The 48,155-nt window shown below is 52.9% G+C and carries 45 protein-coding genes (1 of these 45 only partly in view); 35 read left to right on the forward strand and 10 right to left on the reverse strand.

Translation table 11 applies throughout. The features are described from left to right. The 7 genes from recG to panC all read left to right on the forward strand — a co-directional run. A protein-coding gene (gene recG, locus BLO43_RS13535) for an ATP-dependent DNA helicase RecG (RefSeq protein ID WP_090907511.1) crosses the window boundary here: on the forward strand, nucleotides 1–774 show its end. It extends 1,335 nt beyond the left edge of the window; 774 of the gene's 2,109 nt are visible here — the last part of the coding sequence; the start codon falls outside the window, past its left edge; the stop codon is at nucleotides 772–774. 106 nt (nucleotides 775–880) lie between these two features. Further along, entirely contained in the window at nucleotides 881–1,666 is a 786-nt protein-coding gene (locus tag BLO43_RS13540; RefSeq protein ID WP_090907512.1) for an ABC transporter ATP-binding protein, read from the forward strand. Nucleotides 1,667–1,695: 29 nt separating this feature from the next. Beyond that, nucleotides 1,696–3,102 carry a polynucleotide adenylyltransferase PcnB gene (gene pcnB, locus BLO43_RS13545; RefSeq protein ID WP_090907513.1) on the forward strand — a complete coding sequence of 469 codons (1,407 nt, stop codon included), beginning with the start codon at nucleotides 1,696–1,698 and terminating at the stop codon, nucleotides 3,100–3,102. A 4-nt stretch (nucleotides 3,103–3,106) separates the two neighbouring features. Next, nucleotides 3,107–3,616, forward strand: coding sequence for a 2-amino-4-hydroxy-6-hydroxymethyldihydropteridine diphosphokinase (gene folK / locus BLO43_RS13550; RefSeq protein ID WP_090907514.1), 510 nt, complete (start codon nucleotides 3,107–3,109; stop codon nucleotides 3,614–3,616). Continuing rightward, entirely contained in the window at nucleotides 3,613–4,254 is a 642-nt protein-coding gene (locus BLO43_RS13555; RefSeq protein WP_090907515.1) for a deoxynucleoside kinase, read from the forward strand. Before folK ends, BLO43_RS13555 begins: the two co-directional genes overlap by 4 nt. A gap of 203 nt (nucleotides 4,255–4,457) precedes the next feature. After that, the gene (gene panB, locus BLO43_RS13560) at nucleotides 4,458–5,249 is read left to right on the forward strand and encodes a 3-methyl-2-oxobutanoate hydroxymethyltransferase (protein ID WP_090907516.1); all 792 of its coding nucleotides are present in this window, start codon (nucleotides 4,458–4,460) and stop codon (nucleotides 5,247–5,249) included. Nucleotides 5,250–5,263: 14 nt separating this feature from the next. After that, nucleotides 5,264–6,094, forward strand: coding sequence for a pantoate--beta-alanine ligase (gene panC / locus BLO43_RS13565; RefSeq protein WP_090907517.1), 831 nt, complete (start codon nucleotides 5,264–5,266; stop codon nucleotides 6,092–6,094). Nucleotides 6,095–6,220: 126 nt separating this feature from the next. Here the strand turns inward: panC and BLO43_RS13570 are convergent, their stop codons facing one another. Continuing rightward, entirely contained in the window at nucleotides 6,221–6,817 is a 597-nt protein-coding gene (locus tag BLO43_RS13570) for a hypothetical protein (RefSeq protein ID WP_090907518.1), read from the reverse strand. Between the two features lie 642 nt (nucleotides 6,818–7,459). Here BLO43_RS13570 and BLO43_RS13575 point away from each other — a divergent pair. Further along, entirely contained in the window at nucleotides 7,460–8,236 is a 777-nt protein-coding gene (locus tag BLO43_RS13575) for a Crp/Fnr family transcriptional regulator (RefSeq protein WP_090907519.1), read from the forward strand. A gap of 104 nt (nucleotides 8,237–8,340) precedes the next feature. Here the strand turns inward: BLO43_RS13575 and BLO43_RS13580 are convergent, their stop codons facing one another. Further along, nucleotides 8,341–11,172 carry an aconitate hydratase gene (locus BLO43_RS13580; RefSeq protein WP_302847702.1) on the reverse strand — a complete coding sequence of 944 codons (2,832 nt, stop codon included), beginning with the start codon at nucleotides 11,170–11,172 and terminating at the stop codon, nucleotides 8,341–8,343. A 197-nt stretch (nucleotides 11,173–11,369) separates the two neighbouring features. Further along, entirely contained in the window at nucleotides 11,370–12,128 is a 759-nt protein-coding gene (locus BLO43_RS13585; RefSeq protein ID WP_090907521.1) for an SDR family oxidoreductase, read from the reverse strand. A gap of 596 nt (nucleotides 12,129–12,724) precedes the next feature. Between BLO43_RS13585 and BLO43_RS13590 the strand changes: the two genes are divergently transcribed. Further along, nucleotides 12,725–13,453 carry an esterase/lipase family protein gene (locus BLO43_RS13590; RefSeq protein ID WP_254773477.1) on the forward strand — a complete coding sequence of 243 codons (729 nt, stop codon included), beginning with the start codon at nucleotides 12,725–12,727 and terminating at the stop codon, nucleotides 13,451–13,453. Between the two features lie 6 nt (nucleotides 13,454–13,459). Beyond that, nucleotides 13,460–14,866, forward strand: coding sequence for a hypothetical protein (locus BLO43_RS13595; protein WP_254773478.1), 1,407 nt, complete (start codon nucleotides 13,460–13,462; stop codon nucleotides 14,864–14,866). A 47-nt stretch (nucleotides 14,867–14,913) separates the two neighbouring features. On the opposite strand, the gene BLO43_RS13600 is transcribed toward BLO43_RS13595, so the two are convergent. From BLO43_RS13600 to BLO43_RS13625, 6 genes are all read right to left on the reverse strand, one after another. Beyond that, a complete protein-coding gene (locus BLO43_RS13600; RefSeq protein WP_090907523.1) occupies nucleotides 14,914–16,365 on the reverse strand; it encodes a bifunctional 2-methylcitrate dehydratase/aconitate hydratase in 1,452 nt (483 codons plus the stop codon). Nucleotides 16,366–16,520: 155 nt separating this feature from the next. Further along, on the reverse strand, nucleotides 16,521–16,883 hold the full coding sequence (locus BLO43_RS13605) for an MliC family protein (RefSeq protein ID WP_139149282.1): 363 nt from the start codon (nucleotides 16,881–16,883) through the stop codon (nucleotides 16,521–16,523). Between the two features lie 315 nt (nucleotides 16,884–17,198). Then, entirely contained in the window at nucleotides 17,199–17,789 is a 591-nt protein-coding gene (locus BLO43_RS13610; protein WP_090907525.1) for a DedA family protein, read from the reverse strand. 287 nt (nucleotides 17,790–18,076) lie between these two features. After that, a complete protein-coding gene (gene prpC / locus BLO43_RS13615; protein ID WP_090907526.1) occupies nucleotides 18,077–19,234 on the reverse strand; it encodes a bifunctional 2-methylcitrate synthase/citrate synthase in 1,158 nt (385 codons plus the stop codon). Beyond that, nucleotides 19,227–20,126 (reverse strand): methylisocitrate lyase, encoded by a 900-nt coding sequence (prpB, locus tag BLO43_RS13620; RefSeq protein WP_090907527.1) that lies wholly within the window; start codon nucleotides 20,124–20,126, stop codon nucleotides 19,227–19,229. The genes prpC and prpB overlap by 8 nt, the downstream gene beginning before the upstream one ends. A gap of 32 nt (nucleotides 20,127–20,158) precedes the next feature. Beyond that, a complete protein-coding gene (locus BLO43_RS13625; protein ID WP_090907528.1) occupies nucleotides 20,159–21,142 on the reverse strand; it encodes a malate dehydrogenase in 984 nt (327 codons plus the stop codon). Between the two features lie 393 nt (nucleotides 21,143–21,535). Between BLO43_RS13625 and sdhC the strand changes: the two genes are divergently transcribed. The 24 genes from sdhC (at nucleotide 21,536) to tatC (ending at nucleotide 45,738) form a co-directional block, all read left to right on the forward strand. After that, nucleotides 21,536–21,913, forward strand: a complete 378-nt coding sequence (sdhC, locus tag BLO43_RS13630; RefSeq protein ID WP_090907529.1) for a succinate dehydrogenase, cytochrome b556 subunit — start codon at nucleotides 21,536–21,538, stop codon at nucleotides 21,911–21,913. Continuing rightward, nucleotides 21,907–22,269, forward strand: a complete 363-nt coding sequence (gene sdhD, locus BLO43_RS13635) for a succinate dehydrogenase, hydrophobic membrane anchor protein (protein ID WP_090907530.1) — start codon at nucleotides 21,907–21,909, stop codon at nucleotides 22,267–22,269. The genes sdhC and sdhD overlap by 7 nt, the downstream gene beginning before the upstream one ends. Further along, the gene (sdhA, locus tag BLO43_RS13640) at nucleotides 22,260–24,023 is read left to right on the forward strand and encodes a succinate dehydrogenase flavoprotein subunit (RefSeq protein WP_090907531.1); all 1,764 of its coding nucleotides are present in this window, start codon (nucleotides 22,260–22,262) and stop codon (nucleotides 24,021–24,023) included. The genes sdhD and sdhA overlap by 10 nt, the downstream gene beginning before the upstream one ends. Nucleotides 24,024–24,114: 91 nt before the next feature. After that, nucleotides 24,115–25,620 carry a glucose-6-phosphate dehydrogenase gene (gene zwf, locus BLO43_RS13645; RefSeq protein WP_090907532.1) on the forward strand — a complete coding sequence of 502 codons (1,506 nt, stop codon included), beginning with the start codon at nucleotides 24,115–24,117 and terminating at the stop codon, nucleotides 25,618–25,620. Nucleotides 25,621–25,651: 31 nt separating this feature from the next. After that, nucleotides 25,652–28,156: a glycogen/starch/alpha-glucan phosphorylase gene (locus tag BLO43_RS13650; protein WP_090907533.1), complete on the forward strand. Its 2,505-nt coding sequence runs from the start codon at nucleotides 25,652–25,654 to the stop codon at nucleotides 28,154–28,156. Between the two features lie 57 nt (nucleotides 28,157–28,213). After that, nucleotides 28,214–28,909: a succinate dehydrogenase iron-sulfur subunit gene (locus BLO43_RS13655; RefSeq protein ID WP_090907534.1), complete on the forward strand. Its 696-nt coding sequence runs from the start codon at nucleotides 28,214–28,216 to the stop codon at nucleotides 28,907–28,909. A gap of 129 nt (nucleotides 28,910–29,038) precedes the next feature. Next, complete coding sequence (locus BLO43_RS13660; RefSeq protein ID WP_090907535.1) at nucleotides 29,039–29,272, forward strand: FAD assembly factor SdhE; 234 nt, start codon at nucleotides 29,039–29,041, stop codon at nucleotides 29,270–29,272. A gap of 46 nt (nucleotides 29,273–29,318) precedes the next feature. Then, nucleotides 29,319–30,620 (forward strand): citrate synthase, encoded by a 1,302-nt coding sequence (gene gltA, locus BLO43_RS13665; protein ID WP_090907536.1) that lies wholly within the window; start codon nucleotides 29,319–29,321, stop codon nucleotides 30,618–30,620. 52 nt (nucleotides 30,621–30,672) lie between these two features. After that, the gene (locus tag BLO43_RS13670) at nucleotides 30,673–33,534 is read left to right on the forward strand and encodes a 2-oxoglutarate dehydrogenase E1 component (protein ID WP_090907537.1); all 2,862 of its coding nucleotides are present in this window, start codon (nucleotides 30,673–30,675) and stop codon (nucleotides 33,532–33,534) included. Nucleotides 33,535–33,549: 15 nt separating this feature from the next. Continuing rightward, on the forward strand, nucleotides 33,550–34,785 hold the full coding sequence (gene odhB / locus BLO43_RS13675) for a 2-oxoglutarate dehydrogenase complex dihydrolipoyllysine-residue succinyltransferase (protein ID WP_090907538.1): 1,236 nt from the start codon (nucleotides 33,550–33,552) through the stop codon (nucleotides 34,783–34,785). 80 nt (nucleotides 34,786–34,865) lie between these two features. After that, nucleotides 34,866–36,311 carry a dihydrolipoyl dehydrogenase gene (lpdA, locus tag BLO43_RS13680; RefSeq protein WP_090907539.1) on the forward strand — a complete coding sequence of 482 codons (1,446 nt, stop codon included), beginning with the start codon at nucleotides 34,866–34,868 and terminating at the stop codon, nucleotides 36,309–36,311. 240 nt (nucleotides 36,312–36,551) lie between these two features. Continuing rightward, nucleotides 36,552–37,220, forward strand: coding sequence for an ATP phosphoribosyltransferase (gene hisG / locus BLO43_RS13685; protein ID WP_090907540.1), 669 nt, complete (start codon nucleotides 36,552–36,554; stop codon nucleotides 37,218–37,220). 9 nt (nucleotides 37,221–37,229) lie between these two features. Beyond that, entirely contained in the window at nucleotides 37,230–38,549 is a 1,320-nt protein-coding gene (hisD, locus tag BLO43_RS13690) for a histidinol dehydrogenase (protein WP_175443965.1), read from the forward strand. A gap of 3 nt (nucleotides 38,550–38,552) precedes the next feature. Then, on the forward strand, nucleotides 38,553–39,644 hold the full coding sequence (gene hisC / locus BLO43_RS13695; RefSeq protein WP_090907541.1) for a histidinol-phosphate transaminase: 1,092 nt from the start codon (nucleotides 38,553–38,555) through the stop codon (nucleotides 39,642–39,644). A gap of 41 nt (nucleotides 39,645–39,685) precedes the next feature. After that, on the forward strand, nucleotides 39,686–40,273 hold the full coding sequence (gene hisB, locus BLO43_RS13700; protein WP_090907542.1) for an imidazoleglycerol-phosphate dehydratase HisB: 588 nt from the start codon (nucleotides 39,686–39,688) through the stop codon (nucleotides 40,271–40,273). Nucleotides 40,274–40,312: 39 nt separating this feature from the next. Next, nucleotides 40,313–40,981: an imidazole glycerol phosphate synthase subunit HisH gene (gene hisH / locus BLO43_RS13705; RefSeq protein WP_090907543.1), complete on the forward strand. Its 669-nt coding sequence runs from the start codon at nucleotides 40,313–40,315 to the stop codon at nucleotides 40,979–40,981. A gap of 54 nt (nucleotides 40,982–41,035) precedes the next feature. Then, on the forward strand, nucleotides 41,036–41,806 hold the full coding sequence (gene hisA / locus BLO43_RS13710; RefSeq protein WP_074633683.1) for a 1-(5-phosphoribosyl)-5-[(5-phosphoribosylamino)methylideneamino]imidazole-4-carboxamide isomerase: 771 nt from the start codon (nucleotides 41,036–41,038) through the stop codon (nucleotides 41,804–41,806). A gap of 96 nt (nucleotides 41,807–41,902) precedes the next feature. Beyond that, the gene (gene hisF / locus BLO43_RS13715) at nucleotides 41,903–42,679 is read left to right on the forward strand and encodes an imidazole glycerol phosphate synthase subunit HisF (protein WP_090907544.1); all 777 of its coding nucleotides are present in this window, start codon (nucleotides 41,903–41,905) and stop codon (nucleotides 42,677–42,679) included. Nucleotides 42,680–42,717: 38 nt separating this feature from the next. After that, entirely contained in the window at nucleotides 42,718–43,107 is a 390-nt protein-coding gene (gene hisI, locus BLO43_RS13720; RefSeq protein WP_090907545.1) for a phosphoribosyl-AMP cyclohydrolase, read from the forward strand. Further along, complete coding sequence (locus BLO43_RS13725; protein WP_090907546.1) at nucleotides 43,104–43,430, forward strand: phosphoribosyl-ATP diphosphatase; 327 nt, start codon at nucleotides 43,104–43,106, stop codon at nucleotides 43,428–43,430. Before hisI ends, BLO43_RS13725 begins: the two co-directional genes overlap by 4 nt. 2 nt (nucleotides 43,431–43,432) lie before the next feature. Continuing rightward, nucleotides 43,433–43,786: a histidine triad nucleotide-binding protein gene (locus BLO43_RS13730; protein WP_090907547.1), complete on the forward strand. Its 354-nt coding sequence runs from the start codon at nucleotides 43,433–43,435 to the stop codon at nucleotides 43,784–43,786. 11 nt (nucleotides 43,787–43,797) lie between these two features. Further along, a complete protein-coding gene (gene tatA, locus BLO43_RS13735) occupies nucleotides 43,798–44,025 on the forward strand; it encodes a Sec-independent protein translocase subunit TatA (RefSeq protein WP_074633698.1) in 228 nt (75 codons plus the stop codon). A gap of 90 nt (nucleotides 44,026–44,115) precedes the next feature. Further along, nucleotides 44,116–44,547: a Sec-independent protein translocase protein TatB gene (gene tatB / locus BLO43_RS13740; protein WP_090907548.1), complete on the forward strand. Its 432-nt coding sequence runs from the start codon at nucleotides 44,116–44,118 to the stop codon at nucleotides 44,545–44,547. Nucleotides 44,548–44,937: 390 nt separating this feature from the next. Next, the gene (gene tatC, locus BLO43_RS13745; RefSeq protein ID WP_090907549.1) at nucleotides 44,938–45,738 is read left to right on the forward strand and encodes a twin-arginine translocase subunit TatC; all 801 of its coding nucleotides are present in this window, start codon (nucleotides 44,938–44,940) and stop codon (nucleotides 45,736–45,738) included. Between the two features lie 58 nt (nucleotides 45,739–45,796). Here the strand turns inward: tatC and BLO43_RS13750 are convergent, their stop codons facing one another. After that, entirely contained in the window at nucleotides 45,797–46,984 is a 1,188-nt protein-coding gene (locus BLO43_RS13750) for a S1C family serine protease (RefSeq protein ID WP_090907550.1), read from the reverse strand. Nucleotides 46,985–47,042: 58 nt separating this feature from the next. Here BLO43_RS13750 and BLO43_RS13755 point away from each other — a divergent pair, with 58 nt between their 5' ends. Further along, nucleotides 47,043–47,792 carry a Nif3-like dinuclear metal center hexameric protein gene (locus BLO43_RS13755; protein ID WP_090907551.1) on the forward strand — a complete coding sequence of 250 codons (750 nt, stop codon included), beginning with the start codon at nucleotides 47,043–47,045 and terminating at the stop codon, nucleotides 47,790–47,792. Nucleotides 47,793–48,155 lie beyond the last annotated feature (363 nt).

A 48,155-nucleotide genomic window follows, 5' to 3' on the forward strand; every position in this document is an offset into this window, starting at 1 on the left:
TCAATGAGCTACTATGCCGATCTGGATGTATCGGTGATTGATGGGCTGCCTCCTGGCAGAACCGAAGTGATGACTAAACTGGTCGCGGATACCCGCCGCGATGAAGTGACCGCACGTATCCGGGAAGCTTGCCATGCCGGAAAACAGGCCTACTGGGTTTGTCCGCTGATCGAGGAATCCGAAGCTCTGCAACTTAAGACAGCGCTGGAAACTCATGAAACATTGAGCCTGACTTTTCAGGATTTGAAAATTGGCCTGGTGCACGGCCGGCTCTCGGCCCAGGAAAAATCGGCAGTGATGGAATCATTCAAGCAAGGTGAAATCCAACTACTGGTTGCGACGACGGTGATCGAGGTAGGGGTAGACGTACCCAATGCTTCATTGATGGTGATTGAGCACGCGGAACGCATGGGGTTATCGCAATTGCACCAGTTAAGAGGCCGGGTGGGCCGGGGCGCTGAAGCCAGCATATGCATACTGCTGTACCAGAAGCCTTTGTCCGCAACCGCTCAGGAGCGACTCAAAATTATCTTCGAACATAACGATGGTTTTGAGATCGCGCGCCAGGATTTGCGGCTCCGCGGTCCGGGTGAATTTCTGGGTGCGCGTCAGAGCGGCGTACCTATGCTACGCTTTGCCGATCCGGAATATGACGGGGATTTGCTCGATAACGCCCGCATCGTCGCCGAGGAATTGCTCCGCGACCACCCGGAAGCCGCGAAACGCCACCTTCATCGCTGGCTGGGACGTAAAAGCGAGTACCTGCGAGTCTAGCAGATCGCTTAAATTCACTTTAGTATTTTGATTCATAAAAACTTTCTTTGTCATTTGATCTCCACATTTTTGGTGGACCCGCTACAGTGCAGCTGCCGGATTTAGAATGATTCTACAAACCCGGAATCTAACCCTGCAATATCCCGGCAAGCTACTATGCTGCAATTTAAGCCTGACTATTAAACCGGGCGAATGCTGGGCTATACTCGGCCAGAATGGTTGCGGCAAGACCACGTTGATACACGCGTTAGGCGGCTTGCGTCGCGTCGACAGCGGAAATGAGTCTTCCGTTATGATAGCGGGGAAGTCGCCACAAACGTGGTCCCGGCGCGAACTCGCCCGTAATCTCGGCATCATGTTGCAGGAAGAGCCCGGTGAGTTCTGGGGCAACGTGTACGAATACGTATTACTGGGGCGCTATCCCCATATCAAAAATATGTTTGGCTGGGACGCCATTGACCAGGACATGACGCTCAAAGCCATTGAGCGCATGGAATTGATCAGCCTTGCCCACCGGCCGCTCGTCACGCTTTCCGGTGGCGAGCGCCAGCGGGCACGTATCGCTTTATTGCTCGCACAGACACCGGTATATTATTTGCTGGATGAACCGCTGCAACATCTGGATCTGCGCCACCAGCTTCTCGCCATGACGCTGTTTAACGAACTCGCCAGGCGGGGTAGCGCGCTGGTGATGGTGCTGCACGATATTAGCTGGGCGAGCCGTTTTTGTGATCATGTTTTGATGCTTTTTGATAATGGCCAAGTTATTAGCGGAAAAACGGAAGAAACCCTCAACCAGTCCAATCTTGAGGCGCTTTACCAATGCAATATTAAGGAAGTCGTCGTGAACCATGGGCGCCATTTCGTACCTGAAACGATGCCGGGTGTATAATCCGCTCTTGATGCTTCTCAAATTTCGTAATGATCCGTAAATTTCTCCACCGCGTTTTCGGCCACAAGCCATCCACCTCCGTTTCCGTTTCCGTTTCCCGCCCTCCCGCTGGTGTACACGTCATCTCGCGTAAGCAGCATGGCATTACACGCGACCACATCAATCCCTGTGCGCTAAAAGTTACCTCGGGCTTACAAGAAGCTGGGTACTCCGCTTTCGTCGTCGGTGGTGCGGCACGTGACTTGCTGCTGGGACTGGACCCGAAAGATTTTGATATTGCCACGAATGCCACGCCTGAGGAAGTGCGTGCTATTTTCCGCCGCTCCCGCATTATCGGCCGCCGTTTCCGCCTGGTGCACGTAATGTGCGGTGCCGAGACGGTGGAAGTTTCGACTTTCCGCGGCGACACGCTTGCCGGCGAGAACGATGGGGCCACCGCCAACGCGCATGCTGACGAGCATGGACGCCTTTTGCGGGACAATGTATTCGGTAGCCAAGAAGAGGACGCGAAACGGCGCGATTTTACTGTCAACGCATTGTTCTTTGATCCCGTCCATGAAGAGATCTGGGATTACCTGAACGGCTATGAAGACATCAAGGCGAAGCGCTTGCGTATCATCGGTGATCCTTTGCGGCGGTATCGGGAGGACCCGGTACGAATGCTGCGGGCCGTCCGGCTCGCAGCCAAGCTGGATATGCAGATAGACGCGGACACCGCCGCGCCTATCGGCGACCTTGCACCGCTACTGCAGAACGTGCCGCCATCGCGGCTATTCGACGAAATGCTAAAGCTGCTGCTGTCCGGTCACGCCTTGGCCTGTGTGATCGATCTACGCACACGCGGCTTGCACCACGGTTTGCTGCCGATGCTGGACGTCATACTGGAACAACCCCTGGGTGAGCGTTTCATCACGCTCGCGCTCAAGAACACCGACGAACGCGTGCGGCATGAAAAACCAGTATCTCCCGGTTTCCTGTTTGCGGCTCTGTTGTGGCACGAAGTGCTTGCGGCATGGAATAACCGTCAAACCGCGGGAGAAAAAATGATTCCTGCTCTGCATCAAGCCATGGATGATGTGCTGGCAGTGCAAAATAAAAAACTCGCGATTCCGCACCGCTACGATGCCATCATGAAGGAAATCTGGGCTATGCAGCCACGTTTTACCGGCAGATCGGGCCGCAGGCCATTTCGTTTACTGGAGCACCCTCGCTTCCGGGCCGCATATGATTTCATGCTGCTCCGTTGCGAAAGCGGCGAGATAGAGATGGAGCTGGGCGAGTGGTGGGAGGCGTTTCAACGCGCCGGCTCCGGCGAACGCGAAGCCATGCTACTCAAGGACGAAACGCAAAAGAAACGGAAAAGAAGTCGCGGCCGCCGCAAATCCGCATCCAGCGATGCGGAAAACGGCGGTACGGTTGCAGATACGGTGCAATAAATTAATGTCATTTTCCATATCGCAGCGGGTCCACCAAGCTTTTATTGCACTGGGCAGCAATCTGGATGACCCAGCGTCCCATGTACGACAAGCCTTTGATGAATTGGCACGGCTTCCTTCATGCCGCCTGCTGACGTACTCCACACTTTATCGCACCGCACCGGTGGGGCGGCTTGATCAGCCCGATTTCATCAATGCAGTGGCGAAAATTGAAACCGCTCTCACCCCGCACAGCCTGCTTAAAGCACTACTTGAAGTCGAGTATTCTCACGGGCGCGTGCGCGAATATCCCAATGCTCCGCGAACGCTTGATCTGGATATGCTGATGTATGATGATCTGCAATGCGACGAGCGCGGTCTGATCCTGCCGCATCCGCGCATGCATCAACGGGCATTCGTGTTGCAGCCGCTTCTGGAAGTTGCGCCGGATTGCCGTATTCCGGGGCGTGGAGCAGTTACCGAGCTGCTGGCCGCATGCACAGGACAAAGAGTGGAGCGGGAACAAAATAAATGAAGCTGGAAAAATACCGCTACATCGTGGTCGAAGGTCCAATAGGTGTAGGCAAAACGAGTCTGGCGCAGCGCATGGCAAATTATCTGAACGGTGCCCTGCTATTGGAAAAACCCGGTGAGAATCCATTCCTTGAAAAATTTTATGGCGACATTTCCCGCTATGCCCTGCCGACGCAATTATTTTTCCTGTTCCAGCGGGCGAGTCAATTGCAGAGTTTTGCGCAAATGGATATGTTTACCCAGGTAACGGTAAGCGACTTCCTGCTCGACAAAGACCAACTGTTTGCCAGGCTCACGCTAAGCGATGCCGAGTATGAGCTGTACCAGCAAATTTATCGTCACTTGCAGCCACAGGCATCGCCGCCCGACCTGGTGATTTATTTACAGGCTTCTCCCGCCACGCTGATTGAACGAGTGAAGCGGCGCGGCAATGTGTTCGAGAAGAACATCTCTCAGGAATATCTTTGGCGGCTGGCTGAAAGTTATACTCGCTTCTTTCATCAATATGAGGATGCGCCAGTCATGATGATCAACAGCGAGAATCTCAATTTTGTCGATAGCCAGGAAGATTTCGATCTATTGTTGCAGCAACTGGAACAAATGCGCAGCCCTCGGGAATATTTCAATCGTGGAATCTAGTATAGTACGTCAGAAATATTGTTACTTAAAAATGGCTAGATTGTCGCCATGCTGCGTTGCTCGTCGTTGCATATGAATAACTATGCGCCTCCTCACGCCTTCCCTGACATCAATCTAGCCATTTTTAACATCCCGTTCCTGGTTTATTAATTTGAATCTATCAGGTAACAATACTTCTGACGCACTACACTAGGAGTTCAGTTATGCGTACTACACAAGGTGCTTTACAAAAAATGCGTGACGATGGAGAGAAAATTGCCATCCTCACCTGTTACGACGCAAGCTTTGCGGTACTGCTGGAAAATGCCGGTGTCGATATTCTGCTGGTGGGCGACTCGCTAGGCAATGTTCTCCAGGGTGAAGAAACTACTCTCCCCGTCACTCTAGATGACATGATCTATCACACACGTTGTGTGGCACGCGGATCAAGCAAAGCGTTCATCATGGCCGACATGCCGTTCGGTACATCTCAAGTGGCTCCGGAAGATACTTTCGAGAATGCCGCCGAGCTCATGGCTGCAGGCGCCAATATGGTCAAGATCGAGGGCGGCAGCGTCATGGCGGAAACGGTGGAATTCCTGACTCAGCGTGGTATCCCGGTTTGCGCTCATATCGGTTTGACACCCCAATCGGTCAATCAACTGGGCGGCTACACGGTACAAGGTAAAACCGACCACCAGGCAAAGCAATTGCTGGAAGACGCGGTTGCCCTGGAAAAGGCAGGAGCGGGTATGTTGCTGATGGAGGTTGTTCCCGCCGCGCTCGCCAAAAAGGTTACCAAGAAACTGTCCATCCCCACTATCGGCATTGGCGCCGGCATAGATTGCTCGGCGCAGGTACTGGTACTTTATGACATGCTGGGTATCTATTCCGGCAAGAAAGCCCGGTTCATGAGGAATTTCATGATCGGCGCAACCAGCATTGAGGAGGCGGTGGCAAATTACGTCAGGTCAGTCAAAACTGGAGAGTTTCCAGCGCCTGAGCATGCATTCTGAGTTGTGGATAGAGAGTGGAAATTATCACCGAGATCTCATCCTTGCGCAGCCGCCTCAAGCATGAACCTCCGATTGCCTTTGTTCCCACCATGGGCGGCTTGCACGAAGGCCATTTATCGCTGATTCGGATCGCGCAACAAAAAGCAGACTGTGTGGTGGCGAGTATTTTTGTTAATCGCCTGCAATTTGCGCCGGCAGAGGACTTTGATCAGTATCCACGTGCTTTGGCAGATGACTGTGAGTTATTGAAGAATCAAGGCGTTGATGTATTATTTGCGCCTGATGAGAAGAGCCTTTACCCTGTGCGGCAGGAATTCATGCTGGAACCTCCGCCAGTAGCGAATACGCTGGAAGGCGAGTTTCGTCCCGGATTCTTCCGGGGGGTAGCGACGGTCGTACTGAAGCTTTTCAATATCGTGCAACCCCACGTGGCGATTTTCGGAAAAAAAGACTACCAGCAACTGCATATCATGCGTGAACTCGTACGGCAATTCAACTTACCTCTGGAAATTATTGGGGGCGAAACCGTGCGTGCATCGGACAACCTGGCGTTGAGCTCGCGTAATCGCTATCTGTCAAACGAGGAACGAGCCGAGGCGGTGCGGCTTTATCGAGTTTTATCGCAAATCAAACGGGAAATAGAGCACGGCAACAGAAATTTTCATGCATTGCAGCAAAGCGCAAAAGATGACCTCGACGCTCATGGCTGGAAGACGGACTATATTGTGGTGCGGCAGCACGATACACTGATTCCGGCACGAGAGGATGATGGCGATATGGTGGTGCTTGGCGCTGCGCGGCTGGGTCAGACCCGATTGATTGATAACCTGGAAGTGTCTGTATGAATCCGAACCGAGTAATGGAAACTGGTAAAACGACGCTACACGTCACCGCTATATTCCCAAGTTTACTTTATGGGGCTTGAAATGGAACCTGAATCCGTATCCACAAAAAAATAGACGGGATCATTTCTATTTCGGACAGTTTGCGATACACCGCTCCTCCACGATTTTCCTCCCGCCGCAACTCAAGAAACAAGCATCCTGAACTGATTGACATCCGCATTCAAGCTCGCATTGTTCGTAGCGCAGACGATCAAACTCTCTGTTACGATCCGGCATGATGGGCGGTGCGGGCTGATAATAGAAAGGATAGGAATATCCCAGGCCATAATAGGGGCCTCCCCATCCCCACGGTGATCCGCCCCATCCCCAGGGTGATCCGCCCCAGCCGCCCCCCCACCCTAATCCGGCGCGACCCCACCCCAGAAAGCGTGAATTCATCCGCTGCCGGTAGCTACTGAGCTCATTTTCATAGCGCTGTACCGCTTTGTTGTATCGCTCGTCCGCAAGCGGTTCGATACGCTTCAGACACGATTGATAAACGGACGTACAGCGTTGCTGGCATGCTTCCAGTTTCTGCGTACATTTTTCCAGGCATATTCCACTTGCGGGGTCGGTGGGCGGCTCATAGCGATGCATGATCTGATAGCGGGGAGCGAACATGACGCAACCGGAAAGGCCGCTTATCAAAATGGTAAGAATAATGGCACGCGGAATTGAAATCATGCTTATTTTTTTTACTAGACGTGTAGCTTCCTTTTCTTGATAACGCGGGGGGTTATGTAAAAGTTTACGAAAATAGCGCATTAGCGTAGTTGGTGGTCCGAATGCAGATTTGTCATTTAAGCGTGTCGAAAAGTAGCGTTCAATGAGTTCTTGGACTGCCCTACTGTATTACAGCGCTTGGCCAGCTGCTTCTCAAGTTAAGGCTTGGTGCCTGGAATATCATACAACCCATTGATATCACTTTTAATTTTATCCGTCTCCATTTGGAGACACAAACTATTGATTTATTATCAATAGCTTATGCCACTTCATCGATTTCGCGTTGCCGGGCAGCAACAGTATCAGCCGGTTCTCTTCCATCTTATATAGTAATCCACTGTTTTATATAAATAATTAAACCTGGCATGATAAATGCTTTATTTGTTAAATAGCGAGTTACTGAATATGTGGCTCATAACATTCAATCCATGGAGGCGGTCAACGGGATAAATAGAAACATCGAACCAAAGACCGATTGTAATAGCACCGATCCGGCGCAGTTGATTGACTGTCCGGATTGATCTTGAAATCTGTCTTAAATAGCGTCATGGTCGAAGGATTGACTTTGGCAAAACAGCAATAACATATGGAGGTACTTTCATTATGTTTCCACTGCAAAGTCCGAAGCAAAACCAAATTCTTGCGGCCTTGCCTGCGGAAGATTACGCAAGACTTCTGCCATATCTTGAGTCCATATTCATGTCGTTGGGGCAAGTGATCTATGAACCCGGCGCTTCGATTAATCATTTGTATTTCCCGACCACCAGCATTTTTGCGCCGGTATACGGCGTGGAAAATGGGACTTCGGTGCGGCTTGCGATCATTGGCAACGAGGGACTTGCCGGTATTTCGGCTCTCTTGGGTGGTGGTGGCATGCCCGGCGGGGTTGTGGTACAGAGCGCAGGCAACGCCTATCGAGTCAAGACGAACATACTAAAAAAGGAATTCGATTCACGCGGCAAATTTCAACGGCTGGTGCTGCATTACACCCAAGCACTGATTACTCAAACCGCGCAGAATGCGGTGTGCAACCGGCACCATAACATAGAACAACAGCTAGGCCGTTTCCTGTTGATGAGCCTGGATCGATTATCAGGCAACGAGTTGCAAATGACGCATGAACAGATAGCGATCATGTTGGGTGTGCGCAGGGAAAGTGTGACTCAGGCCGCGCTTAAACTGCAGACGATCGGAGCGATTCGATATAGCCGCGGTCATATCAACGTCCTGGATCGTGAGGAACTGGAAGATTCCGTATGCGAATGTTATGCGGTGGTAAACAATGAATACGAGCGCCTGTTACCCCATCGCTCGCTTTCCGATCCCGCGCCTGCAACGGCTAAACGCTGCGTCAGCAGAGAACTCTGGACTGTAAACTGAGGAGAGCCCCGGACTATTCAGCAAAAACCAATTCGCCCTCCCCCTGATCTTGGTTTGAGCTGTGTAGTCCGGCTTGTTGCATAAAGATGAAACCATTCTCCATTTCAGGCCCTCATGAGTTCCCTGAGAACATAAGGTAATATGCCGCCGTGCATATAATAGTCTACCTCAATGGCGGTATCAATTCTGCTCAACAAATCGATCTCGCGGCGCGAACCATCATTGCCGTGAATCACCAATGTCACGCTCTGCTGCGGGCGAATATCATCCAGGCCTAGAAGATCAAATTGTTCATCGCCTTTGATGCCCAATGATTGAGCACTGGCATTTTCCTTGAATTGCAATGGCAATACACCCATGCCAACGAGATTGCTGCGGTGTATTCGCTCAAAGCTGCGGGCAATTACTGCCTTGACGCCGAGTAACTGGGTTCCTTTCGCGGCCCAATCACGGCTCGAACCAGCGCCGTACTCTTCTCCTCCAAATACCACCGTCGGTACGCCATCCGAAATATATTCCATGGCAGCATCATAAATACTCATTTGACGGCCATCCGGCTGATGCAGGGTAATGCCCCCCTCGCTACCGGGTATCATCAGATTTTTAATACGTATGTTGGCAAAAGTGCCGCGCATCATCACATCATGATTGCCGCGGCGCGCCCCGTAGCTGTTGAAATCGGACTTAGAAACGCCGCTCGCAAGCAAGTATTGGCCTGCAGGGGAGGTATCCTTGATGGAACCGGCGGGACTGATATGATCGGTGGTTACGGAATCACCGAATATGCCCAGCACGCGCGCGTTGCGTATTCCGCCGGGTCGTTCCGGCTGCATGGAAAAATTCTGGAAGAACGGCGGTTCGGCAATATAGGTAGATTTTGGCCAGTCATACACTTGCCCCGAAACCGATGATATATTGTTCCACAACGGATGATTTTTGGTGAGATTGCTGTAGAGCCGGCGAAACGTTTCCGCGTTGGCGGCGAATTTCATCAACCCATGAATTTCGCCCTCGCTCGGCCAGACATCACCGAGCCAGACAGGTTTATTATCCTCGCCGAAACCCAGCGGTTCGGTCATCAAATCCTTGAGCATGGTACCCGCGATCGCGTATGCCACCACCAGCGGTGGAGAAGCGAGAAAGTTGGCGCGGATGTTGGGGTGAATTCTTGCCTCAAAGTTGCGATTACCCGAGAGTACCGCGGCACACACCAGATTATTGGTCACCACAGCTTCTTCGATAGGCTCCGACAATGGCCCCGAATTGCCAATACAGGTTGTGCAGCCATAGCCCGCCAGACTAAAGCCGAGTTTCTCGAGATAAGGCAGCAGACCGGCGGCGGTGAGATATTCCGTCACCACGCGTGATCCTGGGGCAAGCGATGTCTTGATATGCGGCTTCACTGTCAGCCCCTTCTCTACCGCCTTCTTTGCCAGCAGGCCGGCAGCGATCAGCACGCTGGGGTTCGAAGTGTTCGTGCACGATGTGATGGCCGCGATCAGAATATCGCCGTGACCAAGATTAAACGGGGCTTCCGGTATACATAATGGCGCTTCTTCTATTGCCAGTATCGGACGGTTGTCGACCATCTCCGTAATATTCATTTCGGTGCCCGGTCGCACCGCATGCCGGCTTGAGCCGCCAGTGATGGCCTCCATATCGTTATGGCTGTCATCGCAGCCGCGCACTGGATAACTTTGACTCAGATCCGTTGCCTTTCTGCCATAACCGCCTTCCATAACGGGTTTGGCGAAGAGCTCGGTGAACCTGGATTTGATGTTGCCGATCTCGATACGATCCTGGGGGCGTCTCGGCCCGGCCAGTGAGGGCGCGACTGTTCCCAGATCGAGCTCCAGTTCACGCGTGTAATCGATGTCGCCCTTGCGGGGGATACCATACATCCCCTGAGCTTTGAAGTAGGATTGAAGCATGGTGACTTCCTCTTCGCTACGCCCTGTACCCCTGAAATACTCGATGGTGGCATCATCCACCGGAAAGAAACCCATGGTGGCGCCATATTCAGGCGCCATATTGGCGATCGTGGCGCGATCGGGTACCCGCAGCGATGCGGTACCTTCACCAAAAAATTCCACAAACTTTCCCACCACATTGGCTTTGCGCAACATCTCGGTAACCGTGAGCACCAGATCGGTGGCGGTCACGCCGCCACGCAACTGGCCGGTCAGATTCACACCCACCACGTCCGGCGTAAGAAAGTAAACCGGTTGCCCAAGCATTCCGGCCTCCGCTTCGATGCCGCCGACACCCCAGCCGACCACACCGATACCATTGATCATGGTGGTATGCGAATCGGTACCAACCAGTGTATCGGGATACACCACGCCGTCTTTCTGGTGCACTCCGCGGGCGAGATATTCCAGATTCACCTGGTGCACAATACCGATTCCGGGAGGCACTACCTTGAATGTATCAAATGCCTGCATACCCCATTTTATAAACTGGTAGCGCTCGTTATTGCGATGGAATTCAATTTCCATATTGAGATTGAGCGCCTGTTTATTGCCGTAGTAATCGACCTGGACCGAGTGGTCGACCACCAGATCTACCGGCACCAGCGGTTCAACGAGCTTGGGATCCCTGCCCATCTTTTTTGCTACGCCGCGCATCGCCGCCAGATCTACAAGGAGTGGCACACCGGTGAAATCCTGCAATACGATCCGGGATACAACGAAAGGAATCTCATCCGTCCGTGCGGCATCGGGCTGCCAGCTTGCCAATTGCTTTACATGGGCTTCGGTGATTTTCCTGCCGTCGCAATTGCGCAAGACTGACTCCAGCACGATGCGAATGGAAACCGGCAACCGCGAAATCTTGCCCACACCCGACGCTTCCAGGGCGGGGAGAGAATAGAATTTTGCTTTCTTGCCCGCAGCGAGAGGAAACGCTTTTCGCGTATTGAACAAATTATGCATTATGGTGATACTCCTTCAAAATAGTGTTCCGGATCGCGAAAAACTAGAAAACATAAAGACATGGGACGATTATTGCTTGGAATCGGACCAAGGTCTCTTGAAAAAATTCCTGGCGCTCCTTCAGACTGCTTCTCAATGAACCCGAGTCTGGCAAAGCGGCATCCGTATTATTTTTACATTTTGTTTTCCAATTTTAAATTTTAATCGGGCCGATATTCTGAAATATCAGCTTCGATTATGCTTTCTGAAAAATGCCGGTAGGCGCCCCCGACCCGCTTGGCCATTGAGTCGGGGAAAAGATGGAAATCCCCTGCCTTCAATGCGGTGACGATCCCCTCGCCAACGAGCGAGGCCGGCTCGGCAATCCCGCCCAGGCCAGCGGCATCACTCATATCGGTCGCGATAAGACCAGGATGTACGCTCAGAACCGCAGTACCCTGCTGATCCAGCAATTCACGCAGCGCCTGCGTAATGGAGTAGGCAGCCGCTTTGGAAGCGGAATGCGTCGCGAAGTTGGCAGAGCACTTCAACGACGCAATCGAGTTGAGTTGCACCAACGCCCCGCCTCCATTTATCCTGAGAACAGGGGCGAAGGCCTGCGCCATCCGGATAAGGCCCAATACATTGATCTCCATTCCCCGTTCAAATGAATCGATCGCATCACTATCCATCGGAGTTGAAGTGATAAAAACACCTGCATTATTGACCACCACCTGGACGTCTTGTGCCGTCTCCGCGGCGGCTATGATAGTCTCCGGCTTGGTTAGATCCAGTTGAATGGGGACCACCCTGCCGCCATAGCACTCAACGATTGGGATAGCGGAGTTCAAATTGCGAACCGCAGCGTAAATTTTCGCTGCGCCATTGCTCAAAAAGGCATCCACTATCGCCTTGCCGATCCCGCGATTTGCGCCGGTGACAAGGGCTATCTTACCTTTGATGTCGTAATGTCTCTTCACCTTTGTTCTTTAATGCGAATTGGTTTAAATGTTTTAATTGATTGAGTATATCTGTTTAGTCATATCCCGCTTCAACTCGACGGGGAACCGGCTTTATTTGTCTGAAGCGAATTCTCGCTGCAAATGATATGCCCATAACCCGCTATCAGCCTGAAACTTATGCAGGATCGATACGCGTAGCATGACTCATTAAGACCCCACACAAAGCGATACACCAAACCATGACCGGATATCGACCGGACTGCGGTTTGATAAGATGCGGAAGCATAATGATGGATTATGCTTCACTCTACCCATCCTCTTAAAAACGTGTAGCGACATATCAAGTCACGACTTAAAAAAGTGCCACACACGTTAAAGTATCATCGTAGCATTCACAGGAATCCACTTCCATGCTTATCTGCTCCCGGGTAACGAGGATGTTGCCGGCATTACTAAACAACGCGTAAATCCAAAAAATCATATAATATGAAATAGGAATGCATGCTGACGCGCAACGTGGCCATTCTGCGCAAATGCGCCTTATCACCGCTATTCCAGGCTTGCGCGTTCATGGTGCGGATATCCGATGGATTACCTTATAGCGAGCATTGTTTATGGTGTCCCCAACGCTGGCTCTGTTGCATGGTTTTCTTGGTTTCTCGCGTCGCGGACCGATCGAGTGTTTTCGCGGCGTCGAGCACACGTTGCGCCGGATACATATTACTCCTCTCATGCCGGAAGTACCGCCTGCCGGCACCATAGTCGAACGCGCGGAGGCACTTGCCCGGCAACTCTTTCACAGTGATGCACCAGCCTTTGCATTGGTGGCGCACAGCATGGGAGGATTGGATGCCCGGCATCTGATTACCTATCTTGACCCCGATCGGCGTGTAAAAAGTCTGCTTACCGTTGCCACGCCGCATCGTGGTACACCGCTGGCCACATGGGTGCTCGAATCGCGCGGACTGATTCCGGCCTGGATTCGGCATATCGGCTGCCCCGGTTTGAGCGAACTGACTCCCGAGGCTCGCTCAATTGCGCCGATTGCGGATCGCTCTGACGTCATCTACTCGTCCTATGCAGGTCAGCGTCCGCTTGATGAACAGCCATTCTGGCTACGATACTTTGGACGTGTAATTCCGGAAGCCAATGATGGTATGGTGCCGGTTGAATCCGCACGATGGGGAAAATTCCGCGGCATCCTGCGTGCGGATCACGTCGAATTGCTCGGGTGGAGCCTCGGCCTGCCGAGTAGCCGGACCGTCCGGCCTTTCGACCATTTTGATTTCTGGACCCGGGCCGCCGTCGAGGCCATGTCTGCGGCAGAAAGCAAACCAAGCTGAAGGAGGATGATGGATCAAAGCGAGGGTAACAAATGGGACATGCCGTGGTACGACTGGCTGGTATTTCTGGTGCCGACATTTCTTATTGTGGGTCTTGGGCTGGAATCTGCTCTGGGGCCTAAAGACGTTGAGTACCGCGATTTCCGGGCCGTTGCGCACTGGTTTGATCCGGTATTTTTTCAATATAACCTGATCATGGCGCTGCTGGCCGTCCTGGTCGTGCCATCTCTCGCCTTAACCTATATACAGAACATGACCAACCGGAAGGAGCGGCAGTTGCAGCGCGAGGTTCCGGCTGCACGCCGTGGCGAGATCCGTAGAAGGATGGGGCACCGTGCTTCCTTCAGCACCTATCGGGGCAGTGTCTGGTTGACCACAACCGTCGTGCTGCTCGGTATTTGCATCCTGCTACTGTTCAAACCTGTATCCTCAGCGGACGGAGGGGTGGATTTCAGTCTTGGTGCAAATATGTTAACCATGGGACCTTTCACCGAATTATTCGGGAAAAATCCGGAGGCGTATTATTCCCATCTCGTCCGCAATCTGACCGCTTTCCAGTACGGTTTCCTGGGTGCCTATATTTATTTCATCGGCTCGGTTACGCGCGCATACTTCACGCTGGATCTGACCTCTCATACTTTCGTCGATGGCGCCATTCGCATGATCGTTGCAAGCATACTGGCGCTGGTTCTTTCCTTCGTCTTCAACTTCACTTTTCCTGAAGACTCCCCTCCAGCTGCGGCGCGAGTTGCTACATCCACCAATGATGCCACTAAACCCTCATCCACGGCTGAAACCCCACCTGCCAATGAAGATTCGAAGGACGGTGCCGATGAGACAGGCTCAACTATACCCGCGAGCCTTAGCCTGCTACCCGTTTTGAGTTTCTTCTTCGGCTTTTATCCGAAACGGGCCGCACTGGCAATCGAACGCGTTGTACTCAAAGTGATGAGGAACATCCCCGGTGACAATTACCGTGCGTTGCCGCTTTCCATGCTTGCCGGGATGAGTTACGCCCATGAGTTGCGACTGGAACGGGAGGGTTACGACAACATCGAAAATTTGTGTAACGCCGACGCTGTGGATTTGGCGGTACGTACCTGCTTCACCTACAATCAATTAAGGCAATGGATAGATCAGGCCTGGCTTGTGGCGCACCTGCGGGAGGATTATCCGGAATTTGTACGGCGTACGGGTATTACAAGCAGTAACGAATTGCATCATTTTCTGTCTACCTGCCAATCCACACAGGTCGATGGGGTGGAACAACTTGTAGCGGGTTTATCAATAGACCCCGCGGCAACTCCGTCGTGGAAGGTAAAACTGACAGCGCTTAAAATATTGCTTGATATAGATACTGCTCCACCACGAAATACTGCTGATTCGGACACGAAAGAGCACGGATTGGACTGAGGCCTACGTCGATTGACGGATGCCCGCCCGGAAACAAAACGTCTGGTTTAAATAACAAGCATATCAACAAACTCGTTGACGGGCGTTGCTTCGAGTTTCACCTGATCAAGGCAGAGATCCGTGATCGACTTTTGTTGACTGGCGGGAAAGCGGCGCGCAAGATTGATTCTGAATTTTTCTTCCAATAGCGGAATACCTTCGCCACGGCGAAGCTTGTGGCCGATGGGGTATTCCACCACCACCTCATCCAGCTTGCCACCATTCCTGAATTCCACCGTGATACCGTTAGCGATAGAACGTTTCTCGGGATCGTGATAATCCCAGGTGAATTGCGGGTCCTCGATACAAATGATTTTAGCGCGCAGCTCATCGATGCGCGGGTCGGCTGCGACGGCATCCTCATAATCGGCGGCGGTAAGCCGCCCGAATATCAGCGATACCGCAACAATATACTGTATGCAATGATCGCGGTCGGCAGGGTTGTTGAGCGGCCCTTTCTTGTCAATAATGCGAATTGCCGCCTCGTGAGTACGGATGGTGATCTTCCCGATCTCATCGATCCGTTCTTTTATGAATGGATGCAGCTGCATCGCGCATTCCGCCGCCGTCTGGGAATGGAATTCAGCAGGGAATGAAATCTTGAACAGTATGTTTTCCATCACGTATGACCCCCACTGTTCAATCGGCCGCTGAAATCGGAATGGCTGCCCCTTGAACAGTACATCGTAAAATCCCCAGGTTTTGGCGGTGAGCGCAGAGGGATAGCCCATTTCGCCTTTAAGCGTAAGCAATGCCAGCCAGACCGCACGGCTGGTGGCATCCCCCGCCGCCCATGATTTGCGCGACCCGGTATTGGGTGCGTGGCGATAGGTACGTAGCGATTGCCCATCCACCCACGCCTGCGAAAGTGCATCGATAATCTGATCGCGGCTGCCACCAAGTAAATGCATCACAACTGCAACAGAGGCAACTTTCACCAGTACAACATGATCCAGGCCCACTTTGTTGAAGCTGTTTTCAAGCGCGAGGCAACCCTGAATTTCATGCGCCTTGATCATGGCGGTCAGCACGTCGCGCATCGTGAATGGTTCTTTTCCCGCAGCCACTGCATTGCACGCGCACCAGTCCGCAACGGCAAGTATGCCACCCAGATTATCCGACGGATGCCCCCACTCAGCGGCAAGCCAGGTATCGTTGAAATCGAGCCAGCGGATCATGCTGCCGATATTGAATGCCGCTTGTACCGGATCAAGCTGAAACTGGGTGCCGGGAACTCTCGCTCCATGGGGTACAGTCGTACCTGAAACGACCGGTCCGAGCAATTTGGTACAGGCTGGATAAGTAAGCGCTTCCATCGCGCAGCCGAGCGAGTCTATCAGGCAGTTGCGTGCGGTGTCGTAAGCCAGACCACCCTGAATTTCGCGATTGGTGACATAGTCGGCAATGTCAGCGAGTACCTGATCGGGCTGCGGGCGAATACTAGGAGTGTGAGATGACATGGTCACCTATTATAGGGTCGACCATCCAACAGCGAGCATCGTCTTTCCCGCAAAAGAGGGAATCCGGAAACCTTCCTGAAGAGATAAGCAGCAAGCAATCTCAATATTCTGGGCCGCTGATGACCGTACCATGTATACCTCTCCGCATTGAGCCTTCATCCGGCACTCGCCTGAACACACCTCTCGATTATATCTCCCGTAGTACCGTCATTCTTATGATGGAGGAGCACGCCCTCCGAGCCTGGCCCCATCCCTTTCGTCCACCACTCCAGTCCACCACCCGCGTAGCGTGCGCCGCTGCCAGAAATAGCAATAATCATCTCGCGCACCCGGCCCTCATACTCCACAATGGTCTTGGTACCGGAATGATAAGTTGCTTTCACAATGCGACCGCTATCGCAGCGATAAGCAATCGGCGCATCAATATCCGCTTTTCTCCCGACAACTGGTACGTTAGCGGGAGAGAGATGACTACAACTGGTCAAGACGACAATAGTGACGAGAAGAAAAAAACGCATCAATATTTGATGCCCAAATTGAATTGAGCAGTACCCGAACGCATGATCCTGCAAGAAAATACCATGAATTTTGTCATTCCAGGCTTGACCCGGAATCAGTCTAAATCAACAATTTTTGCTTTGAACGCCACCGGATGCCGGCTTCCGCTGGTACGACGTTTGTTACTGCTTACTCGCCAATGCACGTAAGGCGTAGGGCGTCAATAAGCGAAGCGCATTATGCCGTATGAGAATTCCCTCAGTACTATCGTCAGGCTGATCATCGGAGGCAAGAGCTGGCGACTGCATTCGCCTCTTTTTTTCTCAATTCCGCATTCATTTCAGATTTCGATAAATCAGCCACGCCATGGCCGCAATCAGTGGGCCTGCCAGCCACCAACCCGTTATATGTAGCTGCATCAACCCCATCTCGATCCGGTCTCCCAGAAAATAGACGCCGCTGGTCCAGGCGCCTACCCACAATATACCGCCGAGTGCATTGTAGGCGACAAATTTTCCCCATGGCATCCGCATACTTCCGGCAAGGATTCCGTTCAACTGCCGCAGCACCGGAAAAAAGCGCGCGACAATCACTGTCGCAGGGCCGAACCGGTCAAAGAATCTTTGCGCAGCTTCTAGTCGTGCCGGGGTGATCCCGATACGGCTTCCATGGCGCATCGCCCAGCGATGTCCTCCCCAGCGCCCAATCAGATAGCCAACGTTATCTCCCAGAATCACTGCCGGTATTGCCCAACCGGCCACAGCAGCGATGCTAAGCTGCCCTTTTAGTGCAAGCAAGGTCGCGGCAATCAGGAAGGTTTCTCCCGGCAGCGGTAAACCGAACGACTCGGTAAACAACACGACAAACAATGCCGTATAGCCATATTGCGCCAGATAAGGATGTGCTACTGCAACAAGATCATTCATGCGCGGATTATTGCTGCGGTTTGTGATCCCGCTGCAAGCAGGAAGCGTTGTGGTAGAACCCGCCTGGCATCTCGGTTAATGCAAGCTCAGTTAATACAAGCTCAGTTAATACAAACTATAGCTGGCCAAACAAAACAGGAAGAATAGGAACAGACACGATTATTTCTTAAAATTCTTTTGGTCACGGGTGCATTGTTCGGAAAGATGGATACAACTAGCGACGACATCGATTGCTACTTCCATTCCTCTGCCAATATTACGTTTCCGAATTTTCCCAACCAGTTTGACTAAGCGCGCGCCGAAATCGGAACAAACTCCCGATCCTCGGGTCCGATGTAATTCGCCGACGGCCGGATAATCTTGTTGTCCAGGCGCTGCTCGATAATGTGCGCCGCCCAGCCGCTGGTGCGGGCAATCGCAAACAGTGGTGTAAACATGGCCGTCGGTATCCCCATCATGTGATAACTCACGGCTGAGAACCAGTCGAGGTTGGGGAACATTTTTTTGATATCCCACATCACCGTTTCCAGTCTTGCGGCAACATCAAACATTTTCATGTCGCCTGCCTCTGCCGAGAGTTGTCTCGCTACCTCCCGTATGATCCGGTTACGTGGGTCGGAGACGGTGTAAACCGGATGGCCGAACCCGATGATGATTTCCTTGTCCGCCACTCGGCAGCGGATATCGGCTTCAGCTTTATCCGGAGTATCGTAGCGCTTCTGGATATCGAACGCGGCCTCATTGGCGCCACCATGCTTCGATCCGCGCAGTGCGCCGATGGCGCCGGTGATGGAGGAATAAAAATCCGAGCCGGTTCCGGCGATCACACGCGCGGTAAAAGTGGAAGCATTGAACTCATGCTCGGCGTATAGCAGCAGCGAGGTATGCATCGCCTTCACCCAACTCTGCGGCGGCGGTTTGCCATGCAGCAGGCTCAAAAAATTTCCACCGATTGAATCTTCGCTGGTTGCCACGTCAATCCGGCGATTGTTATGAGAGTAGTGATACCAGTAAAGCAGTAGAGGTCCCAGGCAGGCCAGCAGCCGGTCAGCCAGATCGCGTGCGCCCTCGACGGTATGTTTTTCCGCCTCCGGCAGCATCGTGCCCAACGCGGCGACACCAGTGCGCAAGACGTCCATCGGATGCGCGGTTACGGGAATCGTTTCCAGTACGGTTTTAAGGCCGACAGGAAGATCACGCAGGCGTCTCAGTTTTTCTTTGTACGCAGCCAGCTCCGCCAGCGTAGGCAGCTTTTCATGAATCAGAAGGTAGGCAATTTCTTCGAATTCACAGGTATCGGCTACGTCCAGAATGTCGTAACCGCGATAATGCAGATCATTGCCGGTTCTCCCGACGCTGCAGATGGCGGTATTACCTGCCACTACGCCTGATAGCGTGACGGATTTCTTACCTTTCAAGCCAGGATTTTGGATAACTTCACTCATTTTCAGGTTTTTTGGAAGATTGGAAAAACAAACTATTCAGCTTCTCCTCGTAGACATGGTAATCGAGAAATTCGTATAGCTCGGAACGGCTCTGCATGGTATCCATCACATTTTTCTGCGAGCCCTCATTACGTATTGCCCGATACACGTTGAGGGCAGCGGCATTCATCGCCCGAAATGCGGATAGCGGATAAAGCACCAGGGAAACGTTCGACTCGGCCAGTTCCTCGACTGTAAAGAGAGGCGTTACGCCAAACTCGGTGATGTTGGCGAGGATCGGAACCTGCACAGCGGCCGCGAACTGCCGGTACATGCCCAATTCAGTCACGGCCTCGGGAAAAACCATATCCGCGCCCGCCTCTACATATCGGCTCATGCGGTCTATGGCAGCTTGCAATCCTTCAACCGCCAAGGCGTCGGTGCGTGCCATGACGACAAAATCGGCATTGGTCCTGGCATCCACGGCGGCCTTGATGCGATCCACCATTTCCTCACGGCTGACGATAGCCTTGCCCGGGCGGTGGCCGCAGCGCTTGGCCTGCACCTGATCCTCGATATGCATCGCCGCTGCCCCGGATTTGATCAGCGATTTCACCGTGCGAGCGATATTGAAAGCACTGCCCCCGAAGCCGGTATCCGCGTCCACCAGCAATGGCAGATCGGTGATGTCCGTGATGCGGCGCACATCTGTCAATACGTCATCCAGCGTCGAAATAGCGAGATCGGGAAGACCCAGGGAACCTGCCGCGACCCCGGCACCGGAAAGGTAAATCGCCTTGAAGCCGGTACGCTCTGCCATGCGTGCGGCATACGCATTGACGCAACCCGCCACTTGCAAGGGCTTCTCGGCGGCAAGCGCGGCGCGGAAACGAAAACCAGCGGAGATAATCATGGAAGCAGAAAGATACCAAGTACCGAGTACAGTTATCCAAGCAGATGCTTGACAGAATCCCGTTCTTCCACCAATTCCTGGTAGGTCGCCTGCATTTTCGCTTTGCTGAATTCGCTTATCTCAAGGTCAGGGACGATTCTGTAGATCCCCTCCCGGCAGGTCACGGGATAGCCGTATATAACGCCTTCGGGAATACCATAGCTGCCGTCCGAGGAGATACCCATGGATACCCAGTCATTTTCCCGCGTACCAGAAACCCAGTCACGCATATGATCAATGGCTGCATTCGCAGCGCTGGCGGCACTCGACAAACCGCGCGCTTCGATCACCACGGTACCGCGTTTTTGCACGGTGGGAATAAAATAGTCTTCCACCCATGCAGGATCGTTGATAAGAAGAGAGATTTTGTTGCCATCAATCTCAACATGATCCAGGTCGGGATATTGTGTAGCGGAATGGTTGCCCCATACAATTATTTTTCTGAGGCGTGAAACCGGTTGTCCAACTTTAGCTGCAATTTGCGACAGGGCGCGGTTATGGTCCAACCGCATCATTGACGAAAAATTTTCCGGCTTCAGGCCGGGCGCATTTTTCATCGCGATGTAGGCATTGGTATTGGCGGGATTGCCCACTATCAGAACTTTGACGTCACGACGGGCGGCCTCATCCAGTGCCCTTCCCTGGATGGTAAATATGGCGCCGTTCGCTTCCAGCAGATCTTTACGCTCCATGCCCTTGCTGCGCGGGCGGGCACCCACCAGCAACGCGATACCCACGTCTCGGAAAGCGGCTTTAGGGTCATCAGTAGCGATCACGCCAGCCAGGAGCGGAAATGCACAATCTTCCAGCTCCATCATGACCCCTTTGAGCGAGGGCAACAATTGGGGTATGTCGAGCAATTGCAGAAAAACAGGCTGATCGTTGCCAAGCATGTCGCCCGCGGCAATGCGAAACAACAAACTATAGCCGATCTGGCCGCCGGCACCCGTGACGGCGATGCGAATGGGGGGTTTCATTCTTGCGCTCCTGTAGGAAACTGCCGGTACAAGAAATTCTGAGTCAATTTCCCATGCGCCCGGCACGGTTGTCAAAGGATGAGCAAAAATCAGAACACAACAATCACCCACATGACCCACAGGCAATTCGGCTCAGACCTCTACTCCATCCTGAAACCTGATGCTCAGCGCGACGCAGAAGACCCTTTAATAGTTGCTCAACGCACCGGACTATAAAAACATTCCACCCTGCTGTCAATTTAGGCAGCATTCGGAGTTCATCCTGGACTAAAATCCGGCCTTAAACCCCACTAACTATAGGGTTTACTGGTACGGTATTCATATTGTATCGCTCAGTATAACGGTCTACACTAAGTTGGTGGATGGTGAGACCGGCACCTTGGAAGTAAAAAATTGCAAAGAACACGTCCCAAGTTTCTTAATCTGATGGAAATCAAACAGCCACTCCCGGCTGTGATTTCGGTTCTGCACCGCATAAGCGGTGCGCTACTATTTTTCCCGGGAATCCCTCTCCTCCTTTGCGGCCTGGAGATGACGCTGAATTCTCCTCAAGGCTACGCTCAATTTCGGGCTCTTGTGAGCGGCTCCCTGTCCAAAGCCGCACTGACTCTCCTGTTGTGGTTCTTCCTGCATCATCTCTGTGCGGGCATTCGTTTCCTCGCACTGGATCTGCATTATGGCGGCACGCGAGAGCAGGCACGATTGACCAGCAAGGTGGTGCTGGCTGCGGGGATCATTCTCACCTTCTTGATTTCGCTATTGATATGGTGAAGCGTATAGTCACCGGTGCGCATTACGGGCTGCGGGATTGGCTGACGCAGCGCGTGACCGCCGTGGTGATGGTCGCCTTTGTCCTGTGTCTGGTCGTCGCACTGCTGATTTCGCCGTCACACGATTACGTCACATGGAAATCGCTGTTCAGTGGCCGATGGATGCGTATTGCCGCCTTCCTGTTTCTTGTCAGCCTGTTCTGGCATGCCTGGATCGGCATGCGTAATATCCTGATGGACTATGTTCACGCTACCGGCATCCGCCTGACGTTGCAGATATTGGTCGTATTGTCCCTGTTGTTTTATACCGTCTGGTCCGCAGAGATCCTGTGGGCCTTGGAGTTCACGTGGCGATAGCCAAAAGAAAATTTGATGCGGTAATCGTCGGCGCCGGCGGTGCGGGCATGCGTGCCGCCTTGCAATTATCGGAAGCAGGACTCAAGGTGGCGGTATTATCCAAGGTATTCCCCACCCGATCCCACACAGTGGCCGCACAGGGCGGCATTGCCGCGGCGCTTGGGAATGTCACCGAAGACAACTGGCACTGGCACATGTACGACACAGTGAAAGGGTCTGATTATCTCGGCGACCAGGATGCCATCGAGTTCATGTGCCGCCAGGCCAGCGAGGTGGTATATGAACTGGAGCATTATGGCATGCCGTTCGACCGGCTGGAGAACGGCAAAATTTACCAGCGCCCCTTCGGCGGCCAATCGCAGAATTTTGGCGGCGCGCAGGCAACGCGCTCGTGCGCAGCGGCGGATCGCACCGGCCACGCCATGCTGCATACGCTATATCAACGTAACGTGCGCGCCAACACTCAGTTTTTTGTTGAATGGATGGGGCTGGATCTGATCCGCGATGAAGACGGCGAAGTGTGTGGCATAACGGCGCTGGACATGGAAACCGGCGAAGTCATGGCGCTGCAGGCGCGGGCCACCCTGTTCGCCACCGGCGGTGGGGCGCGCATATTCCATGCCAGCACCAATGCATTCATCAATACCGGCGATGGTCTCGGCATGGCGGCACGCGCCGGCATACCTCTGGAGGATATGGAATTCTGGCAATTCCATCCCACCGGCGTGTATGGAGTGGGCGTACTCATCAGCGAGGCGGTACGTGGCGAGGGCGGCTATCTGCTTAACAGGGATGGCGAGCGCTTCATGGAGCGCTACGCCCCCCACGCCAAGGATCTAGCCAGCCGCGATGTCGTATCGCGCGCCCTGACTACGGAAATCAAGGAAGGACGCGGCTGTGGCAGAGATGCAGACCATCTGCTGCTGAAACTCGATCATCTGGGTGCGGACGTGATCAAGACGCGGCTGCCGGGCATTCGTGAAATTTCCATGAAGTTTGCTCACGCCGATCCGATCCGTGACCCAATTCCGGTGGCGCCTACCGCGCATTATATGATGGGAGGGATCCCCACCAATTATTATGGGCAGGTGGTAGCGCCCTACAAAACCGGGCCCGAGGAAGTGGTGCAAGGCTTTTATGCCGTAGGCGAGTGTGCTTGCGTTTCCGTGCATGGCGGCAATCGCCTGGGTACCAATTCGCTGCTCGATATCGTGGTGTTCGGACGAGCCGCGGGCAATCAGATTATCCAGGAACTGAAAAAGAACCCTCATCACAAGCAATTACCGGCGGATGCCGCCGATAAATCACTCGCACGACTGGCACGGCTGGATGGTGAAAAGAATGGCGAAAGCGTGGCTCAAGTCAGCGATGCGCTACGCAAAACCATGCAGGCGCATTGTGGCGTATTTCGTTTCGCAGACATGCTCAAGCAGGGTGTTTCAAAAATTGACGAAGTGGCGGAGCGTGCCAGGCACACCGGGATCGGAGATAAAAGCAGAGTCTTCAATACCGCCCGGGTGGAAGCGCTGGAACTCGACAACCTTGTGGAAGTGGCGGTGGCCACCATGGTATCGGCTGAAGCGCGCACTGAAAGCCGCGGCGCCCATGCTCGTGACGACTTTCCAGAGCGGGACGACGATAAATGGCTGAAGCACACTTTATTTTTTAGTGAAGGACGGCGTCTGGATTACAAACCGGTGCGGTTAAAACCGTTGACGGTGGAATCGTTCCCACCCAAAGCGAGAACCTATTAACGAGAAAATCACATATTAATGAGAAAATCTTCAATTATTGATGTATAGGATCTAGATATTATTGGCGCACGCCGAGCACGGGAGAAAAAAAATGCAAACCATCGAACCATGTGTTGTAGTGATTTTTGGGGCAAGCGGGGATTTGGCGCGGCGCAAATTGATCCCAGCGTTGTTCCGGCTCGAAACCGCCGGACGGCTGCCGGAAAAAATGGCGATACTTGGATGTAGCCTGGAGCCATGGAGCAGCGAGCAGTGGATCTTGGAAGTAGCCAGCATGCTCCGGTCCAAATTTGCGACGGGTTTCGACGAACAGGCATTCGAGCGTTTTCGTGCACGTCTGCATTACCATCCTAACCCTCCCGGCGACAGCGATGCCTATCTGAAATTACAGAAAATATTGGAGGAAACACCGGAATTTCCCCCGAATATCGTATTTTATATGGCGGTGCGTCCGTCGGCATTCCCGGCGATTATCGACAAACTCGGTGTGATCGGCTTGCTCAAGCAGGAAAAAGGCTGGTGCCGCGTGGTCATTGAGAAACCTTTCGGTTATGACTTGTTAAGTGCGCAAACCCTTCAGGGTAGCCTGTATCGTCACTTGAACGAGCCGCAAATTTTCCGGATCGACCACTATCTCGGTAAAGGCACAGTGCAGAACGTACTGGTATTTCGCTTCGCCAATATATTGCTGGAACCATTATGGAACAATCATTATATCGACCATGTGCAGATTACCCATTCCGAAACCCTCGGTGTTGACGGACGGGCGGATTATTATGAGGGAGCCGGTGCGCTACGCGACATGATACAGAGTCACTTGCTGCAGTTGCTCGCTCTGGTAGCGATGGAACCGCCGGTATCTGTGTCCGCCGAGCACTTGCGGGATGAGAAAGTGAAAGTGCTGAAAGCGATACGGCCGATCACGCAAAATTCGGTGCATGCCCACGCATTCCGCGGTCAATATACCAGCGGCATCATTGATGGCAAGCACGTTCCCGGGTACCTGGACGAATCAGGCGTGGCGCCGGATAGTTCCACCGAGACCTATGCGGCGCTGAAACTGTATCTAGACAACTGGCGGTGGGCCGGCGTGCCCTTCTATCTGCGCACCGGCAAGCGCATGGTGGAAAATAGTTCGGCGATTTGTATCCGCTTCAAAAGGCCGCCACAGGATTTGCTACGCCATGCGCTTCGCGAAGCATCGCACCCGAATTGGATTATGCTCGGCATTCAACCCAATGACTGCCTGAGGATGGAAGTTCAAGTCAAGGTGCCGGGACTGGACTTGCATACACGCACCATCAGTCTGGATGCGACCTATCGCAAGGCCAGCGAAGAGGATTACGATGCCTACGAAGGTTTGCTGCTGGATGTGATGCAAGGCGATCATTCACTGTTTCTGCGCATCGATGAAGTGGAATGGGCCTGGCGCGCGGTGGATCCTATTATCAAGGTGTGGGCAATGGAACGCGATTTTATCAATGGCTACCAGGCCGGCACCTGGGGGCCGCGTGGCACCTATCGCCTGTTTGATGGTGAGGGGCAGTTCTGGCGCCATTCATTGAATCCGGAGGGCGCTGATTTGCAGGCGTATTGATTACCGTTTCATAAACTTGACGGGATAAATCATGACTGATTCTTTGCAAAAATCTATTTTTGAGCACGAAAAAATCGGTTTCGACGCGAACTCGATCAAGCAGTCTCTTTCCAACTGCCTGACCTATTCGGTCGGCAAAGACACCATTACCGCCACCGACCGCGACAGGTTCTTCGCCGCGGCGTATTTGGTGCGCAATCGCTTGATCGACCGCTGGATGGAAACCATGCGCAGCTATTACATCAATGATGTAAAGCGGATTTACTATTTTTCACTGGAATTTTTGATGGGACGCACGCTGATGAATAGCGTGCACAATCTGGGTTTTGATCAGCAATTCCGTGAGGCGCTTAACGAGTTGGGAATCAATCTGGACAGCGTGCGTGAAATAGAGCCGGATGCTGCGCTTGGAAATGGCGGCTTGGGGCGGCTTGCCGCCTGCTTCCTCGATTCCATGGCAACGCTCGACCTTCCCGGCTACGGCTACGGCATCCGTTACGAGTATGGCATGTTCGCCCAGCGCATCGAGGATGGCAGGCAAGTCGAACATCCGGATAACTGGCTGCGCTATGGCAATCCCTGGGAATTTCCCCGTCCGGAAGTGCTATATCAAGTTAAATTTCACGGCCGTGCGGTTCAATACCCGGATGAGCAAGGTGTGGCGCATTACCACTGGATAGATACCGACGATGTAATGGCCATGGCTTTTGACACCCCTATTCCAGGCTACGGTACCCACACCGTCAACAACATGCGCCTCTGGTCGGCCAAGGCAACGCGCGATTTCGAACTGCGTTACTTCAACGAGGGTAACTATGTCAAGGCAGTAGAGGATAAGAACGATTCCGAAAATCTATCCAAGGTGCTGTACCCCGACGACACGACCACGATGGGACGCGAACTGCGCCTGAAGCAACAATACTTCTTCGTGTGTGCTTCACTGCATGACATCCTATATCGTTACAACAAATACCAAAGCAATTTCGATGCCTTGCCCGACAAGGTCGCGATCCAGTTGAACGACACACATCCCGCCATTGCCATCCCCGAACTGATGCGTGTGCTGGTGGATTTGCACCATCTGGATTGGGAGAAAGCGTGGGATATTACTACGCGTACTTTTGCCTATACCAACCACACGCTGATGCCCGAGGCACTCGAAACCTGGACAGTTGCCCTGTTCGAGAGTGTCCTGCCTCGCCATTTACAAATCATCTATGAAATCAACCGCCGGTTCTTGAAAGATGTGATGCACCGATACCCCGGCGATACCGGGATATTGCGCCGCATGTCCATCATAGATGAGTCAGGAGAAAAACGAATCCGCATGGCTCATTTGGCCATCGTCGGCAGCCACAAGGTGAACGGGGTAGCGCAAATTCATACCGAACTGATGAAGCAGACCATATTTTCGGACTTCGATGTTTTCTTCCCCGGTAAAATCATCAATATAACCAACGGTATCACGCCACGCCGCTGGCTGAACCAGGCCAACCGGCGTTTAGCCGAACTCATTACTTCGCGCATCGGTTCCGGCTGGGTCAAGGACTTGAGCCAGCTGAAGCAATTAATTCCCCTTGTCGATGATGCATCTTTTCGCAAGGAGTTCGCCGCTGTGAAGCGGGCGGATAAGGAGCGGTTGGTTGCCATGCTGAAGCAAAAGCTCAACATTGATATCAGCCCCGATTCGCTGTTCGATGTCCAGATCAAGCGGATCCACGAATACAAGCGGCAACTGCTCAACGTGCTGCATGTGGTGACCCTGTATAACCGCATTCGCCATAACCCAAACGCGGAGTATGTATCGCGTACCGTAATTTTTGGAGGCAAGGCGGCGCCCGGTTATGTCAAGGCCAAGCTCATCATTAAACTTATTAACGATATCGCCGACATTGTTAATAATGACCCTCAGGTATCCAGCTATTTGAAAGTGGTGTTTATGCCCAATTACGACGTATCAGCCGCGGAAGAGATGATTCCAGCGGCGGATCTCTCGGAGCAGATTTCCACCGCGGGTACGGAAGCTTCCGGTACAGGAAACATGAAGCTGGCATTGAACGGCGCGCTCACGATCGGCACTCTGGATGGCGCCAATATCGAGATCGGCGGCGAAGTCGGAGAGAATAACATCTTCATATTCGGCCTCACGGCGGCGGAAGTTGCCAAGACGAAAGCGAATGGCTATCAACCATGGGATTTCTACCACGCCAATCCGGAATTGCGAGCGGTGCTCGACATGATCGGCTCGGGGTTTTTCTCACCCGATGAGCCGGACCGCTTTAAGCCTATCGTGGATGCGCTTTTGCAGCATGGCGATCAATATTTGCTGCTGGCGGATTATGCGTCTTATATCGATTGCCAGAGAAAAGTGGAAGCTGCTTATCAGGATCAGGAGGAGTGGGTACGCAAGGCGATCCTGAATGTCGCCAATATGAGTAAATTCTCCAGTGACCGTACCATAATGCAGTATGCCAGCCAGATATGGGATGCGAAGCCGGTAGCGTCCCGCACTATGGAGGCTAGTGAAATTGGCTAGCAAATCGCAGCTATCCATGGGGTGGATTTATACGATGGATATATTAAGGAATCAGCCATGAGGTTCTCAATCTACCGCTTCGATCCCGACAAGGACGAAAAGCCTTATATGCAGGATTACGATATTGCGCTGGAACCGGCCGACAAGATGTTGCTGGATGCGCTAATACGTATCAAGTCCGTGGATGACAGCTTGAGCCTGCGCCGCTCCTGCCGGGAAGGGGTATGTGGATCGGATGGGATGAATATTAACGGCCGCAACGGATTGGCGTGTATCACACCCGTCGCTGGACTGAAGGAGCCCGTTGAATTACGCCCGCTACCAGGATTGCCGGTGATACGCGACCTGATTGTGGACATGACGCAATTCTTCAAGCAATATCATTCCATCAAGCCTTATCTCATCAATAATGACCCGCCGCCGGAAACCGAGCGGCTACAATCGCCCCAAGAACGAGCGGAACTGGATGGACTGTATGAATGCATTCTGTGCGCATGCTGCTCCACCGCATGCCCTTCATTCTGGTGGAACCCTGATAAATTCGTGGGTCCGGCAGGACTGTTGCAGGCATATCGCTTCCTCGCTGATAGCCGCGACCAGGCTACCGCCGAGCGCCTGGATAATCTGGAAGATCCGTATCGCCTGTTCCGCTGCCACTCCATCATGAACTGCGTGGATGTATGCCCAAAGGGGCTAAATCCGACCAGCGCTATTGGCAAGATCAAGGACATGATGGTAAAAAGAACAGTATGATCCAAAATCCGGCAGCTGACCGTTCATTTTTCACTCATTTTTCAAGTTCGGCGCGATGATTCGAATAGATTCTTTGTGTCACTTGATCTTCCCCTTCAGGGTGAGTTCGCCACACCTGCCGGATTTAGGATGAAAGAACAAGAACGTGCCCGCTGGCGGTGCCGGCGAGGTTTACTGGAACTTGACATCGTGCTGCAATACTTTATGGATGAGCATTACGCCCGGCTGGACGAAACAGAATTACGGCAATTTGAAACCTTGCTGGATCTCCCTGACAATGACTTGTGGGAAATGATCGCATTGAGGAAAGAAGCGGAGGATAGAAGCCTGCAACCTGTACTTCGCCTTTTGCAGACGATTTAATTTCATCGCGGTTTTAAACAAGGATAACGAAATAGTGGAGAACAAGATGGAGCAAAAACGTAAAGCGACTCTCAATCTGGATAATGGCGGTCAGCCGCTTGAGTTTCCCATCATGTCCGGAAGTATGGGACCGGACGTCGTAGATATTCGCACCCTGCACGCCAAGAGTGGTGTATTTACTTATGATCCTGGCTTTCTTTCCACCGCCAGCAGTAGTTCAAAAATAACCTTTATCGATGGCGACAAAGGCATTCTGCTTTATCGCGGATATCCGATCGAACAGTTGGCCAAGCGATGCGACTTCATGGAAGTATGTTATTTGCTGATGAATGGAGAATTGCCGACCAGAAACGAGAAGGTATCATTCGACAAAACTATCAAGGAACACACGATGGTGCATGAGCAACTGGCGCGGTTCTACACCGGGTTCCGCCGCGATGCTCATCCCATGGCAGTGATGGTGGGAGTGGTCGGTGCGTTATCGGCGTTTTATCACGATGCGATGGATATTTCCGATGCCTCGCACCGCGAGCTGTCCGCATTTCGCCTGGTAGCGAAATTGCCGACTATTACCGCAATGACCTATAAATACAACATCGGCCAGCCTTTCATCTATCCGCGTAATAACCTTAATTATGCGGAAAATTTCATGCACATGATGTTCGCCACGCCCGCCGAGGAATATAAACCGAACCCGGTATTGGCGCGAGCACTGGATCGTATTCTGATTCTGCATGCCGACCACGAGCAGAATGCCTCTACTTCCACCGTGCGGCTTGCGGGTTCCAGCGGTGCAAATCCGTTTGCCTGTATTTCCGCCGGTATTGCCTGCCTCTGGGGTCCCGCGCATGGCGGAGCAAATGAAGCCTGCCTCAATATGCTGGAAGAAATCGGCGATGATTCACGCATCGGTGAATATATTGATCGTGCTAAAGACAAAAACGACCCTTTCCGATTGGTGGGTTTTGGCCACCGGGTATACAAGAATTTTGACCCGCGCGCAAAATTGATGCGCGAAACCTGCCATGAGGTATTGAGCGAACTGGGACTGCATGACGACCGTTTGTTCAAGCTGGCGCTGAAATTGGAGAAAATCGCGCTGGAGGATGAGTATTTTATTTCCCGGAAACTCTACCCCAATGTCGATTTTTACTCAGGCATCGTGCAGCGTGCATTGGGCATTCCCGTCTCCATGTTCACCGCCATATTTACCATGGCGCGCACAGTGGGGTGGATTGCGCAGTGGAGTGAAATGATCTCCGATCCCGATTACAAGATAGGACGCCCGCGGCAGCTTTATACCGGCGCGGTCACCCGGGATGTAGTGCCGATCGCTTTACGCAAGTGATCTGGCATATCTGACGCTGGTGGATGTTTATCAAACGATGGAATCCAGCCCCATGATAAAGCAGCTATTCGAAGATTCTCCCTTGTTCGGCGCGAATGCGCCGTTCATTGAAGGGCTTTACGAAGATTATCTGCAAAATCCCGAATCAGTTCCATCGGAATGGCATCACTATTTTGATAAATTACGCGCAGCGGCAAAACCGGCTTTGGAGCGGGATTTCCAGGATGTGCCGCATGGCCCGGTAATTGAATCATTTTTCCGCCTGGCAAATGAGCGCTCATATCGAGGCATGCGGGATACTGCCTGGGAACCGGCACCGGACAAGGATGATTTTGCTTCGGAGCGAAAACAGATTTCGGTATTGCAGTTAATCAATGCCTATCGTTTTCTCGGCGTGCGCCATGCCAATCTCGATCCCCTCAAACACCAAGAAAAACCATACATTGCCGAACTCAATCCTGGTCACTACGGATTAACCGAATCAGACCTGGACACTATTTTTGGTACGGGTTCCCTGATCGGTCCGGCCCGTGCCTCGCTGCGGGAAATTCTTGAGGTATTGCAACAAACCTATTGCGGCAGTATCGGCGTCGAATATATGTACATTACCGATACCGAACAGAAACGCTGGATACAAAATCGCATTGAGGGTCCGCGCGCCCAACCCGACTACTCCGCTGAATACAAGCGCCATATTCTGGAGCGCCTGAATGCGGCGGAAGGACTGGAAAAGTATCTGCACACACGCTATGTCGGCCAGAAACGCTTCTCCGGCGAGGGTGGCGAAAGCCTGATTCCACTATTGGATAACTTGCTGCAACGCGCCGGCAAGATGGGCGTGCAGCAGATAGTCATCGGCATGGCGCACCGCGCGCGGCTTAACGTGTTGGTCAACACGTTGGGTAAAGTGCCCGCTGATCTGTTCCAGGAATTCGAAGGCAAACAACCACAAGAACTGACCGAAGGCGACGTCAAATATCACCAGGGCTTTTCCTCGGCGGTATCCACGCCGGGCGGGATCATGCGCTTGACATTGGCGTTTAATCCCTCCCATCTGGAAATCGTGAACCCGGTGGTAGAGGGCTCGGTACGCGCCCGTCAACACCGCTTGCAGGACAGGGAAGGCAATCTGGTGTTGCCTGTGCTGCTGCATGGCGATGCCGCCTACTCCGCCCAAGGTGTGGTGATGGAAACCCTGAATCTCTCGCAGACGCGCGGTTATGGTACGGGCGGCACAGTGCATATCATCATCAATAACCAGATTGGTTTCACAACCTCTGACCCGAGGGATGCCCGCTCCACGCTCTATTGCACCGATGTATCAAAAATGATCGAGGCGCCGGTTCTTCACGTCAATGGCGACGATCCCGAAGCGGTCATCATGGCGGCGGAAATCGCGCTTGATTTCCGGATGAAATTCCATCGGGACGTGGTCGTGGATATGGTCTGTTTCCGTACGCTCGGCCATAACGAACAGGACGAACCGATGGTGACCCAGCCATTGATGTACAAGATTATCAGTCGCCATCCCGGTACGCGTAAACTCTATGCCAATAAATTGGAGGCGGAAGGTACCATCAATGCCGGTGAGGCTGAGCAGATGGCAAAGGCCTATCGCGACGACATGGATGCGGGCCGCAATCCCAACAAAACCATCCTTTATGAGTACAAGTCGCCCAAGGCGGTGGACTGGACGCCTTTTTTGAAGAATGACAAATGGAATGCAAAGGTGAAGACCGGATTGCCGGGAGCGGAATTACGGAATCTGGCGGAACGGCTGACCGATATTCCCGCCAAATTCAAATTGCATTCGCGTGTGGAAAAGATTATCGCCGACCGCCGCTTGATGGGTGAAGGAAAACTGCCGCTGGATTGGGGAATGGCCGAAAATCTCGCCTATGCAGCACTTCTGAAAGATGGCTTCCCTATACGCATTTCGGGCCAGGATTCGGGACGTGGAACCTTCTTCCACCGTCATGCGGTGCTGCATGACCAGAACCGGGAACGATGGGATGAGGGCACCTATGTGCCATTGCGCCATATTGCGCCGGGACAACCGGATTTCGTGATAATCGATTCCGTATTGTCGGAAGAAGCGGTACTCGGTTTCGAATACGGCTACGCGACCGCGGAACCGGATGAACTGGTGGTATGGGAAGCACAATTTGGCGATTTCACCAATGGCGCGCAGGTAGTAATAGATCAGTTCATTGCTTCCGGTGAGGCCAAGTGGGGACGGCTATGCGGTCTGGTATTGATGCTACCGCACGGCTACGAAGGACAAGGACCGGAACACTCTTCGGCACGTCTGGAACGTTATCTGCAACTCTGTGCGGAATATAATATCCAGGTGTGCGTTCCTTCCACGCCGGCACAGATGTTCCACGTGTTGCGACGGCAGATGATCCGCCCGCTGCGTAAACCGCTTGTCATCATGAGTCCCAAGAGTCTGCTGCGCCATAAGGAATCGATATCGAGTCTTGCGGAACTCGCCGATGGTAATTTTCAGAATGTGATTCCAGAAACTCAGAAGCTTGATCCGTATAATGTACGTCGCATTATCGCCTGCTGTGGCAAGGTATATTACGATCTGTTGGCATACCGCAGGGAGCATCAAATCGAAGATGTCGCGATTATTCGTATAGAGCAGTTGTACCCGTTTCCACATGATGATTTTCAGACTGAAATCGATCGCTATCCACAGGCCAGAGATATCCTCTGGTGCCAGGAAGAACCTGGCAACCAGGGAGCGTGGCACCGCATCCAGCACTACCTGATGCGGCACAAACGGCCGGAACAGGTTTTAGGCTACGCATTGCGTGTGTCCTCGGCGTCCCCGGCGGTGGGATACCTGGCGAAGCACAATTTCCAGCAGAAGGAATTGGTGGCTGCGGCGTTTCGCGAAAAAATTTAACCAGGAGGTTGGTCCATGCTAGTCGAAGTCAAAGTTCCGGTGCTATCCGAATCGGTGGCGGAAGCCACGCTGCTTTCCTGGCACAAGAAAGCGGGGGAACATGTTGACCGCGACGAAAATCTGATCGATATCGAAACTGATAAAGTCGTACTGGAATTGCCAGCACCCGCCTCGGGAGTACTGGCCAAAATTATCAAGGACGATGGAGCAACGGTGGGGGGGGGTGAAATCATTGCCACCATAGATACCGAGGCTGCGGGGGCATCACCTGCGGCCGTATCTGCCTCGCCAGCATCATCGACTACGGAACCTGCCCCAGTCACCGACGCCGATGCAACGTCAGCCCCGGCGATGATGCCCGCCGCCCGGAATCTGGCGGCGCAGGCCAACCTTGGAATCGAAGAAATCAGCTCGATCAAGGGCAGCGGGCGTGACGGCCGTATCACCAAGGAGGATGTGGCGGCACATATGAAAAGCAAGCCTTCACCGTCTCCCGCAGCCCCATTATCCCCGCCGCCTTCCGTTACAGCTGTGCCCGCGCTTGGCGGTGATCGGCCCGAGCAACGGGTGCCCATGTCGCGGTTACGGGCGCGCATCGCCGAGCGTCTCGTGCAGTCTCAATCCACTGCCGCGATACTGACCACATTCAACGAAGTCAATATGCAAGCGATCATGGACTTGCGCGCCCGCTATAAAGATAAATTCGAGAAAGAGCACGGCGTCAAGCTCGGCCTCACGTCGTTTTTTGTCAAGGCGGCGGTTGCTGCGCTGAAAAAATTCCCCATCGTCAACGCCTCGGTGGATGGAAACGATATCATCTACCACGGCTATTTCGATATTGGTATTGCCGTAAGCAGTCCGCGCGGCCTGGTGGTCCCTATTATCCGCGACGCCGATTCCTTAACGCAGGCCGGGATTGAACGGCAAATTGCCGATTTCGGCAAACGCGCCATGGATGGCAAGCTGACCATTGAAGAATTGACAGGTGGGACCTTCTCAATTACCAATGGCGGCGTATTCGGCTCGATGCTCTCCACACCCATCATTAACCCGCCGCAAAGCGCCATTCTTGGCATTCATGCGACAAAGGATCGTCCCGTGGCCGAAAATGGCCAGGTAGTGATTCGTCCGATGACCTACCTCGCTCTCTCTTACGATCACCGGATCATTGATGGGCGCGAAGCGGTACTTTCGCTGGTGGCAATGAAAGAGGCGCTGGAATATCCGATGAGTCCGTTGCTGGAAACCTGATGCGCCGGTAACGTTTCACTTTTGCGAAGCCGTATTCTTATGGTTCATTTTTTATTTTTTATTTTTTATAAAGTGCCAGCATGTCCCAATCTTTTGATGTAGCGGTAATCGGCGCCGGTCCCGGCGGCTATGTGGCGGCCATCCGTTGTGCCCAACTGGGCCTTAATACTGTTTGCATAGACGAGTGGAAGAATCCCCTAGGCAAAGCCAGCCTCGGCGGCACCTGCCTGAACGTCGGCTGCATTCCCTCCAAGGCGCTGCTGGAATCATCGGAGAATTACGAGCGGGCCGCACATAAATTCGCAGCGCACGGGATCAAGGTGGAAGGCCTGTCCGTGGATGTTCCCACAATGATGTCCCGCAAGGATAAAATCGTCGCGGCCTTCACTGGCGGCGTTGCCATGCTGCTCAAGAAAAACAAGGTGACGTCGATGAATGGACGTGGCTCATTGCTCAAGAGCAGTAAATATGATGATGGCAACACGCTCTGGCAAATCGAAGTGAAAAATGGGGATAAGGTCGACACCGTCGAGGCGAAACATATCATCATCGCCACGGGTTCGACACCGCGCCAATTGCCGTTTGCGCCGGTGGACAATGAGCGGATACTGGACAATGCCGGCGCATTGGCGCTGACGGAAACACCAAAACGGCTGGGCGTGATTGGCGCGGGCGTGATCGGCCTGGAAATGGGCAGCGTGTGGCGGCGGCTCGGTTCGGAAGTCACCATCCTTGAAGCGCTACCGGGATTTCTTATGGCCGCCGACGAGCAAGTGGCAAAGGAAGCAAAAAAAATCTTTGCCAAAGAAACAGGGTTGGTAATACAAACAGGTATCAAGATCAGCGGGATCAAAACCGGGGAAGCCATCACGGTGGAATATGCGGACGCCGAGGGCAAAGCACAACAACTGGAAATCGACAAACTGATCGTCGCGGTCGGCCGGGTTCCCAACACCACTGGCCTGGGTGTGGAAAATGTCGGGCTGAAAATGGATGGCCGCGGTTACATTGAGGTGGACAGCCATTGCCGTACCAATCTGCCGAACATATATGCCGTGGGTGATGTGGTACGCGGACCAATGCTGGCGCATAAGGCGTCCGAAGAAGGCGTCGCGGTAGCCGAAACCATCGCGGGTCGGGCTGGGCACGTGAATCTCGACACCATTCCCTGGGTGATCTATACCTCACCCGAGATTGCCTGGGTAGGCAAGACTGAACAGGAATTGAAAACTGCGGGTATTCAATATAAAGCGGGACAATTTCCCTTCATGGCAAATGGACGTGCGCGCGCACTGGGTGAAACAGGTGGCTTCGTCAAAGTGCTCGCGGACGCGAATACCGACTGCATCCTTGGCATCCACATGATCGGCCCTTATGTCTCCGAAATGATCGCCGAAGCGGTGGTGGCAATGGAATTCGCGGCCAGCAGCGAGGATATCGCGCGCATCGTTCATGCCCATCCCTCATTGTCGGAAGTCTTGCACGAAGCGGCACTGGGAGTGGATAAGCGGGCAATACATATATAAACTGGGCTGTGAGGCTGCATTCCCGCCGCCCAGGCCTTCACTTTCCTTCTCCCTTTGTGGCAGCGTAGCGACATCGAATTACCCAACTTGATCATTAACAAGTACTATTTTAACAGTGGACTCCGCATCGGATTTGTTCAGGGGCCTTTTAAATCTTGCATAGCCACCGAATCTTTCAATGTTCTTCAGCAAGCCTGGTGTAGCTGCTTTGGGGTAAAATAGGTTTTTTACGGATTCCCTATGGCCAGCATCACCATTGCCCTTTCCAAGGGCCGCATTTTTGACGATACCGCGCCGCTGTTGAAAGCGGCGGGTGTTGTCGCGCTGGACGACCCTGAGACATCACGTAAGCTGATCCTCGCCACCAATCGCGATAACATACGGCTTATTATCGTGCGCGCTTCAGACGTGCCGACTTATGTGCAATACGGCGCAGCGGATATGGGTATCGCCGGCAAGGATGTGTTGCTGGAGCATGGCGGTTCAGGGCTTTATCAGCCACTGGATTTGCATATCGCCCGCTGCCGCATGATGGTGGCGGTACGCGACGACTTCGATTACGAATCCGCTGTACGCCGGGGGGCGCGGCTGCGGGTCGCGACCAAGTACTTACATACAGCGCGTGAGCACTTCGCCGAAAAGGGTATGCATGTGGATCTCATCAAACTCTACGGCTCGATGGAGCTTGCGCCGCTGGTAGGGTTGGCGGACGCAATTGTCGATCTGGTTTCCAGTGGGAATACGCTGAAGGCTAATCATCTTAAGGCGGTGGAAGAGATCATGCCCATTTCGGCCCGGCTGATCATCAACCAGGCGGCATTGAAACTGAAACGGGCGACCATACAACCGATGCTGGATGCATTCTCAGCGGCAATCGCGCAATGTGAAGAAACAACGGCACAACCATAATTCCTTCCTATGATTCAGATCAAGAAATTATCTTCCGCCGATGCCGGCTTCCATGCGGCGTTGGAGAAACTGCTGGCCTTTGAGGACGCGCACGATGCGGCGGTAGACGTGACAGTTGCCGACATTCTCAAGGATATCAAAAAGCGCGGTGATGAAGCGCTGCTGGAATACACGCACCGCTTCGACCATCTGGACGCAAACTCGGTGGCGGAGCTTGAGTTGCCCCGGAGCTCCTTGAAGCAGGCTCTGCAGGGTCTGCCCGCGAATCAACGTAATGCGCTGGAACAGGCTGCCGTACGGGTACGCGCCTACCACGAAAAGCAGTTGGCCCAGTCCTGGAGTTATACGGAACCTGACGGTACGCTGCTGGGCCAGAAAATAACCCCTCTCAGCCGCGTCGGGTTATATGTTCCCGGCGGCAAGGCATCCTATCCTTCGTCGGTGTTGATGAACGCAATTCCCGCCAAGGTAGCGGGGGTCAGCGAACTTATCATGGTGACACCCACTCCCGGTGGAGAAAAAAATAATCTGGTACTGGCTGCAGCCGCGATTTGCGAGGTGGACCGGCTGTTTACCATTGGCGGCGCTCAGGCTGTCGGGGCATTGGCCTACGGCACCGGAACTGTGCCGCGCGTGGACAAGATCGTCGGGCCAGGCAATGAGTATGTGGCGGCGGCCAAGCGCCGCGTATTTGGCGTAGTAGGCATCGATATGGTAGCGGGCCCATCCGAAATCCTGGTGATTTGCGATGGCAAGACCGATCCTGACTGGATTGCTATGGATCTGTTTTCGCAAGCAGAACATGATGAGCTGGCCCAGGCAATCCTGCTTTCTCCCGACGCTGCTTTTATCGACGCAGTGGTGGAAAGTATTGCACGACAGCTGGAAACAATGCCACGCAAGGCAGTTATCCGTGCCTCGCTGGAAAATCGCGGTGCCCTGATTCAGGTAAAAGACCTGGATGAAGCCTGTGCCATCGCGAATCACGTGGCACCGGAGCACCTGGAGTTATCAGTCGAACAGCCGGAAAAGTGGGTGGATAAAATCAACCATGCCGGTGCGATTTTCCTGGGGCGCTACACTTCCGAGGCACTTGGTGATTACTGCGCCGGCCCCAATCATGTGCTGCCTACTTCCCGTACCGCGCGCTTTTCATCACCATTGGGCGTGTATGATTTCCAGAAACGCAGCAGCCTCATCCAGGTGTCGGAGCAAGGCGCAGCAAAGCTCGGCGCGATTGCTTCAATCCTGGCCCATGGAGAAGGTCTGCAAGCCCATGCGATGTCGGCGGAATATCGATTCATGAACAGGACTGACATACAAGATTAAAAAATGTCCAGATCGCCTGATCAGGTTATCCGCCCCGAAATTCTCGCGCTGTCCGCCTATCACGTGCCACCTGCAAGCGGCATGGTGAAACTGGATGCGATGGAGAATCCCTACACGCTGCCGCCGGAACTAAGGGAGGAAATCGCACAGCTTGCGGCCAGTGCACCGATCAATCGCTATCCCGATGCGGGTGCTGCTTCGCTCAAGGCCGCGCTGCGGGAAGCGCTGGCGATTCCCGACGGGATGGACATCATGCTGGGCAATGGTTCGGACGAGATCATCCAGATTATCGCCTTGGCTTTTGCCAGACCTGGAGCAATATTGATGAGTGTCGAGCCCGCATTCGTCATGTTCCGTATGATTGCCACTTTCACAGGAATGGGTTATGCGGGCGTGCCGCTGAGAGCCGATTTTTCACTCGATGTGGACGCGATGCTGACCGCCATCGCGCGGCAACAGCCAGCGGTTATTTTTATTGCTTATCCTAATAACCCCACTGGCAACCTGTTTGACGCCGACGCAGTCTCGCGTATTATTGAAGCTGCTCCCGGCGTAGTCGTGGTGGATGAAGCCTACCATGCTTTCGCCGATGCAAGTTTTATGGATAAGCTGGTGCAGTACCCCAATCTGCTGTTGATGCGCACCCTTTCCAAGCTGGGACTGGCTGGTTTAAGGTTGGGACTCCTGGCCGGAAGACCGGAATGGTTGAGTCAGCTTGAAAAGCTGCGTTTGCCGTATAATGCAGGAATCTTCACTCAGTTGATTGCGGAAAAAGTATTACAGTATCCTGGTATCCTGCTGCAACAGGCCGAAGCGATCAAGACAGAACGGACGGTGATGAGTAAACGTCTGGTGGCGCTGGATGGTGTTGAGGTTTTTCCGACGGATGCGAATTTTATCCTGTTCCGCATGACCCAAGGGCATAAAGCCGGTAAAGTGTTTCAGGAGCTTAAAAAGCACGGCATCTTGATCAAGAATCTTGATGGTTCCCATCCGTTATTGAAAAACTGCCTGCGCGTGACAGTGGGAACACCTGCTGAAAACGTGCAATTTTTGGAAGCGCTACAGGCCTCGCTTAAGACAAATCTCACTTAAGACAGCTCTCACTTAAGAACCCCAGCAACTAAATTACCCCCATGCGTCAGGCCCAAGTCACCCGTAATACCCTGGAAACCCAGATCAGCGTCAAAGTCGATCTGGATGGAACCGGCAAGGCAGTACTGGATACCGGTGTGCCATTTCTCGACCATATGCTGGATCAGGTGGCGCGTCATGGCATGATAGACTTGGAGATTGCTGCCAAGGGAGATCTGCACATCGATGCCCATCACACCGTGGAAGATATTGGCATCACCCTTGGACAGGCACTCGCACAGGCTATCGAGGACAAGAAAGGTTTGCGTCGTTACGGCCACGCTTATGTACCGCTGGACGAAGCATTGTCACGCGTGGTGGTGGATTTCTCGGGACGCCCCGGACTGGAACTCAACATTGAGTTTGCCCGCGCACGCATCGGCGAATTTGACGTTGATTTGATAAATGAATTTTTCCAGGGCTTTGTCAACCATGCCATGGTGACGCTGCACATCGACAATCTATCGGGACGCAATGCCCATCATCAGGCGGAAACCGTATTCAAAGCGTTTGGCCGCGCGTTGCGCATGGCGATGGAACCCGATCCCCGTGCGGCAGGAATCATTCCATCCACCAAAGGCTCTTTGTAGCGTCCTCACTCCTTCTCATTGGCACGGTATGGGCACCACATGACTGATATTGCAATCGTTGATTACGGCATGGGTAACTTGCGCTCGGTGTCCAAAGCTCTGGAGCATGTAGCCCCGGATGCCTCCATTGTCATTACCGGCGACCCGGAGGTGGTACGGAAAGCCAATCGTGTGGTAGTACCCGGTCAGGGCGCGATGCCCGACTGCCTGCGCGAACTGGATGCACGCGGATTGCGCGAGGCGGTGCTGGATGCCGCCATCAATAAACCGTTTCTCGGTATTTGCATAGGCCTGCAAATGTTGTTCGAAAGCAGCGAGGAAGGCAATGTAAAAGGTCTGGGTATCGTATCCGGCAAGGTATTGCGCTTTCCTCCCACGGCGATGGTGGATGCAGATGGACAAAAACTCAAAGTGCCGCACATGGGCTGGAACCAGGTACATCAGGCTATCGATCACCCCTTGTGGGAAGGCATCCCCAACGACGCTCGCTTTTATTTTGTACACAGCTATTACGTTGAGACCACCAGCCCGGAGCCGGCGGCGGCCTATAGTCTTTATCCTTTTGCGTTTACTTGCGCGGTGGCAAAAGATAATATCTTTGCGGTCCAGTTTCACCCGGAAAAAAGCCATGAAGCAGGGTTGACGCTGCTGCGTAACTTCGTGCAATGGGAACCCGCTTCGCGCGCGGATAGTCAGGCACGGATGTAAACCTTTCTCTACGAATATCAAACCCAATCCTATATTTTTAAATCCTGATTCAAAATGCTTATCATTCCCGCAATAGATCTGAAAGATGGTCAGTGTGTACGTCTGAAACAAGGTGTAATGGAAGACGTCACAGTGTTCTCGGAAAATCCCGGCGCCATGGCCAGGCATTGGCTGGATCAGGGTGCGCGGCGACTGCATCTGGTGGATCTCAACGGTGCGTTTGCCGGCAGACCAAAGAATGAACTGGCCATTCGTGACATCGTCGAAGCCATCGGTGACGAGATCCCGACCCAGCTTGGCGGCGGCATACGCGATCTTGAAACTATCGAACGTTATCTCGACGATGGCATTACCTATATCATCATCGGCACCGCGGCGGTGAAGACGCCAGGGTTTCTGCATGACGCTTGTAACGCTTTTCCCGGTCATATCATGGTGGGGCTGGATGCCAAGGAGGGCAAGGTGGCCGTTAACGGCTGGTCCAAGGTCACCGGCCACGACGTGGTGGATCTTGCAAAAAAATTCGAGGATTATGGTGTCGAAGCGATCATCTACACAGATATCGGACGAGACGGCATGCTCAGCGGTGTCAATATCGAAGCCACGGTGGAACTCGCCCGGGCGCTCACTATTCCGGTCATTGCCAGTGGCGGCATCACCAATCTGGACGACATCAAAGCGCTCTGCGAGATTGAGTTGGAAGGCATCATGGGCGCAATCACGGGTCGCGCTATTTACGAAGGGGCTCTGGATTTCAAATCGGCACAAACGCTGGCGGATGATCTGAGTATAAGAATAAGGTCTGGCGATACGGCCTCTTCCTGATGAGACTTCAATAAATTACCGCCAAAACGGTAGAGCCAGGACAGGATCCTGTCTTCCATTTAACCGCACCTTCCGTATCTCGGTCTATTCCACACTATGGGTCTTGCCAAACGTATCATCCCCTGCCTTGACGTAACAAATGGACGCGTAGTCAAGGGCGTCAATTTCGTCGAACTCAGAGATGCGGGCGATCCCGTCGAGATATCGCGCCGTTACGACGAGCAGGGAGCGGATGAACTGACTTTTCTCGATATCACCGCCAGTTCTGATAATCGAGATTTGATTCTGCATATTATTGAAGAAGTCGCAGCCCAGGTATTCATTCCGTTAACCGTGGGCGGCGGGGTTCGTCAGGTGGAAGATGTTCGCAGGCTATTGAATGCCGGAGCCGATAAAGTCAGTATCAATACCTCTGCCGTGCAGAATCCCCAATTGGTGGCGGATGCCGCGGGCCGTTATGGCTCCCAGTGCATTGTAGTGGCGATAGATGCCAAACGGGTAAGCGGCATTGACACCGATACCCCGCAGTGGGAAGTATTCACCCACGGAGGACGTAAAGCTACCGGTCTGAATGTCATTGAATGGGCGAAAAAAATGCAATTACTGGGTGCGGGCGAGATATTGCTCACCAGCATGGATAAGGACGGTACCCGCGACGGGTTTGATCTGGCGCTTACTCGGGCGGTTTCGGATGCGGTGGATGTGCCGGTGATCGCAAGCGGCGGCGTAGGTAATCTGCATCATCTGGTGGAAGGAGTCCTGGAGGGCCACGCCGATGCCGTACTGGCCGCGAGTATTTTCCACTATGGCGAGTACACCGTGCGCCAGGCCAAAGCGTATATGGCGCAGCACGGTATTGAAGTACGGCTGTAATGGTAGAATGAAAATTCAATAACTTCCCAAGCATATCCATGTCAGACAATTGGCTCAACAAAGTAAACTGGTCCGAGGATGGGTTGGTGCAGGTAGTGACGCAGGAAGCCCTTAGCAATACGGTGCTGATGGTCGCATGGATGAATCGCGAGGCGCTGAAACTCACTGTGCAAACCAACGAGGCACATTATTGGTCACGTTCCCGCAAGAAACTCTGGCATAAAGGTGAAGAATCAGGGCATGTCCAAAAGGTGAAGGAAATCCGTCTGGATTGTGATGAGGATGTTCTGTTGCTGACAGTGGAACAAGTGGGCGGGATAGCCTGTCATACTGGCAGACATAATTGCTTTTTCAATAAACTGGACAATGGTCAGTGGGTGGTAGTTTCGCCAGTGATTAAAAGTCCTGAAGAGATCTATAAGAAATGACCGACCCAGCTATTCTTGATCGCCTGGCTGCAACTATCGAAGCCCGCAAGAGCGCCGACCCCTCGGCTTCTTATGTAGCGAGACTGCTGCACGAGGGGGAGGACAAGATCCTCAGAAAAATTGCGGAGGAGGCGGTAGAAATTCTGTTAGCCTCAAAAGACGGGGATAAGCAGCATATTGCGCGCGAGACGGCGGACCTATGGTTCCACTGCCTGGTGTTGCTGGCTCATCATGGCTTGGGACCGGACGATGTATTGAATGAATTGCTACGCCGGGAGGGAACCTCGGGGATAGATGAAAAAGCGTTACGGAAAATGGGGTAAATATGGAAAACTGTATTTTCTGCAAAATCGTACAGGGAGAGATCCCCAGTAAGAAAGTGTACGAGGATGCCGATGTTTTCGCGTTTCACGACATCCATCCTGCGGCACCGGTACATTTTATGCTGATTCCCAAATTGCATATCAATTCGCTTGCCGGCGTCGAAGACAAGCACCGCGATTTACTGGGTGACATGATGGTGCTGATACCCCGGCTGGCGAAGGAGCAGGGATGCACCGATGGCTTTCGTACGGTAATCAACACCGGGCGCGTGGGGGGGCAGGAGGTTTACCATTTGCATATTCACGTCATAGGCGGCAGGGATCGCTTGCCTGTCATGATTCCTCACCCGGGATAAAGGAGTAAATGATGGGATCATTCAGTATCTGGCACTGGCTGGTCGTTCTGATAATTGTTGTTCTGGTATTCGGCACCAGGAAACTTCGCAATCTCGGGAGTGATCTGGGCGGCGCCGTAAAAGGCTTCAAGGAAGGAATGAAAAATGCTGACGGAGAGGAAATATCACCACCACCCCAGCAAGCCGGCGGGCAAACCATTGAAGGCGAGATCAAGGACAAGACGCAAACAAAACTGTGACACGTGATCAGCAAAAGCAAAGGGATCGAGCATGACCGGATAGGTGTTTAATCGCTGCCTGCTATGTCTCACCGGTGATTCTCACAAAAAATGTTCGATATCAGTTTCACAGAGATTCTTGTTATAGCCGTTGTGGCACTGGTCGTCCTCGGCCCGGAAAGACTGCCCCAGGTGGCGCGTACTTTGGGACATTTGTTCGGGCGGGCTCAGCGTTATGTCAATAACGTCAAGAACGACATTCAGCAAGAAATGGAATTGGAAGAACTGAAGAAATTTAAAACTTCGGTACAGGAGGCTGCCCGTTCCATTGAGAATACAGTACGAACAGAAATAAACCAGTTTCAGGACATCGCAGCGGGCACAAAATCCGTCACTGCAACAGATCCCGTACTACCCGCCGAGAATATGGAGAAGACTGCTTCCTCATTCGACCCTCCCGGCGCTCCAGGCAACTCCATTCAACAGCCCGGCGGATCAAAGCTGGATTCGAATGATACGACTGGAATAGAGACGCACCGTTAGGCAATCAGCGTGAGAAATCAAAAAGGCGACGGGGCAAATGGTTGGCTCCCTTCGCGAGACGCCTGAAAATAAAGACCGCCCCGCAAAGCCATCATTGTGTTCCTTCCGGCAATCCCGAAGACCTGTTCAGAGAATCTTTATTAACCAGCGCGGCAAATACACATATCCGGCTGAGCCGGGACGGTATACTAGCGGTCTGTGGGACTTAACGAATCGAAGCAAATGGCTGGGCGAGGATAGATTTTGAAGCCAATAATTGTTCTTATTGGCTGAAAGAACAGCAAAACATGGAACGGCCAGAGCTTTTACAACTGGCTTCCACTGCCGATTTCCCTCAGTCCGACAGGCTACCAGGACAGTTATTCTACCCACCCCTTTTCACCGCACAGCATGAATGTCGACGAAACATTTATTTCGCATCTTGTGGAATTGCGCGCGAGGCTGCTGCGCATATTCGGCGGATTGATACTCGGTTTTTTACCCTGCGCCTATTACGCACGGGAACTCTACTCGTTGCTGGCGCAGCCTTTGCTGGAAAAACTTCCACAAGGCGGACAGATGATCGCCACCGAAGTTGTCACACCTTTTTTTGTGCCAATGAAGGTTGCCATGATGGCGGCTTTTATTATAACTCTGCCTCATACGCTCTATCAGGTGTGGGCATTTGTTGCGCCGGGATTGTATTCTCACGAAAAAAAACTGGTATTGCCACTGGTGTTTATCAGCAGTTTTCTGTTTATTTGCGGTATGGCATTTGCTTACTTTGCGGCCCTGCCCCTGGTATTTGAATTCATCACCCATTTCGCGCCACAAGGTGTGGCGGTGATGACTGATATCGGCAAGTATCTCGACTTTGTTCTAACGATGTTCATTGCCTTCGGTATAACGTTCGAAGTACCGATATTTGTGGTGATATTGGTCCGCATGGGAATCGTTTCAATCGAGAAGCTAAAAGAGGTACGGCGGTATGTTCTTGTTGGCGCATTCGTGGTCGGCGCGATATTCACGCCGCCCGACGTGGTTTCTCAATTTATGCTGGCCGTACCGCTTTATCTACTCTACGAACTGGGCATACTGGTAGCAGGTTTCATTACCCATCCGGCTTCAGGGTCGGCATTAATCTATCACCCGAATGACCAATCAGACAGCCTGAAAGCCCAGGGGGAAAACCAGGAAGAGAAAAACGGTTGAATCCCGCAATTCATGCACGAGCATCTTTTTTATTAATCAGTCGAATATTTCACAAGATTTATTCCATCCCATCCGGGTCCTGATACTGATCCTGGGGCATCGGCTTGGGTCGCTTACCAACGCTAATCTTGAGAGACTTCTCCGTCTGGTTGCGCATTACCGCAATATTGGCAGTTTTTCCTGGTGGCAATGCCGCGATCAGATCGAGCATTACGGATGAATCAGTGACCGCTTTGCCATCCACCGCCACAAGTATATCTCCAGGCTTCACCCCAGCCTGATCCGCGGGCCCATTCTTGAGAACCCCCGCGATTAACGCGCCATTGGTGTTGGGGCGCTTGAACGACTCCGCCAATTCCGGTGTCAAATCTTGTACCTCCACACCGATCCAGCCTCGTGTTACACCGCCCGTCTGAATGATCTGTTCCATTATTTGCCTGGCCACCTTGGTTGTAATGGCAAAGCCTATACCGAGTGATCCACCCGTGCGGGAGACAATCGCGGTATTGATACCGATCAGGTTGCCTGTGGTATCCACCAGCGCACCTCCTGAATTCCCGGGATTGATAGCGGCGTCGGTCTGGATGAAATTTTCAAAGGTGTTGATGCCCAGATGAGATCGCCCCAGCGCGCTGACGATACCCATGGTCACCGTCTGCCCCACGCCAAAAGGATTACCGATGGCAAGCACGATATCGCCCACCTTGGCATGGTCAGAGTGCCCGAAAGTCATCGTAGGCAACGCTTCCATATCCACCTTTACGACAGCAAGGTCGGTTTCCGGATCCGAGCCGATGACACGCGCTTTCGCCTTCCTGCCATCAGCCAGCGCAATCTCGATTTCGTCCGCCGCTTCTATGACATGATGATTGGTGAGAATATAGCCTTCAGGACTGACTATTACACCGGAGCCAAGACTTGATGCACGCCGGCTTTGGGACTCGAAGCGATCACCGAAGAAGCGACGGAACCTGGGATCTTCCATCAGTGGATGAGGGGATACCTTAATCTCCTTGCTGGTAAAGACATTCACCACGGAAGGCATGGCGATTTGGGCGGCCTCGCTGAAACTGCTGAATTTGGATCCTTCCCTGGGTACCCCATCGGAAGCGGCCTCCTTGATGGTTATCGTGGCGCCACGCTGCTGACTCCATGGCAAGAGTTCGGGCCGCAAGGTAGAAACGACGAACAACGCCGCAAGGACTATCGTTGCCGTTTGTGCGAAAATCAACCAGAGTTTGAGCATTTTTTAGGGTGCGGATTCTGAGATCAGGATTAAATGGGATAAAGACCAGGAAATATCAATGCAATTGGATGAGCTCGAAACCTATTTGAACCAACTTCTGGATGTCGCCCGTTTTCGCGATTATTGCCCAAATGGACTGCAAGTGGAAGGCCGAAGTGAAGTACGCAAGCTGGTCAGCGGTGTAACGGCCTCGTTCGATCTCCTGCAAGCGGCTGTAGCAGCCGGAGCCGACGCGGTGCTGGTACATCACGGTTATTTCTGGCACGGTGAGGATCAATGCCTGATCGGGATGAAACATCGCCGTATTGCGCTGCTGATGGCGCACCATATCAGCCTGCTCGCATATCATCTGCCACTGGACGCGCACCCGGAATTCGGCAACAACACCCAGCTCGCCCGCAGATTGAGTTTCGTCGAAACCAGCCGTTTCGGCGAGCAAAATATTGCCATGCAAGGTAATTTGTTGTCAGGGGCATCCACCCTGCAAGAGCTGCGGCTCAATATTGAATCTGCCCTGTCTCGAAAACCTCTGGTAATCGGGGATGATGCAAGATGGATACGGCGTATCGCCTGGTGCACGGGTGGCGCCCAGGATTATTTCGATGAGGCCATCCGTCTGGGAGTGGACGCGTTTCTTACAGGAGAAATTTCCGAGCGGAACGTGCATGCCGCACGCGAATCCGGCGTGGCATTTATTGCCGCGGGGCATCATGCCACCGAGCGTTACGGCGTACAGGAATTGGGGGAGCTTATATCCCGGAAATTTGGCGTTTCGCATCAATTCATTGATATCGACAGTCCGGTGTAAAACATGGCGCTCTGAATACTATGCAGGCTCCTATCTATAACCCCTAATTATGCGCACCGCTGAATGATGCCATCGCTCGATTTCTGCATGCCGTTTTCTTGACACACCATGGCTCCCGGGTTAGGCTAAACAGAAATCTTGGGTTATAATCAGGGTCATTATGGAAATCAGGGTAGACCTTTTTGTCTGATGGCGGAATAGTCTAGACGGATCCGGTTAATACCGCGGTCTAAGCCATAGTAGTATCAAAAAAACAATTAATACGGATAAGGAGAAGAGAGATGGTTGTCAAGCTTGGGCTGAGGCTCATAACGCTGACATGCGGGGCGCTGCTGGCGGCGTCTTCATGGGCGAACTTTCCCA

The organism is Nitrosospira sp. Nsp13 (assembly GCF_900101945.1).
In the GTDB taxonomy this organism is placed as follows: Bacteria; Pseudomonadota; Gammaproteobacteria; order Burkholderiales; family Nitrosomonadaceae; genus Nitrosospira; species Nitrosospira multiformis_D.

Bases quoted from the DNA above. Each gene is read 5' to 3' on its own strand.
- BLO43_RS13540 (WP_090907512.1), top strand. From the start codon at position 881: ATGATTCTACAAACCCGGAATCTAACCCTGCAATATCCCGGCAAGCTA.
- pcnB (WP_090907513.1), top strand. From the start codon at position 1,696: ATGATCCGTAAATTTCTCCACCGCGTTTTCGGCCACAAGCCATCCACC.
- folK (WP_090907514.1), top strand. From the start codon at position 3,107: ATGTCATTTTCCATATCGCAGCGGGTCCACCAAGCTTTTATTGCACTG.
- BLO43_RS13555 (WP_090907515.1), top strand. From the start codon at position 3,613: ATGAAGCTGGAAAAATACCGCTACATCGTGGTCGAAGGTCCAATAGGT.
- panB (WP_090907516.1), top strand. From the start codon at position 4,458: ATGCGTACTACACAAGGTGCTTTACAAAAAATGCGTGACGATGGAGAG.
- BLO43_RS13570 (WP_090907518.1), bottom strand. From the start codon at position 6,817: ATGATTTCAATTCCGCGTGCCATTATTCTTACCATTTTGATAAGCGGC.
- BLO43_RS13575 (WP_090907519.1), top strand. From the start codon at position 7,460: ATGTTTCCACTGCAAAGTCCGAAGCAAAACCAAATTCTTGCGGCCTTG.
- BLO43_RS13590 (WP_254773477.1), top strand. From the start codon at position 12,725: ATGGTGTCCCCAACGCTGGCTCTGTTGCATGGTTTTCTTGGTTTCTCG.
- BLO43_RS13595 (WP_254773478.1), top strand. From the start codon at position 13,460: ATGATGGATCAAAGCGAGGGTAACAAATGGGACATGCCGTGGTACGAC.
- BLO43_RS13600 (WP_090907523.1), bottom strand. From the start codon at position 16,365: ATGTCATCTCACACTCCTAGTATTCGCCCGCAGCCCGATCAGGTACTC.
- BLO43_RS13605 (WP_139149282.1), bottom strand. From the start codon at position 16,883: ATGCGTTTTTTTCTTCTCGTCACTATTGTCGTCTTGACCAGTTGTAGT.
- BLO43_RS13610 (WP_090907525.1), bottom strand. From the start codon at position 17,789: ATGAATGATCTTGTTGCAGTAGCACATCCTTATCTGGCGCAATATGGC.
- prpC (WP_090907526.1), bottom strand. From the start codon at position 19,234: ATGAGTGAAGTTATCCAAAATCCTGGCTTGAAAGGTAAGAAATCCGTC.
- prpB (WP_090907527.1), bottom strand. From the start codon at position 20,126: ATGATTATCTCCGCTGGTTTTCGTTTCCGCGCCGCGCTTGCCGCCGAG.
- BLO43_RS13625 (WP_090907528.1), bottom strand. From the start codon at position 21,142: ATGAAACCCCCCATTCGCATCGCCGTCACGGGTGCCGGCGGCCAGATC.
- sdhD (WP_090907530.1), top strand. From the start codon at position 21,907: ATGGTGAAGCGTATAGTCACCGGTGCGCATTACGGGCTGCGGGATTGG.
- zwf (WP_090907532.1), top strand. From the start codon at position 24,115: ATGCAAACCATCGAACCATGTGTTGTAGTGATTTTTGGGGCAAGCGGG.
- BLO43_RS13650 (WP_090907533.1), top strand. From the start codon at position 25,652: ATGACTGATTCTTTGCAAAAATCTATTTTTGAGCACGAAAAAATCGGT.
- BLO43_RS13655 (WP_090907534.1), top strand. From the start codon at position 28,214: ATGAGGTTCTCAATCTACCGCTTCGATCCCGACAAGGACGAAAAGCCT.
- BLO43_RS13660 (WP_090907535.1), top strand. From the start codon at position 29,039: ATGAAAGAACAAGAACGTGCCCGCTGGCGGTGCCGGCGAGGTTTACTG.
- gltA (WP_090907536.1), top strand. From the start codon at position 29,319: ATGGAGCAAAAACGTAAAGCGACTCTCAATCTGGATAATGGCGGTCAG.
- BLO43_RS13670 (WP_090907537.1), top strand. From the start codon at position 30,673: ATGATAAAGCAGCTATTCGAAGATTCTCCCTTGTTCGGCGCGAATGCG.
- odhB (WP_090907538.1), top strand. From the start codon at position 33,550: ATGCTAGTCGAAGTCAAAGTTCCGGTGCTATCCGAATCGGTGGCGGAA.
- lpdA (WP_090907539.1), top strand. From the start codon at position 34,866: ATGTCCCAATCTTTTGATGTAGCGGTAATCGGCGCCGGTCCCGGCGGC.
- hisG (WP_090907540.1), top strand. From the start codon at position 36,552: ATGGCCAGCATCACCATTGCCCTTTCCAAGGGCCGCATTTTTGACGAT.
- hisD (WP_175443965.1), top strand. From the start codon at position 37,230: ATGATTCAGATCAAGAAATTATCTTCCGCCGATGCCGGCTTCCATGCG.
- hisC (WP_090907541.1), top strand. From the start codon at position 38,553: ATGTCCAGATCGCCTGATCAGGTTATCCGCCCCGAAATTCTCGCGCTG.
- hisB (WP_090907542.1), top strand. From the start codon at position 39,686: ATGCGTCAGGCCCAAGTCACCCGTAATACCCTGGAAACCCAGATCAGC.
- hisH (WP_090907543.1), top strand. From the start codon at position 40,313: ATGACTGATATTGCAATCGTTGATTACGGCATGGGTAACTTGCGCTCG.
- hisA (WP_074633683.1), top strand. From the start codon at position 41,036: ATGCTTATCATTCCCGCAATAGATCTGAAAGATGGTCAGTGTGTACGT.
- hisF (WP_090907544.1), top strand. From the start codon at position 41,903: ATGGGTCTTGCCAAACGTATCATCCCCTGCCTTGACGTAACAAATGGA.
- hisI (WP_090907545.1), top strand. From the start codon at position 42,718: ATGTCAGACAATTGGCTCAACAAAGTAAACTGGTCCGAGGATGGGTTG.
- BLO43_RS13725 (WP_090907546.1), top strand. From the start codon at position 43,104: ATGACCGACCCAGCTATTCTTGATCGCCTGGCTGCAACTATCGAAGCC.
- BLO43_RS13730 (WP_090907547.1), top strand. From the start codon at position 43,433: ATGGAAAACTGTATTTTCTGCAAAATCGTACAGGGAGAGATCCCCAGT.
- tatA (WP_074633698.1), top strand. From the start codon at position 43,798: ATGGGATCATTCAGTATCTGGCACTGGCTGGTCGTTCTGATAATTGTT.
- tatB (WP_090907548.1), top strand. From the start codon at position 44,116: ATGTTCGATATCAGTTTCACAGAGATTCTTGTTATAGCCGTTGTGGCA.
- tatC (WP_090907549.1), top strand. From the start codon at position 44,938: ATGAATGTCGACGAAACATTTATTTCGCATCTTGTGGAATTGCGCGCG.
- BLO43_RS13750 (WP_090907550.1), bottom strand. From the start codon at position 46,984: ATGCTCAAACTCTGGTTGATTTTCGCACAAACGGCAACGATAGTCCTT.
- BLO43_RS13755 (WP_090907551.1), top strand. From the start codon at position 47,043: ATGCAATTGGATGAGCTCGAAACCTATTTGAACCAACTTCTGGATGTC.